Annotated in this window: 52 protein-coding genes, 2 pseudogenes and 1 riboswitch; of the genes and pseudogenes, 28 read left to right on the top strand and 26 right to left on the bottom strand. The window is 61.9% G+C overall.

Translation table 11 applies throughout. From position 1 onward, the window contains the following. The first annotated feature begins 156 nt into the window (after window positions 1-156). From aptA to GYB81_RS20085, 3 genes are all read left to right on the top strand, one after another. The gene (gene aptA / locus GYB81_RS20095; RefSeq protein ID WP_161867265.1) at window positions 157-1503 is read left to right on the top strand and encodes an omega-aminotransferase AptA; all 1347 of its coding nucleotides are present in this window, start codon (window positions 157-159) and stop codon (window positions 1501-1503) included. A gap of 161 nt (window positions 1504-1664) precedes the next feature. Further along, on the top strand, window positions 1665-3161 hold the full coding sequence (locus GYB81_RS20090; protein ID WP_161867264.1) for a CoA-acylating methylmalonate-semialdehyde dehydrogenase: 1497 nt from the start codon (window positions 1665-1667) through the stop codon (window positions 3159-3161). Window positions 3162-3487: 326 nt separating this feature from the next. Then, window positions 3488-4315, top strand: coding sequence for an arylamine N-acetyltransferase family protein (locus tag GYB81_RS20085; RefSeq protein WP_161867263.1), 828 nt, complete (start codon window positions 3488-3490; stop codon window positions 4313-4315). Between the two features lie 427 nt (window positions 4316-4742). Here GYB81_RS20085 and GYB81_RS20080 read toward each other — a convergent pair whose 3' ends face one another. From GYB81_RS20080 to GYB81_RS20045, 8 genes are all read right to left on the bottom strand, one after another. After that, window positions 4743-6254, bottom strand: a complete 1512-nt coding sequence (locus GYB81_RS20080; protein ID WP_161867262.1) for a SulP family inorganic anion transporter — start codon at window positions 6252-6254, stop codon at window positions 4743-4745. An 83-nt stretch (window positions 6255-6337) separates the two neighbouring features. After that, window positions 6338-7069, bottom strand: a complete 732-nt coding sequence (locus GYB81_RS20075) for a carbonic anhydrase (protein WP_306342690.1) — start codon at window positions 7067-7069, stop codon at window positions 6338-6340. A gap of 293 nt (window positions 7070-7362) precedes the next feature. Then, window positions 7363-7599: a hypothetical protein gene (locus GYB81_RS20070; protein WP_161867261.1), complete on the bottom strand. Its 237-nt coding sequence runs from the start codon at window positions 7597-7599 to the stop codon at window positions 7363-7365. A gap of 230 nt (window positions 7600-7829) precedes the next feature. Beyond that, window positions 7830-8162, bottom strand: coding sequence for a hypothetical protein (locus tag GYB81_RS24795; RefSeq protein ID WP_233787642.1), 333 nt, complete (start codon window positions 8160-8162; stop codon window positions 7830-7832). A 122-nt stretch (window positions 8163-8284) separates the two neighbouring features. Then, window positions 8285-9931, bottom strand: coding sequence for a chaperonin GroEL (gene groL / locus GYB81_RS20060; protein ID WP_161867260.1), 1647 nt, complete (start codon window positions 9929-9931; stop codon window positions 8285-8287). Between the two features lie 48 nt (window positions 9932-9979). Continuing rightward, window positions 9980-10273, bottom strand: coding sequence for a co-chaperone GroES (locus GYB81_RS20055; protein WP_021700385.1), 294 nt, complete (start codon window positions 10271-10273; stop codon window positions 9980-9982). A gap of 324 nt (window positions 10274-10597) precedes the next feature. After that, window positions 10598-11047: an FxsA family protein gene (locus GYB81_RS20050; RefSeq protein ID WP_161867259.1), complete on the bottom strand. Its 450-nt coding sequence runs from the start codon at window positions 11045-11047 to the stop codon at window positions 10598-10600. Window positions 11048-11112: 65 nt separating this feature from the next. Continuing rightward, window positions 11113-11847 carry a HugZ family pyridoxamine 5'-phosphate oxidase gene (locus tag GYB81_RS20045; RefSeq protein WP_161867258.1) on the bottom strand — a complete coding sequence of 245 codons (735 nt, stop codon included), beginning with the start codon at window positions 11845-11847 and terminating at the stop codon, window positions 11113-11115. Window positions 11848-11955: 108 nt separating this feature from the next. On the opposite strand from GYB81_RS20045, the gene GYB81_RS20040 reads away from it, so the two are divergent. Next, entirely contained in the window at window positions 11956-12714 is a 759-nt protein-coding gene (locus tag GYB81_RS20040; RefSeq protein ID WP_161867257.1) for an SDR family oxidoreductase, read from the top strand. A gap of 147 nt (window positions 12715-12861) precedes the next feature. On the opposite strand, the gene GYB81_RS20035 is transcribed toward GYB81_RS20040, so the two are convergent. Next, complete coding sequence (locus GYB81_RS20035) at window positions 12862-13830, bottom strand: polyprenyl synthetase family protein (protein ID WP_161867256.1); 969 nt, start codon at window positions 13828-13830, stop codon at window positions 12862-12864. A gap of 246 nt (window positions 13831-14076) precedes the next feature. Here GYB81_RS20035 and rplU point away from each other — a divergent pair, with 246 nt between their 5' ends. From rplU to GYB81_RS20010, 5 genes are all read left to right on the top strand, one after another. Next, a complete protein-coding gene (gene rplU, locus GYB81_RS20030; protein ID WP_004424548.1) occupies window positions 14077-14388 on the top strand; it encodes a 50S ribosomal protein L21 in 312 nt (103 codons plus the stop codon). Between the two features lie 37 nt (window positions 14389-14425). Next, window positions 14426-14683 carry a 50S ribosomal protein L27 gene (gene rpmA / locus GYB81_RS20025; RefSeq protein ID WP_003240427.1) on the top strand — a complete coding sequence of 86 codons (258 nt, stop codon included), beginning with the start codon at window positions 14426-14428 and terminating at the stop codon, window positions 14681-14683. A 166-nt stretch (window positions 14684-14849) separates the two neighbouring features. Further along, window positions 14850-16070 carry an Obg family GTPase CgtA gene (cgtA, locus tag GYB81_RS20020; protein WP_003240429.1) on the top strand — a complete coding sequence of 407 codons (1221 nt, stop codon included), beginning with the start codon at window positions 14850-14852 and terminating at the stop codon, window positions 16068-16070. A gap of 81 nt (window positions 16071-16151) precedes the next feature. Further along, window positions 16152-17270: a glutamate 5-kinase gene (gene proB, locus GYB81_RS20015; protein ID WP_161867255.1), complete on the top strand. Its 1119-nt coding sequence runs from the start codon at window positions 16152-16154 to the stop codon at window positions 17268-17270. A gap of 9 nt (window positions 17271-17279) precedes the next feature. Continuing rightward, complete coding sequence (locus tag GYB81_RS20010) at window positions 17280-17741, top strand: CreA family protein (RefSeq protein ID WP_161867254.1); 462 nt, start codon at window positions 17280-17282, stop codon at window positions 17739-17741. A 57-nt stretch (window positions 17742-17798) separates the two neighbouring features. On the opposite strand, the gene mqo is transcribed toward GYB81_RS20010, so the two are convergent. Both mqo and GYB81_RS20000 read right to left on the bottom strand, forming a co-directional pair. Further along, window positions 17799-19295 (bottom strand): malate dehydrogenase (quinone), encoded by a 1497-nt coding sequence (gene mqo / locus GYB81_RS20005; protein WP_161867253.1) that lies wholly within the window; start codon window positions 19293-19295, stop codon window positions 17799-17801. A 462-nt stretch (window positions 19296-19757) separates the two neighbouring features. After that, on the bottom strand, window positions 19758-19988 hold the full coding sequence (locus GYB81_RS20000; RefSeq protein ID WP_161867252.1) for a hypothetical protein: 231 nt from the start codon (window positions 19986-19988) through the stop codon (window positions 19758-19760). Between the two features lie 165 nt (window positions 19989-20153). Between GYB81_RS20000 and GYB81_RS19995 the strand changes: the two genes are divergently transcribed. Beyond that, on the top strand, window positions 20154-20738 hold the full coding sequence (locus GYB81_RS19995) for a YajG family lipoprotein (protein ID WP_161867251.1): 585 nt from the start codon (window positions 20154-20156) through the stop codon (window positions 20736-20738). A gap of 61 nt (window positions 20739-20799) precedes the next feature. Here the strand turns inward: GYB81_RS19995 and GYB81_RS19990 are convergent, their stop codons facing one another. Then, window positions 20800-21006, bottom strand: coding sequence for a hypothetical protein (locus GYB81_RS19990; protein ID WP_024309472.1), 207 nt, complete (start codon window positions 21004-21006; stop codon window positions 20800-20802). 272 nt (window positions 21007-21278) lie between these two features. On the opposite strand from GYB81_RS19990, the gene GYB81_RS19985 reads away from it, so the two are divergent. Beyond that, entirely contained in the window at window positions 21279-21554 is a 276-nt protein-coding gene (locus tag GYB81_RS19985; protein ID WP_161867250.1) for a hypothetical protein, read from the top strand. A 64-nt stretch (window positions 21555-21618) separates the two neighbouring features. On the opposite strand, the gene GYB81_RS19980 is transcribed toward GYB81_RS19985, so the two are convergent. Next, a complete protein-coding gene (locus GYB81_RS19980; RefSeq protein ID WP_161867249.1) occupies window positions 21619-22782 on the bottom strand; it encodes a 1-acyl-sn-glycerol-3-phosphate acyltransferase in 1164 nt (387 codons plus the stop codon). A gap of 286 nt (window positions 22783-23068) precedes the next feature. Beyond that, on the bottom strand, window positions 23069-23389 hold the full coding sequence (locus GYB81_RS19975; protein ID WP_161867248.1) for a hypothetical protein: 321 nt from the start codon (window positions 23387-23389) through the stop codon (window positions 23069-23071). A gap of 292 nt (window positions 23390-23681) precedes the next feature. Here GYB81_RS19975 and GYB81_RS19970 point away from each other — a divergent pair, with 292 nt between their 5' ends. The 3 genes from GYB81_RS19970 to GYB81_RS19960 are packed head-to-tail and all read left to right on the top strand — an operon-like array spanning window position 23682 to window position 24769. After that, window positions 23682-23864, top strand: coding sequence for a CPXCG motif-containing cysteine-rich protein (locus GYB81_RS19970; RefSeq protein WP_161867247.1), 183 nt, complete (start codon window positions 23682-23684; stop codon window positions 23862-23864). Next, window positions 23864-24124: a putative signal transducing protein gene (locus tag GYB81_RS19965; protein WP_161867246.1), complete on the top strand. Its 261-nt coding sequence runs from the start codon at window positions 23864-23866 to the stop codon at window positions 24122-24124. The genes GYB81_RS19970 and GYB81_RS19965 overlap by 1 nt, the downstream gene beginning before the upstream one ends. A gap of 27 nt (window positions 24125-24151) precedes the next feature. After that, window positions 24152-24769 carry an SOS response-associated peptidase gene (locus tag GYB81_RS19960; protein WP_161867245.1) on the top strand — a complete coding sequence of 206 codons (618 nt, stop codon included), beginning with the start codon at window positions 24152-24154 and terminating at the stop codon, window positions 24767-24769. Between the two features lie 30 nt (window positions 24770-24799). On the opposite strand, the gene GYB81_RS25320 is transcribed toward GYB81_RS19960, so the two are convergent. Then, on the bottom strand, window positions 24800-25642 hold the full coding sequence (locus GYB81_RS25320; protein WP_418801343.1) for a methyl-accepting chemotaxis protein: 843 nt from the start codon (window positions 25640-25642) through the stop codon (window positions 24800-24802). A gap of 15 nt (window positions 25643-25657) precedes the next feature. Beyond that, window positions 25658-25858: pseudogene (locus GYB81_RS25315) on the bottom strand (HAMP domain-containing protein); the annotation flags it as partial. A 1285-nt stretch (window positions 25859-27143) separates the two neighbouring features. Here GYB81_RS25315 and GYB81_RS19950 point away from each other — a divergent pair. Beyond that, complete coding sequence (locus GYB81_RS19950; protein WP_161867243.1) at window positions 27144-27965, top strand: M48 family metallopeptidase; 822 nt, start codon at window positions 27144-27146, stop codon at window positions 27963-27965. Between the two features lie 55 nt (window positions 27966-28020). On the opposite strand, the gene GYB81_RS19945 is transcribed toward GYB81_RS19950, so the two are convergent. From GYB81_RS19945 to GYB81_RS19930, 4 genes are all read right to left on the bottom strand, one after another. After that, window positions 28021-28464: a ketosteroid isomerase-related protein gene (locus GYB81_RS19945; protein ID WP_161867242.1), complete on the bottom strand. Its 444-nt coding sequence runs from the start codon at window positions 28462-28464 to the stop codon at window positions 28021-28023. Window positions 28465-28573: 109 nt separating this feature from the next. Continuing rightward, the gene (locus GYB81_RS19940; RefSeq protein ID WP_161867332.1) at window positions 28574-29155 is read right to left on the bottom strand and encodes a TMEM165/GDT1 family protein; all 582 of its coding nucleotides are present in this window, start codon (window positions 29153-29155) and stop codon (window positions 28574-28576) included. Window positions 29156-29248: 93 nt separating this feature from the next. After that, a riboswitch (yybP-ykoY riboswitch) is annotated at window positions 29249-29369 on the bottom strand. A 37-nt stretch (window positions 29370-29406) separates the two neighbouring features. Further along, the gene (locus tag GYB81_RS19935; RefSeq protein WP_161867241.1) at window positions 29407-30402 is read right to left on the bottom strand and encodes a methyltransferase; all 996 of its coding nucleotides are present in this window, start codon (window positions 30400-30402) and stop codon (window positions 29407-29409) included. A gap of 110 nt (window positions 30403-30512) precedes the next feature. Beyond that, window positions 30513-31478 (bottom strand): 2-hydroxyacid dehydrogenase, encoded by a 966-nt coding sequence (locus GYB81_RS19930; RefSeq protein ID WP_161867240.1) that lies wholly within the window; start codon window positions 31476-31478, stop codon window positions 30513-30515. Between the two features lie 79 nt (window positions 31479-31557). Between GYB81_RS19930 and GYB81_RS19925 the strand changes: the two genes are divergently transcribed. Beyond that, window positions 31558-32187 (top strand): LysE family translocator, encoded by a 630-nt coding sequence (locus GYB81_RS19925; protein WP_161867239.1) that lies wholly within the window; start codon window positions 31558-31560, stop codon window positions 32185-32187. A gap of 45 nt (window positions 32188-32232) precedes the next feature. On the opposite strand, the gene GYB81_RS19920 is transcribed toward GYB81_RS19925, so the two are convergent. Further along, the gene (locus GYB81_RS19920) at window positions 32233-33408 is read right to left on the bottom strand and encodes a thiolase family protein (protein WP_161867238.1); all 1176 of its coding nucleotides are present in this window, start codon (window positions 33406-33408) and stop codon (window positions 32233-32235) included. 190 nt (window positions 33409-33598) lie between these two features. Here GYB81_RS19920 and GYB81_RS19915 point away from each other — a divergent pair, with 190 nt between their 5' ends. From GYB81_RS19915 to GYB81_RS19900, 4 genes are all read left to right on the top strand, one after another. Further along, window positions 33599-35281 carry a fatty acid--CoA ligase gene (locus GYB81_RS19915; RefSeq protein ID WP_161867237.1) on the top strand — a complete coding sequence of 561 codons (1683 nt, stop codon included), beginning with the start codon at window positions 33599-33601 and terminating at the stop codon, window positions 35279-35281. Window positions 35282-35498: 217 nt separating this feature from the next. Continuing rightward, the gene (locus GYB81_RS19910; RefSeq protein ID WP_161867236.1) at window positions 35499-37424 is read left to right on the top strand and encodes a DUF1302 domain-containing protein; all 1926 of its coding nucleotides are present in this window, start codon (window positions 35499-35501) and stop codon (window positions 37422-37424) included. A 32-nt stretch (window positions 37425-37456) separates the two neighbouring features. Then, window positions 37457-38824: a DUF1329 domain-containing protein gene (locus GYB81_RS19905; protein WP_161867235.1), complete on the top strand. Its 1368-nt coding sequence runs from the start codon at window positions 37457-37459 to the stop codon at window positions 38822-38824. Window positions 38825-38968: 144 nt separating this feature from the next. Continuing rightward, a complete protein-coding gene (locus GYB81_RS19900; RefSeq protein WP_161867234.1) occupies window positions 38969-41710 on the top strand; it encodes a winged helix-turn-helix domain-containing protein in 2742 nt (913 codons plus the stop codon). On the opposite strand, the gene GYB81_RS19895 is transcribed toward GYB81_RS19900, so the two are convergent. After that, window positions 41699-42568: a hypothetical protein gene (locus tag GYB81_RS19895; RefSeq protein WP_178101889.1), complete on the bottom strand. Its 870-nt coding sequence runs from the start codon at window positions 42566-42568 to the stop codon at window positions 41699-41701. The two genes, GYB81_RS19900 and GYB81_RS19895, sit on opposite strands and share 12 nt — an antisense overlap. 72 nt (window positions 42569-42640) lie before the next feature. Here GYB81_RS19895 and GYB81_RS19890 point away from each other — a divergent pair, with 72 nt between their 5' ends. Together GYB81_RS19890 and GYB81_RS19885 are read left to right on the top strand one after the other, a co-directional pair. After that, window positions 42641-43309 (top strand): TetR/AcrR family transcriptional regulator, encoded by a 669-nt coding sequence (locus tag GYB81_RS19890; RefSeq protein ID WP_161867232.1) that lies wholly within the window; start codon window positions 42641-42643, stop codon window positions 43307-43309. 115 nt (window positions 43310-43424) lie between these two features. After that, on the top strand, window positions 43425-44366 hold the full coding sequence (locus GYB81_RS19885) for an alpha/beta fold hydrolase (protein WP_161867231.1): 942 nt from the start codon (window positions 43425-43427) through the stop codon (window positions 44364-44366). 274 nt (window positions 44367-44640) lie between these two features. Here the strand turns inward: GYB81_RS19885 and GYB81_RS19880 are convergent, their stop codons facing one another. Then, entirely contained in the window at window positions 44641-45486 is an 846-nt protein-coding gene (locus tag GYB81_RS19880; protein WP_161867230.1) for a metal-dependent hydrolase, read from the bottom strand. Window positions 45487-45521: 35 nt separating this feature from the next. On the opposite strand from GYB81_RS19880, the gene GYB81_RS19875 reads away from it, so the two are divergent. The 6 genes and pseudogenes from GYB81_RS19875 to trfA all read left to right on the top strand — a co-directional run bounded on the left by GYB81_RS19875 (window position 45522) and on the right by trfA (window position 49309). Further along, window positions 45522-45857: a hypothetical protein gene (locus tag GYB81_RS19875; protein ID WP_161867229.1), complete on the top strand. Its 336-nt coding sequence runs from the start codon at window positions 45522-45524 to the stop codon at window positions 45855-45857. Beyond that, a complete protein-coding gene (locus tag GYB81_RS19870) occupies window positions 45835-46857 on the top strand; it encodes an AraC family transcriptional regulator (RefSeq protein ID WP_161867228.1) in 1023 nt (340 codons plus the stop codon). Before GYB81_RS19875 ends, GYB81_RS19870 begins: the two co-directional genes overlap by 23 nt. Next, window positions 46857-46925: pseudogene (locus GYB81_RS19865) on the top strand (MBL fold metallo-hydrolase); the annotation flags it as partial. The gene GYB81_RS19870 and the pseudogene GYB81_RS19865, both read left to right, overlap by 1 nt. Window positions 46926-47098: 173 nt before the next feature. Continuing rightward, window positions 47099-47896: a hypothetical protein gene (locus tag GYB81_RS19860; RefSeq protein ID WP_161897941.1), complete on the top strand. Its 798-nt coding sequence runs from the start codon at window positions 47099-47101 to the stop codon at window positions 47894-47896. Window positions 47897-48110: 214 nt separating this feature from the next. Further along, entirely contained in the window at window positions 48111-48437 is a 327-nt protein-coding gene (locus GYB81_RS19855; protein WP_161867226.1) for a helix-turn-helix transcriptional regulator, read from the top strand. Window positions 48438-48439: 2 nt separating this feature from the next. Next, entirely contained in the window at window positions 48440-49309 is an 870-nt protein-coding gene (trfA, locus tag GYB81_RS19850) for a plasmid replication initiator TrfA (protein ID WP_161867225.1), read from the top strand. 323 nt (window positions 49310-49632) lie between these two features. Here trfA and GYB81_RS19845 read toward each other — a convergent pair whose 3' ends face one another. From GYB81_RS19845 to intI1, 3 genes are all read right to left on the bottom strand, one after another. Beyond that, the gene (locus tag GYB81_RS19845; protein ID WP_125896129.1) at window positions 49633-52599 is read right to left on the bottom strand and encodes a Tn3-like element TnAs1 family transposase; all 2967 of its coding nucleotides are present in this window, start codon (window positions 52597-52599) and stop codon (window positions 49633-49635) included. 3 nt (window positions 52600-52602) lie between these two features. After that, window positions 52603-53163: a recombinase family protein gene (locus GYB81_RS19840; protein WP_015648284.1), complete on the bottom strand. Its 561-nt coding sequence runs from the start codon at window positions 53161-53163 to the stop codon at window positions 52603-52605. Between the two features lie 434 nt (window positions 53164-53597). Next, window positions 53598-54611 carry a class 1 integron integrase IntI1 gene (intI1, locus tag GYB81_RS19835; protein WP_000845039.1) on the bottom strand — a complete coding sequence of 338 codons (1014 nt, stop codon included), beginning with the start codon at window positions 54609-54611 and terminating at the stop codon, window positions 53598-53600. Between the last annotated feature and the right edge of the window lie 155 nt (window positions 54612-54766).

Genomic DNA, 54766 nt, shown 5'->3' with positions numbered 1-54766 from the left:
GAAGATAAGAAGAGTATTGTTTTACTGACTCTATGCCCGTGGCACCTTAACTGGCAACTGACGCTGTATCTGTGGGAGGCGCTTCAGCGGCGACAGTCGCGGCTAAAGCCCCTCCCACATTGTCCCGAACACGCCGCCACTGCCGAGGCCATCCCGATGAACATGCCGCAGACCGCAACTCCGTCCCTGGCCAGCCAGCTCAAGCTGGATGCGCACTGGATGCCGTTCTCCGCCAACCGCCAGTTCCAGCGCGACCCGCGCATCATCGTCGGTGCAGAAGGCAGCTGGCTCACCGATGACCAGGGCCGGAAGATCTACGACAGCCTGTCCGGCCTGTGGACCTGCGGCGCCGGCCACTCGCGCAAGGAAATCCAGGAGGCCGTGGCCAAGCAGCTCGGCACCCTCGACTATTCGCCGGGCTTCCAGTACGGCCATCCGCTGTCGTTCAAGCTGGCCGAGCAGGTCGCCGACCTGATGCCGGGCGAGCTCAACCATGTGTTCTTCACTGGCTCCGGCTCCGAGTGCGCCGATACCGCGGTGAAGATGGCCAAGGCCTACTGGCGCCTGAAAGGCCTGGCTTCCAAGACCCGTTTCATCGGCCGCGCCCGTGGCTATCACGGCGTCAACATCGCCGGCACCTCGCTCGGCGGCATTGGCGGTAACCGCAAGATGTACGGCCAGCTGATGGATGCCGACCACCTGCCGCACACCCTGCAACCGGGCATGGCCTTTACCAAGGGCATGGCCGAAACCGGCGGCGTGGAGCTGGCCAACGAACTGCTCAAGCTGATCGAACTGCACGACGCCTCCAACATCGCCGCGGTGATCGTCGAGCCGATGTCCGGTTCGGCCGGCGCCATCGTGCCGCCGGTGGGCTACCTGCAGCGCTTGCGCGATATCTGCACGCAGCACAACATCCTGCTGATCTTCGACGAAGTGATCACCGGCTTCGGCCGCATGGGCAAGTGGAGCGGCGCGGAGTTCTTCGGCGTCACTCCGGACCTGATGAACGTCGCCAAGCAGATCACCAACGGCGCCATCCCGCTGGGTGCGGTGATCGCCAGCAGCGAGATCTACAACACCTTCATGCAGCAGCCGTCGCCGGAGCACATGATCGAGTTCACCCACGGCTACACCTACTCGGCGCACCCGGTGGCCTGCGCCGCCGGCCTGGCGACGCTGGAGTTGCTCCAGCGCGAGAACCTGATCCAGCAGTCCGCCGAGCTGGCGCCGAAGTTCGAGGCCGCCCTGCACGGCCTGAAAGGCACCAAACATGTGGTCGACATCCGCAACTGCGGCCTGGCCGGCGCCCTGCAGATCGCCCCGCGTGACGGCGATGCGGTGATCCGTCCGTTCGAGGCCGGCATGGCCCTGTGGAAGGCCGGTTTCTACGTGCGCTTCGGCGGCGACACCCTGCAGTTCGGCCCGACCTTCAACGCCAAGATCGAAGACCTCGACCGCGTCTTCAACGCCGTTGGCGATGTGCTGAACAAACTCGACTGATGCCTTGCTCCCCTCTCCCGCTTGCGGGGCGTAAGCGGAAATAGCGAAGCACCGCTTCGCCCGCTGAAGCGCCCTGAGCTCTGCGAAGGGCCGGGGCGCGGAGCGGGGGCCGGGGGAGAGGGTGTCTCTCCCCAATACCCGATTTCTTGATGGAGAACCTTATGAGCCATATCCCCCACCTGATCAACGGCGAGCGCGTTGCCGGCAACGAGCGCAGTGCCCCGGTGTACAACCCGTCCACCGGCGACTCCACCGCTGCCGTCGGCCTGGCCGACCGCGCCACCATGCAGCTGGCCATCGACGCCGCCAAGGCCGCCTTCCCGGCCTGGCGCAACACGCCGCCGGCCAAGCGCGCGCAGATCATGTTCCGCTTCAAGCAACTGCTGGAGCAGAACGAGAACGAAATCGCCGCGCTGATCAGCGCCGAGCACGGCAAGACCATCGAGGACGCAATCGGCGAACTCAAGCGCGGCATCGAGAACGTCGAGTTCGCCTGCGCCGCCCCGGAAATCCTCAAGGGCGAGTACAGCCGCAACGTCGGCCCGAACATCGACGCCTGGACCGACCTGCAGCCCATCGGCGTGGTGGCTGGCATCACCCCGTTCAACTTCCCGGCCATGGTGCCGCTGTGGATGTACCCGCTGGCCATCGTCTGCGGCAACTGCTTCATCTTGAAGCCCTCCGAGCGCGATCCCAGCTCCACCCTGTTCATCGCCGAGCTGGCGCAGCAGGCCGGCCTGCCCAAGGGCGTGCTGAACGTGGTCAACGGCGACAAGGACGCAGTCGATGCACTGATCGAAGCGCCCGAGGTCAAGGCCCTGAGCTTCGTCGGTTCGACCCCGATCGCCGAGTACATCTACAGCGAAGGCACCAAGCGCGGCAAACGCGTGCAGGCCCTTGGCGGCGCCAAGAACCACGCCGTGCTGATGCCCGATGCCGACCTGGACAACGCCGTCAGCGCCCTGATGGGCGCGGCCTACGGCTCCTGCGGCGAGCGCTGCATGGCCATCTCCGTGGCCGTGTGCGTAGGTGACCAGATCGCCGATGCGCTGGTGGAGAAGATCGTCCCGCAGATCCAGGCGCTGAAGATCGGTGCCGGCACCTCCTGCGGCCTGGACATGGGCCCGCTGGTCACCGCCGCTGCGCGCGACAAGGTCAAGGGCTACATCGACGCCGGCGTGGCCCAGGGCGCAAAGCTGGTGGTCGACGGCCGCGGCCTGGTGGTACCGGGCTTTGATAATGGCTTCTTCGTCGGCGGCACCCTGTTCGACCGGGTCACCCCGGAAATGACCATCTACACCGACGAAATCTTCGGCCCGGTGCTGTGCATCGTCCGTGTCGGCAGCCTGGAAGACGCCATGGCCCTGATCAACGATCACGAGTACGGCAACGGCACCTGCATCTTCACCCGTGACGGTGAAGCCGCGCGCCTGTTCTGCGACGAGATCGAAGTGGGCATGGTCGGCGTCAACGTGCCGCTGCCGGTGCCGGTGGCCTACCACAGCTTCGGCGGCTGGAAGCGCTCGCTGTTCGGCGACCTGCACGCCTACGGTCCGGATGGCGTGCGCTTCTACACCCGCAAGAAGGCCATCACTCAGCGCTGGCCGGCGCGCAAGAGCCACGAGGCGGCGCAGTTCGCCTTCCCCAGCAATGGCTGAGTGAGCTGACGCGTTGCACGAAAGGGCCGGTCGCGAGACCGGCCTTTTTCATTGGTGGGCGTTATGAGGCAGACACCGGGACACCTGTAGGAGCGGCTTCAGCCGCAAAACTGCAGCCACCTGGGGGGTTGCGTGATCGCTCCCACGCTCAGCATGGGGGCCTGTAGCCTCGGCCGCTCTGCGGCCGTTACGGTGGATGCGCGGAGCGTCACGGGCCGCATACCCACGCGGAGCGTGAGGACGATCAGACGGGCTATCGACCCGATAGATATCTCCCCTCTGCCGCCTCTGGTACAACAGCCGGCAGGTAAAAAGGGAGAAGCACGATGACCGAAGCATTCCAGCTGGATCTGCACACATACCTAGGGCGCCTGGGTTACTCGTCGGCGCCGCCAGCGACGCTCGACACCCTGCGCGAGCTGCAGGCGCGGCACACCGCCGAATTTCCCTTCGAAACCCTGGCCAGCATGCTGCGCGTGCCGGTGGAGGTCGAACCTGCCGCGATTCAGGACAAGCTGCTGCGTCAGGGCCGTGGCGGCTACTGCTTCGAACTCAACCGCCTGTATCTGCTCCTGTTGCAGGCGCTGGGCTTCGACGCGCGCGGGCTGACCGGCCGCGTGGTCATGGGCGGCCCGGAAGATGCCCTGCCGGCGCGCACTCATATGCTGGTGCTGGTGACCATCGATGGCGTGCGCTACATCAGCGACGTCGGCTTCGGCGGGATGGTGCCGACCGGCCCGCTTTTGCTCGACAGCGAGGCGGAGCAGGCCACGCCGCACGAGCCCTATCGCCTATCGCTGGTGGACGGCACCTACACCCTGCGCGCCCTGGTGGCTGACACCTGGCGGGCGATGTACGTGTTCGATCTGCAGAAGGTGGCGGATATCGACTACGTGGTGGGCAACTGGTACGTGTGCACCCACCCGGATTCGCCCTTCCTCGGCCAGATGATCGCCGCCCGCACCGGGCCCGGCCTGCGCAAGACGCTGAACAATGGCAGCTTCGCCATCCACCGCCTGGGGCAGGCGAGTGAGCGGGTGCAGTTGCAGAGTGTCGATGAGGTGCTGAGGGTGTTGCAGGAGGAGTTTGGTATTCAGGTGCCGGACCATCCTGAGCGGCGGGAAATCATCGAGCGGCTGATCACGGGGGCCTGAAGGCAAGGCCGCGGGTATCGCCACGCTCTTGTAGAAGCGGCTTCAGCCGCGACCCGAAGCCACCCAAATCCGTAGGAGCGGCTTTAGCCGCGAAAATCTCGGAAGCCTCGAAGGCCTGCTGAGATTGCTGAAGGCCCGCGATCAGTTCCCCTCTCCCGCTTGCGGGAGAGGGGCTAGGGGAGAGGGGCTCTTGCTCTTACTTGAGCCCAGCACTCCGACGCCGCAAATTCGTCGTGCGTAATTACGGTTGATTCGCTTCGCTCACCCTCCGGGCCAGCCTGCGGCTGTTACTACGCTTCGCTTCGTATCGCCCTTACGGCGACTCACTTTTTTCAAACGCCGGATGGCCGGCCCCGCCCAAAGGAAGCAAAAGGTCTGTCCCCAGTCTGGCTCACTCACCGGCCAGTGTGAGTGAGCCGCGCTGCATTCAGGCCAGCGCCGTGCGCTGTCTACCTTCCACCCGACGCTTCAACGCCGCTCCTTCGACGATCTCCAAGCCGCCGCCCTGGGCGCGGGCTGAGCGGTCCCAGTCTTCCAGCAGTTCCATGCAGGCATGGTCGATATAGCTGACCCGCGCCAGGCTCAGATGCAGGCGTGTGCTGGGCTCGACGCTGGCCAGCAGCTTGGCCAGTTGTGGCACACGGAGGAAGGTGGCGGCGCCGCTCATGCGCAGTTCGGCGCTATCCGGGCCGGTGGGCACCAGCTTCACGCGCAGACGCGAGGCATTCCACACCAGCTTCAAAAGGGTCAGGGCGAAGCCCACCAGCACACCGGTCAGCAGGTCGGTGAAGACGATGCAAAGCGCCGTGGCGGCGTAGATGAACACCGGGGCGCGCCCGTACTGGCCGAGGTTGCGCATGGCCTTGGGATCCACCAGTTTGCAGCCGGTGTACACCAACACCGCACCGAGGCTGGCCACCGGAATGCTCTGCAGCACGCCGGGCAGCAGGGCGACCAGGGCCAGTAGCCAGGCGCCGTGGAGTATGGTCGAGGCGCGGCCGCGAGCACCGGCTTGCACGTTGGCCGAGCTGCGCACGATCACGCCGGTCATCGGCAGGGCGCCGACCGCGCCACAGAGGATGTTGCCGATACCCTGGGCGGACAGCTCACGGTTGAAGCGCGCACGCGGGCCGTCGTGCATGCGATCCACGGCGGCCGCAGACAACAGCGTCTCGGCGCTGGCGATAAAGGCCAGGGCGAGGGCGGCGATCAGCAATTGCGGGTCGGCCAGGCTGGCCAGTCTTTGCGGGGTGATCCAGTCGATGGCATCACCGAGGTTGGCCGGCAGCTCGACGCGCTTGACCGGCAGTGCCAGCAACAGGCTGGTGAGGGTGGCGAGGGTCACGCCCACCAGGGCGCCGGGCAGAAAGCGCAGCGGCGCCGGGCGAAAGCGCTCCCACAGCCAGATGCTGGCAATGGTGCCGAGGCCGATCATGCCGGCGATCATGGCGTTGCCGCTGGCCAGGCTTAGGGCGTCGCGCACCGCTGCGGGGAAGGCCAGCAGATTGTCCAGGCCCGAGGCCCTGGGCGCCGCATCGATCATCACGTGCACCTGCGACAGCACGATGAGGATGCCGATACCGGCGAGCATGCCGTAGACCACCGCCGGTGCGGTGACGCGAAACCAGCCGCCCAGACGCAAGGTTCCGGCGGCCAGCTGGATCAATCCGGCCAGCAGTAGCACCGGGCCGAGGGCAGCCATGCCGTGGGTGCGTACCAGCTCGAATACCAGTACCGCCAGCCCTGCCGCCGGGCCGCTGACCTGCAGCGGCGCGCCGGCCAGGAAGCCGACCACCAGACCACCGATGATGCCTGTGATCAGGCCTTTGGCCGGTGGCATGCCGGAGGCGATGGCGATGCCCATGCACAAGGGCAGGGCGACGAGAAAGACCACGACGGACGCCAACGCGTCCCGTGGCAATGTGCGAAACAGGTTCATGGGGATCTCCTGGCCCGACTTGCGGGCAAAAGCAGCCCGTGCCCGCCTCCATTTATGAAGGCAGGCTCGGGGAAATGAATGGGTCAGGCGCTGGCGTAACGAGGTTGCGGGGTGGCGCAGGGCTGCTCGTCACCGTCGAGCGGGAGGAAGTTGCCCGAGGCGGCGTCGTAGGCGCGGATGCCACCACTGTCGATGTCGTAGACCCAGCCATGAATCTGCAACTGACCACTGGCCAGGCGCGCGGCGACGGAAGGGTGGGTGCGCAGGTGGTCGAGCTGGGCCACCACGTTTTCCTCGGTCAGCACGCCGAGGGTTTCGTGCGTACTGCCGCAGTTGCAGTTGTCTGCCACCACGCTGCGCGCCACTTCGGCATGGCGCAGCCAGGCGCGCACGGTGGGCATGCCATCGAGGCTGGCGGGGTTGAGCACGGCCTTCATCGCGCCGCAGTCGGAATGGCCGCAAACGATGATGTGCTGCACGCCAAGGGCGAGCACGGCATATTCGATGGCGGTGGAGACGCCGCCATTCATCTGACCGTAAGGCGGCACCACGTTACCCACGTTGCGGGTGACGGACAGGGTGCCGGGGGCGCTCTGGGTAATCAGCTCGGGAACGATGCGCGAGTCGGCGCAGGTGATGAACATGGCGCTGGGTGCCTGGGCCGATGCCAGGCGCTTGAACAGTGCCTGTTGCTGCGGGTAGACCTCCTGCCGAAAACGGCGAAAGCCCTGCACCAGTTGGTGCAGGGCTTGCTCGGCCTGGTCCTTGGCTACGGGGCGCAGTGGGGTACCGGTTCGGGAAGCGGTTGAGTTCATCGTTGCATCTCCTGTCATTTTCATGAGTGACGTTCTCGACTGCTGACCAAACGCCTGTGACCGGTCGGTCACTTCCGCCGCAACGATAAGGATTCTTACTTAAACAAACCTGAATGAGCTGCTCTAAAACGCCACTATGCGCGCGCTACACTGGCGCGAGAGGGAGCGGTGGGCCGATCTGTTGGCGACATCGATAGCCAGGAGATTGCGCAGATGGCCATGCAGCGAGGCAGGTATTGGCGAGCCACCCAGCGCTGCTGGTTGGCCCGCCAGAAGGGTAGGGCGTGAGGGGGTTAATGCTCGCCTTTCATCGCGCCGCTCAGGCCGAACATCAGTACCAGCAGGTTGGCATCCGGCTTCACGGCGGGCTGTACCTGCTTGCGCAAGGGCGCTGTGGGGCAGGGCTGGGTGGAAGAGCAGTCGCGCGCTTCCACTATGCGTGGGCCGGGTTCCTGCCAGGCCGCAGCGGCGACCGCCGTTACGCTGAGGGCGAGGCCGAGGAACAAACCTCGTGCTATTTCTAGTTTCATTTTGCTAACCCCTTGAAAGCGCTGCCAAACGCTGTTCGCTAAACCTAGATCACCAATCACCTGGTCGTAGCCTTGTGCGACGAACGGTCATCGAGCATGGCTGGCTCCGTCTGGGTGGTGCTGGGACACGGGCCTTGACTGTTGGTTCAGGCAAAGATGCCGGTAACGCCTTAAACGTAACCTTAGGTGCCGGTTACGGCGCTCTGTAACAGCCGGCCCGACGCTTGTAGTTACCTGCAGACCAACTCGTTACCGGGCGCCAGCGTGCAAGATAGAGCCACTTCCTGTTGGGGATGAGGCAAATGGAACGGTGCTTCACGATAGAGCGCTGCCGGCGCCGCGCCGGCAGGTCGCTTGTTCAGGCAAGAGCTGTGCCGAGCCCCCTGGGGCCATCTGGGAAGATCCTGCCAGCGGGCCAGGCGCATGCGCGCGCGAGTCGCGCCGACGAGTTGCAGCAGCTGGGTGTGCACCGCCTCGCCGCATGCTTCATGGCCGCCCTGGGCATACCGGCGTTCGATGTCCTCGAAGTCTTCCAGCGCTTCAGCACCAGTAGGCCTTGCCAAGTCCAGACTCCATGACCCATGTTCGGTTTTGCGTCGCTGGTGCGACTGCTTCCCTTTGCCCAGACAATAAAAAACCCCGCGACGGGCGCGGGGTTCTTGTAACAGCTCAGGGGCTGGTCGGCTTACATCATGCCGCCCATGCCACCCATACCGCCCATGCCACCCATGTCAGGCATGGCCGGAGCCTTGTCGTCAGCCGCTTCGGCAACCATGGCCTCGGTGGTGATCATCAGGCCGCCAATGGAGGCAGCAGCCTGCAGGGCAGAACGGGTGACCTTGGCCGGGTCGAGAATACCCATCTCGATCATGTCGCCGTAGGTGTCGGTAGCGGCGTTGAAGCCGAAGTTGCCCGAACCCTGCTTGACCTTGTCGACCACTACGCTCGGCTCGCCGCCAGCGTTGGAAACGATCTGACGCAGCGGCGCTTCGACAGCGCGACGCAGCAGAGCGATACCGACGTTCTGGTCTTCGTTGTCGCCCTTCAGACCTTCGATGGCCTGCAGAGCGCGCACCAGAGCTACGCCACCGCCAGGTACCACGCCTTCTTCCACTGCAGCGCGGGTAGCGTGCAGGGCGTCTTCAACGCGGGCTTTCTTCTCTTTCATCTCGACTTCGGTGGCAGCGCCAACCTTGATCACGGCAACACCGCCAGCCAGCTTGGCCAGACGCTCTTGCAGCTTCTCTTTGTCGTAGTCGGACGAGGTTTCTTCGACCTGCTTGCGGATCTGTGCAACGCGGGCTTCGATGTCGACCTGAGCACCAGCGCCATCGATGATGGTGGTGTTGTCCTTGTTCAGGACGACGCGCTTGGCGTTACCCAGGTGCTCCAGAGTGGCGCTTTCCAGGGACAGGCCAACTTCTTCGGAGATTACGGTGCCGCCGGTCAGGATGGCGATGTCCTGCAGCATGGCCTTGCGGCGGTCGCCGAAGCCCGGCGCCTTCACGGCAGCGACCTTGACGATGCCGCGCATGTTGTTGACGACCAGGGTAGCCAGGGCTTCGCCTTCGACATCTTCAGCCACGATCAGCAGCGGACGGCCGGCTTTGGCGACGGCTTCCAGTACCGGCAGCAGTTCGCGGATGTTGCTGATCTTCTTGTCGACCAGCAGCAGCAGCGGGCTGTCCAGCTCGGCAACCATGGTGTCCGGCTTGTTGATGAAGTACGGCGACAGGTAGCCGCGGTCGAACTGCATGCCTTCTACGACGGACAGTTCGTTTTCCAGGCCCGAGCCTTCTTCAACGGTGATGACGCCTTCTTTGCCGACCTTGTTCATGGCTTCGGCGATGATGTCGCCGATCGAGTTGTCGGAGTTGGCGGAGATGGTGCCTACCTGGGCGATGGCCTTGGAGTCGGCGCACGGCTTGGCCAGGTCTTTCAGCTGAGCAACGATGGCGCTGGTGGCCTTGTCGATGCCGCGCTTCAGATCCATCGGGTTCATGCCGGCAGCAACGGACTTCAGGCCTTCGTTGACGATGGCTTGAGCCAGAACGGTCGCGGTGGTGGTGCCGTCACCGGCAGCGTCGTTGGCCTTGGAAGCTACATCCTTGACCAGCTGGGCGCCCATGTTTTCGAAGGCGTCTTTCAGTTCGATTTCCTTGGCAACCGACACACCGTCTTTGGTGATGGTCGGGGCACCGAAGGATTTGGCCAGAACCACGTTACGGCCTTTCGGGCCGAGGGTGGCTTTGACGGCGTCGGCCAGTACGTTGACGCCAACGAGCATTTTCTTGCGGGCGGAATCGCCAAACTTGACTTCTTTAGCAGCCATTTTGATCAGTCCTCAAATTCTTGAAGGTTAAACGGAGATTCGTGGGAATCAGGCTTCGATGACAGCGAGGATTTCGTGCTCGCCCATGACCAGCAGGTCTTCGCCGTCGACTTTGACGGTGTTGCTGCCGGAGTACGGGCCGAATACCACCTTGTCACCGACCTTGACGGCCAGCGGACGGACTTCGCCGTTATCCAGAACCTTACCGGTACCGACGGCAACGACTTCACCCTGGTTCGGCTTCTCGGCGGCCGAACCCGGCAGCACGATGCCGCCTGCGGTTTTGGTCTCTTCTTCGCTGCGACGGATCACGACGCGGTCATGCAGAGGACGAAGCTTCATTGTCGATCTCTCCTAACAATTGAATGGCCAACTTGCCGACTCTTGCTTGGTCGGCGGGTTTGTAAAATCCGGCGAGGCCGGGTGCGGCACGCTGGGCGTACCGCGAAAGTTGGACTGCCTCAGCGGGCAGGCACCTTGCGGTGACTGCTACATGTGGGCGGGCAAGGGCATTTCAAGGGGAGGGGGTGAAAATTTTTGCGCAGCGGAGGGGGATATCGCACAGCGCAGTCCGATGCCAGCGTTGCGCTTGAGTAGAAGCCGGCTCACCGGCGATCAGCCTGAGCGGGATCGTCGGCAAGCCGCCTTCTACAGGTGCTGCATGGATCAGTCGCGGCGTTCGTACTCGCCTTCGAGGACATTTGGGCGGGTTTGCCCGGAGCGGGCAGCCTGGTCGTCGAAGAAGGCGCGCTGGCGCAGTGCCTGTTCCTCGGCGCGGCGGCGAATCTTGCCGACCAGCAGACGACGGGTGAAAGGAATCAGGCAGAGCACGCCGAAGATGTCGCTGATGAAACCCGGCAGCAGCAGCAGGCCACCACCGACGGCGATCAACAGGCCTTCGAGCATTTCCTGCTCGGGCAGTTCGCCGCGCGAGAGTTTTTCCCGGGCACGCCAAGCGGTCGCGACCCCGGCGACGCGCAGCAGGATACTGCCAAGCACCGCGGTACCGATGATCAACAGCAGGGTGGGCAACACGCCAATGGCGCTGCCGACCTTGATCAGTAACGCCAGCTCGATGATCGGAAAGAGCAGAAAGAGAAACAGAAACGCGCGCATTTTCAGAGGGTCCTTGGCGGAAGCGAGCTTCCAGTAGGAGTTAAGTATGGGGTTGTGGCCTGAATTCAAGCTGAAGCCAAACCGTCGGTCGGCCAGCTCTCGGCGCGAGCCAGCATCACCAGGGCTTCACGCACCTGTCCCGGGTTGTTGCAGGATGTTGGAAAGGCCAGCCAGTGCAGGCTTTGGCCAATGCGCAGGTGAAAGCCTTCTCTGTCGACACCGACCATCTGCGCCGGTTCATGCCGGGGCAGGCCTGCAAGTTCGACGTAATGCGCGATGGCCTTGGCGTGATCCTCATTCATGTGCTCGACCATGCTCGCTTCGCTGCCATCTGCCGCAAAGGGATTGGCCAGGGCGACCTGGTCGAGCCAGTGAATGGCGCCGAAGCCGCCGATGAAGCGCCAGCGCACCGGCTCCAGCCGCCAGAAATCGAAATCATGCGCCCGGTGGTAGTCGCGTGACTGGGGGAAAAAGCGGTAATAACGTTGTGCGGCCGCTTCGATTTCGCTCTCGTCATGCAACTGTCGTGCTTCGGCGAGCAAAGTGAGGCGGCCGACCGCCTGCACATCCTCTGCGCCACGCTCGCCAACCAATAGCGAACATTTGGCGTCCTGCCCGAGATTATGGGTGTGCTGGGCGATGCGGCTGATCAGGATCAGTGGCCGGCCCTCGGCATCCAGGCAGTAGGGCACCACCGACCCGAACGGGAAACCCGGCATGGCCTTGGAGTGGGTGCTGAGCACGCCACGGTATTCCTTGAGCAGCAATTCTCGTGCATGCTTGCCGGCTTTCACGCTCACCTTATGACTCCTCGCAAAGAATCCGTCAGAAACGGACAGACGCCCTAGCATAGCGGCTAGCGGGCATCAGCGGGGTCGCTAAATGCTGCACCTTGAGGGGATAAAGCGATGCAACTGAAAGACAAAGTCATCATCATCACTGGCGGTTGCCAGGGACTGGGCCGCGCCATGGGTGAGTACCTGGCGGCCAAGGGCGCCAAGCTGGCGCTGGTCGATCTGAACCAGGAAAAGCTCGATGAAGCCGTGGCCGCCTGCAAGGCCGCCGGTGGCGATGCCCGTGCCTACCTGTGCAACGTGGCCAATGAAGAGCAGGTCACGCACATGGTCGCCCAGGTGGCCGAGGATTTCGGCGCCATCAACGGCCTGGTCAACAATGCCGGCATCCTGCGCGATGGTCTGACCATCCGCGTCAAGGACGGTGAGATGACCAAGATGAGCCTGGCGCAGTGGCAGGCGGTGATCGACGTCAACCTGACCGGTGTGTTCCTCTGCACCCGAGAAGTGGCGGCGAAGATGATCGAGCTGGGCAACCAGGGCGCCATCGTCAACATTTCCTCGATCTCCCGTGCCGGCAACATGGGCCAGGCCAACTACTCCGCGGCCAAGGCCGGTGTCGCTGCCGACACCGTGGTCTGGGCCAAGGAGCTGGCGCGCTACGGCATTCGCGTGGCGGGCGTGGCGCCGGGCTTCATCGAAACCGAGATGACCGCCAGCATGAAGCCGGAAGCCCTGGAGAAGATGACCTCCGGCATTCCACTCAAGCGCATGGGCAAACCGGCCGAGATCGCCCATTCGGTGGCCTACATCCTGGAAAACGACTACTACACCGGTCGCATCCTGGAACTGGACGGCGGCCTGCGCCTGTAATCGGCTGCGCCTGAACGCAAAACGCCCCGACTGGTTCGGGGCGTTTTTGTTTGAGTTGTTGCTATGTATCGCCAGCCTGTAGCCCGGATGCAATCCGGGGCGGATCGCTTGGGGTAAGGCTTTCCCGGATTACATCCGGGCTACTTCTTAGTGCGTGCGGGCAACGGCGAAGCGGCTCAGCTCGATCAGCGCGTCGCGGTACTCGCCGGCCGGCAGTACGTCCAGGCAGGCGATGGCGCGTTCGGCGTAGTCGCGGGCGAGTTGTGCGGTGTAATCCAGCGCGCCGGCTGCCTCGACCGCAGCGCGGATGCTTTCCAGGTCTTCGATGCCACCTTTCTGGATCGCGCGGCGTACCAGTGCAGCTTGCTCCTCAGAGCCTTCACGCATGGTGTAGATCAGTGGCAGGGTCGGTTTGCCTTCGGCCAGGTCGTCGCCGACGTTCTTGCCGAGCTCTGCCGCGTCGCCCTTGTAGTCGAGCAGGTCGTCGACCAGCTGGAAGGCGATGCCCAGGTGGTCGCCGAAGGTGCGCAGGGCTTCATGCTGTGCTTCGTTGGCGCCCGCCAGCGCCGCGGCGCTGTGGGTCGAGGCTTCGAACAGCATTGCAGTCTTGCCGCGGATGACTTCCATGTAGGTCTCTTCCGTGGTGCTGGCGTCGCGTACCTTGGACAGCTGCAGCACTTCGCCTTCGGCGATGACGCGGGTGGCGTGGGAGAGAATCTTCATCACCGGCATGGAGCCGAGTTCGACCATCATTTCGAACGAGCGCGAATAAAGGAAGTCGCCCACCAGCACGCTCGGTGCGTTGCCCCACTGGGCATTGGCAGTGCTGCGGCCACGGCGCATATCGGACATGTCGACCACGTCGTCATGCAGCAGAGTGGCGGTGTGCAGGAATTCGATGGTGGCGGCCAGCAGACGCAGGTCGTCGGCCTGATAGCCCAGCGCGCGGCCGCTGAGCAGTACCAGCAGCGGGCGCAGGCGCTTGCCGCCAGCGGAGATGATATAGTCGCCGATCTTTTCCACCAGCGGCACGCGGGAAACCACCTGCTGGCGAATGATGCCATCGACGGCAGTGAAATCGTCCGCTACCACGCGGTAGAAAGCCTGGGGTTGCATCGGCTACTGGTGCTCCTTTGAGGTTGCGCGGCATGCTAGGTGGCGGGGTGGGGGCTGTCAAGGCAAGTGCCGCCAGCCCTTGCGCAGCGTTCGGCGCTTGCGTACAATCGCGCACCCTGAACTTCCCCCTGGGCATTTCCCTGCCTTACGCAATTGCAAGGGTGTCACTTCCGGCCCCGAGCAGCCATGCCAGCCAATAACGACTTTTCTAAAGCGCTGGGTGAGCAGGATTAACGGAGATTTACCATGTACGCAGTAATTGTTACTGGTGGCAAGCAATACAAAGTCACCGAAGGCGAATTCCTCAAGATCGAGAAGCTCGAAGTCGCTACCGGCGAAGCCGTGACTTTCGATCGCGTTCTGCTGATCGGCAATGGCGACGACGTTCAGATCGGCGCTCCGGTCGTAGACGGCGCTAAAGTGGTTGCCGAAGTCGTTTCGCAAGGTCGTCACGACAAAGTGCGCATCATCAAGTTCCGCCGTCGTAAGCACCACATGAAGCGTCAGGGCCACCGTCAGTGGTTCACTGAGATCAAAATCACCGGTATCCAGGCCTGATTCGTCGGCCCCGATCCCTTTATAGGAGTATTGACTCATGGCACACAAAAAAGCTGGCGGTTCTACCCGTAACGGCCGCGATTCCGAAAGTAAACGCCTTGGCGTGAAAATGTACGGTGGTCAGGTCATCAAGGCCGGCAACATCATCGTTCGTCAGCGCGGCACCGAGTTCCACCCGGGTTTCGGCGTGGGCATGGGCAAGGACCACACCCTCTTCGCCAAGATCGAAGGCGTGGTCAAGTTCGAAGTGAAGGGCGCTTTCGGCCGTCGCTACGTGAGCGTCGTTCAGGCCTAATCGCCTACGCGCTGGAAAAGCCCTGTCCGTAGGACGGGGCTTTTTTGTTTCTGTATCCTTGGGTTCTTGCCCGATGACCCGTAACGCCACGCTGCCTGCGTGGGGTCATCCGGCAAGGGCCTTTACGTTGTTCTGTTGACCCGCAGCTCTTGCGGGAGGCGTATCCATGAAATTTGTCGACGAAGTTTCGATTTTTGTAAAAGCCGGTGACGGCGGTAACGGCATGATGAGCTTCCGCCGCGAGAAGTTCATCGAGAAGGGCGGCCCCAACGGCGGGGACGGTGGCGACGGTGGCTCGGTCTTCCTCGAGGCCGACGAGAACCTCAACACCCTGATCGATTACCGCTACACCCGCAAATTCCACGCGCAGAACGGCGAGAAGGGCGGCAGCACCGACTGCACCGGCGCCAAGGGCGAGGATCTGATCCTGCCGGTACCGGTCGGCACCACGGTGATCGACGTGGCCACCCAGGAGGTGATCGGCGATCTGGTCAAGGCCGGTCAGCGTCTGATGGTCGCCCAGGGCGGCTGGCACGGGCTGGGCAACACCCGCTTCAAGTCCAGTACCAACCGTGCACCGCGTCAGACCACGCCAGGTAAACCGGGTGAGTCGCGCGATCTCAAACTGGAGCTGAAAGTGCTGGCCGACGTCGGCCTGCTCGGCCTGCCCAATGCCGGCAAGAGCACTTTCATCCGCGCCGTATCCGCAGCCAAGCCGAAAGTCGCCGATTACCCCTTCACCACCCTGGTGCCGAACCTGGGGGTGGTCAGCGTCGACCGCTTCAAGAGCTTTGTTGTCGCCGACATTCCCGGTCTGATCGAGGGCGCTTCCGAGGGCGCCGGTCTGGGCATTCGCTTCCTCAAGCACCTGGCACGTACCCGCCTGTTGCTGCACCTAGTGGACATGGCGCCGCTGGACGAGAGCGATCCGGCCGAAGCGGCGCAGGTGATCATCGACGAGCTGGGCCGCTTCAGCCCGGCGCTGGCCGAGCGCGATCGCTGGCTGGTGCTGAACAAGATGGACCAGGTGCCCGAGGACGAGCGCGAGGCGCGCAAGGCCGATATCGTCGCCCGTCTGAACTGGCAGGGGCCGGTCTACGTGGTGTCGGCCATCAGCCGCGACGGCACCGAGCGCATCAGCCGCGACATCATGCATTACCTGGAAGTGCGTGCCGAACGCATCGCCGAAGACCCGGTATTCGCCGAGGAGCTGGCCGAGCTGGATCAGCGCATCGAGGACGAGGCGCGTGCCCGTCTGCAGGCGCTGGACGACCAGCGTGCACTGCGTAAATCCGGTGTGCGTAGCGTCGACGATATCGACGAAGACGACGACTTCTTCGATGATGAAGACGACGACGGCCCGGAAATCATTTACGTCCGGGATTAAGCAAATTTCCAACGCCGCTTAATTGCGGCGTTTTTGTAGGTGGGGTGGGCCCCATCGTTTTCTGGCTAAGGTTGGAAGATCATGCGTGACAAGGTGACCGGCGCACGGCGCTGGGTGGTGAAGATCGGCAGTGCGCTGCTGACCGCCGACGGGCGTGGCCTGGATCGTGCGGCCATGGCGGTTTGGGTCAAGCAGATGGTGGCGCTGCGCGAGCAGGGCGTCGAACTGGTGCTGGTGTCCTCCGGCGCTGTGGCGGCCGGCATGAGCCGTCTGGGCTGGACCAGCCGACCTAGCGCGATGCATGAGCTGCAGGCGGCCGCGGCCATCGGTCAGATGGTGCTGGTCCAGGCCTGGGAGTCGAGTTTCGCCGAACATGGCCGTCGCACCGCGCAGATCCTTCTGACCCACGACGACCTCTCCGACCGCAAGCGCTACCTCAATGCGCGCAGCACCCTGCGCACCCTGGTTGACCTCGACGTGGTACCGGTGATCAACGAGAACGACACCGTGGTCACCGATGAAATCCGCTTCGGCGACAACGATACCCTGGCCGCGCTGGTGGCCAACCTGGTGGAAGCCGACTTGCTGGTGATCCTCACGGATCGCGACGGCATGTACACCGCCGATCCGCGGCACAATCCCGATGCCGAGCTGATCCATGAGGCGCGTGCCGACGACCCGGCGCTGGACGCCGTGGCCGGTGGCGTGGGTGGCGCGCTGGGCCGTGGCGGCATGCAGACCAAACTGCGCGCTTCGCGCCTGGCGGCACGTTCCGGCGCGCACACCGTCATCGTTGGCGGTGCCATCGAGCAGGTGCTGGCGCGGCTCAAGGCCGGCGAGCGCCTGGGTACCCTGCTGGCGCCCGAGCGCGGCCTGCTGGCGGCGCGCAAGCAATGGCTGGCCGGCCACCTGCAGACCCGCGGCACCCTGGTGCTGGACGCCGGTGCGGTGAAGGCGCTGAGCCAGGACCGCAAAAGCCTGCTGCCGGTGGGTGTGAAGGCGGTGCAGGGCAGTTTCCGCCGTGGCGAAATGGTGGTCTGCGTTGCTCCGGACGGTCGCGAAGTGGCACGTGGCCTGGTCAACTACAGTGCCCTGGAAGCCCAGAAGATCATCGGTAAGCCGTCCGATGCCATCGAGGGGCTGCTGGGCTATGTCGATGAGCCGGAACTGGTGCATCGAGACAATCTGATCCTCGTCTAAGGAGCATGTATGCGTCCGTTCAAGGGAGTGTTGCTGAGCCTGCTGATGCTGCCCGGTGTGGCACTGGCCGACACCATCGGTGAGGTGTCTACGGTATTCAAGTGGGTGGGGCCGAATGACAAGATCGTCGTCGAGGCCTTCGATGATCCCAAGGTGTCGGGCGTGACCTGCTACCTGTCGCGAGCCAAGACCGGTGGCGTGAAGGGGGGGCTGGGGCTGGCGGAGGATCGCGCCGAGGCGTCCATCGCCTGTCGCCAGGTCGGGCCCATTGCATTCAAGGGCAAGCTCAAGGATGGCGAAGAGGTGTTCAAGGAGCGCACCTCGCTGGTATTCAAGACCATGCAGGTTGTGCGCTTCTTTGATGCCAAGCGCAATACCCTGGTGTACCTGGTCTATAGCGACCGGGTGATCGAAGGTAGCCCGCAAAATGCGGTGACGGCCATTCCGATCTTGCCCTGGGGGCAGCAGTAGCTCTAAAGGCGCCCATAAAAAAACCGCCCACAGGGGCGGTTTTTTCATACCTGGCGATCAGCTGGGTATGTCCAGTTGCAGGCGCTTGTTCGATTGCGTCTGCACCTCACGGTAGCGCTCGGCATCCTTGGACAGGACATCGGCCATGGCCGGGAATATCTCGTCCAGCTTGGTGCTCCAGCCTTCGCTCCTGGCCTGCTCGGGGAAGCAGCGGCGAATCAGGTCGAGCATGATCGACACGGTCACCGAGGCACCCGGCGAGGCGCCGAGCAGGGCGGCGATGGTGCCGTCCGCAGCTGCCACCAGTTCGGTACCGAACTGCAGGATGCCGCCGTTCTTGTTGTCCTTCTTGATGATCTGCACGCGCTGACCAGCCACTTCCAGGCGCCAGTCCTCGGCCTTGGCCTCCGGGTAGAAGCCGCGCAGGGTTTCCAGGCGCTGCGATTCGGACTGCATCACTTCCTTGATCAGGTAGCGGGTCAGGTCCATATTGTCGCGCGCCACCGCCAGCATCGGGCCGAGGTTGTTGGGGCGTACCGACAACGGCAGGTCGAGGAACGAGCCGTGCTTGAGGAACTTGGTGGTGAAGCCGGCATAGGGGCCGAACAGCAGGGACTTCTTGCCGTCCACCACGCGGGTGTCGAGGTGCGGCACCGACATTGGCGGCGAGCCCACGGCAGCCTGGCTGTAGACCTTGGCCTGGTGCTGCTTGACGATTTCCGGGTTGTCGCAACGCAGCCACTGGCCGCTTACCGGGAAGCCGCCGAAGCCCTTGCCTTCGGGAATCCCGGACAGTTGCAGCAGCGGCAGCGCGCCGCCACCGGCACCGAGGAAGACGAACTTGCTCTTGAGCTTGCGTGTGGCGCCGGAGCGAGTGTCCTTGATGTCCACCAGCCAGCCATCACCGTCGCGCTTGAGGTCGGTGACCTTCTGGTTGCAGATGACCTTGGCGTTGGGCTGGCTGGTCAGGTAGTTGAGCATCTGCTCGGTGACCGCGCCGAAGTTCACGTCGGTGCCGGCCTGTACTCGAGTCATCGCCAGTGGTTCGCTGGTGTCACGGCCCGGGATCAGCAGCGGTGCCCATTCGGCGATGGTGGCGCGATCCTCGGTGTATTCCATTTCGGTGAAGGCATGATGCTGACGCAGGGCCTCGAAGCGCTTCTTGAGGAAGGCGATGCCGCTGTTGCCGCGCACGAAGCTCATGTGCGGAACCGGATTGATGAAAGACTTTGGCGCGTTGATCGCACCCTTCTCGATCAGGTAGGCCCAGAACTGCTTGGATTCTTCGAACTGCGCGTTGATGGTGACCGACTTCTTGATGTCGATGCTGCCATCCGCGCCTTCCGGGGTGTAGTTCAGCTCGCACAGGGCGGCATGGCCGGTGCCTGCGTTGTTCCAGGGGTTGGAGCTTTCCACTGCGCCGGACTCACGCAGCTCCACCACTTCCAGGGTGATGCCGGGGTTGAGCTCCTTGAGCAGCACGCCCAGGGTTGCGCTCATAATGCCAGCACCTACCAGCACCACATCTACGCTTTGGTAATCGTTACGCGCCATTAACCTCTCTCCAAGAAAAACTGCACCAGATGGACGGCCGTTTGGCCTTTAAGGGCGACACCGGCTGACTCAGGCGAAAAGCCCTGTCATTCGGAGGGGAGGGTCAAGGCTGGGGTTTGCGGACGCAAAACTGTTCATCTGTTCGCCACACTCTTGTGAAGTTTGTAAAAACCGTTTTTTCACGCTCTTTTGGAGCGGTGAACCTCAAAAGCTCGACTGCCTAGGCGCGCTTTTGCCCGTGCAAAACATGCAATGCATGGCTGCTATCGGCTCTGCATATGGGCTAAAAGCGGCTGGCCAGACTTGGCAGCGCGAAGTGGGCGACTCTCTGGGGCGGGGCGATGACGTTGCATCGGCGAGGTCGTGCGGCCCGATCAGGAGACGTCCTTATAATCGGGGCGTGATTATAACGGTGAATGAGGGGAATTGATCGCCCCTGCGTGACTTTTATTCTTCCATCGGTCAGGCCGCCAACGGGTGAGCGGCCTGTGCCTGTGTGACGACCGGCGTGATACGGGCTGCGGCAGGTAGCGGAGCGCCGAGCCAGGAGAGGCTCGGTTCACGAACTTCCACCCAGCCAGCCTGGCCCGGCTGTTCCTGCATCTGACGCAGGGCTTGGCAAATCCCCTGAGCATCGATCAGGGCGAAATGGCGCATCGGACGAGAGCGATTGAACAGGCGGCGCAGCATCATGGCGAAGGCTTCAGCGTGGTGACGTCTGCTTTATGCCACGAGGCGGTGACAGGCTGATGACAGGAACCGCGATGGCCCGCTGGCAGTCTTATCCTGCACTACTGTCGGCCCCAGGCCGCGCTGGGTATACTGCCGGCCACTTTTACCTCACTCGGAGAGATGAGCATGCTGCACCGTGCGTTGATCGCCTTGCTTGCTGCCGCCAGCCTGACTCTGGCCGGTTGCGCCCTCAGCCCTCAGCAACTCACGCCGCAACCCAAACTTACCAGTTCGCTGACCCCGGTGGGTCAGGGCCAGCCGGTAGTGGTGCGCGTGGTTGATGGTCGCCCTTCGCCGGTGCTTGGCACCCGTGGCGGCCTGTATCCGGAAACCAGCTCGATCAGCGTCAGCGCTGAGCATGTGCTGCCCAAGCTGCAGGCCGAGGCCGAGGCTGCCGTGCGTCTGCTCGGTTTCACCCCGTCGCCCAATGCCTATAACGCGCCGCAGCTGACCATCACGCTGGCGGAGCTGAAGTACCAGTCGCCGAAAGAGGGCATGTACGTGACCGAGGCTGATATCTCCGCTTCGATCCGTGCTGACGTACAAGGCGGCAGCCGCCGCTATACCGGTCGTTATGGTGCATCGCTGAACCAGCGCTTTGGTAGTGCGCCGAACCAGCAGACCAACAGCAAACTAGTGGGCGACGTGCTCAGCGATGCGCTGACCCGCGCGTTCAAGGACCCGACCATTGGCCAGGTCCTGCTGCAGTAATTCATGACGCCGCGAACGAAAACGCCCCGCATTGCGGGGCGTTTTCGTTTGTCTCGCAGCTTCAAGCCGCTTCGGCATAGAACTCCGGCAAGCACATGCCGGTGCGGTTATCGATGTCCGGCAGGTCATAGTGCTCATGGCCACCCAGCGCGCAATACACCAGCCAATGCTGATCCTGGACGTTGAAGGAAAGTTCGTCGACCACGGCGTCCACTTCATCCAGCGAGTCGATCAGGTAATCGCGATCCAGCGGTTGTGAATTGAGCATGGCGGGTCCTCCACGGACATTGAGGTTTGGCTCCAGCACAGTCGTGACTGCTTGGTCACTCTGAGAGATACAAACCCTAGGCCAGACATGTGACAGTTTTCAGACGATTTCGGGATAGCGGGCTGCGTTCGTCGGAAACGAACCTTATAAAAGCGGGATTTCAGTACACTGCGCGACGACTTTTCGGGGGCTGAAGCGCATCTGTTTCAGCCGCAATCCCCATTCTGGTGCGGTGATGCGCTCACTGCACCATGCTGTTCTCGAGGTGTTGCATGTCGCTGCAGGTGTTGTGGTCGCTGTTCCTCGCTCATCCTGCCGGAGCGGTGAATTCGCTGGCGTTGTTCTTTGCCGTGGCCGGTAGCTGGTTGTGCCTGATGACCCGCTTGCGCGAGCAGCGCGGTGTGGCGCGCGTGCTGGCTCAGGGTGAACTGGACGAGAGCGAGGTACAGGATGATCGCACCTTGCGCATCAATCGCTTCTTCTATCGTTTCGGTGCCATTTGTCTGGGGGCGGCTCTGCTGTTGTCCTGGTTCAGCACGCGGCTTTGATGCCTGAGCGATAAACGAAAACGGCAGCCCAGTGGCTGCCGTTTTCGTTTGTGTGGGATGCGCCTTACAGAGGCAGACCGGCTTTGATCCGGTACTGATTACGCACCGGGTTGGCGTACTGCAGGATCAGGAAGGGCCTTTGCTCTGCGCTGCAGGCGTTCAAGCGCTTTTGCCACTCGGCTTCAGCCTTGGCCAGCTCCGCGGCCGGGAACAGCTCGCTCGCCGCCGGCACCTTCAGCTCGGCCTCACGGCCCTCCCACATGGCGTAGGCCAGGTAATGCACGGGGAACAGGCGGTATTGGCCGAGGATGTGACGGTCCAGCGCCTGCGCCAGCTGCTTGGTGTCCTCCAGGCCACCTACCGGCGGGCCGAAGTGCAGGTGCACACGGCCCTTGTAGCCGGTGATGCCAAGAGCAATGCTGGCGTCGTCTTCTCCCGGCGCCTTGGTGTAGCTGCCGGTGGCGGCGCGTACGCTCAGCTCGCGGGCCTTGGCCAGATCGCAGGGGTCGTATTCATAACTGATCGACACCGGGATCAGGTTCAGCGAGTCGATCACGCTGGCGAACGGCTCGTCCTTGCGACTCATGTGGAACATCTTGAGGATGGCCGAGTCGGTGCGGTCATCACCATCCTTGGCGCGGCCCTCGGCCTGGGCGATCCAGATCGATTCGCCGTCTTCGCGGATCGAGTGATTGATATAGGCGGAGAGCAATTGATAAGCCGCCAGCTTCTCACGTCGGCCGCTGATCGAACGATGCACGATGAAGCTCTTGTTCAGGCGCATCAGATCGCTGACGAAGGGGCGTTGCAGCAGGTTGTCGCCGATGGCGATGCGCGGTGTCTGCAGGCCGGCATGGTAGACGGCGTAATTGACGAAGGCCGGGTCCATGACGATGTCGCGGTGGTTGGCCAGATACAGATAAGGCTTGCCCGGCTGCAGGTGCTCCAGGCCGGAGTAGCTGATGCCGTCGCTGGCGTGCTCGATGGTGCGGTCGATGTATGGCTCGATCTTTTCCTGCAGGCCGGCCACCGAGTCGATGCTGGCGAATTCGCCGCGCAACCGCGCAGCGATCAGTGGCTTGAGCAGCCAGCCGAGCGGCCCGGCCAGCCGCGGGAAGCGAAAACGGGTGAGGGTGCCGAGAAACGCCGGATCGGCGAGCAGGCGCTCCAGTACGGGGCGCACTTCTGTATCGGCATAGGGTCGGATGGCATCGAATGCGCCCATCATGCTCTCTTGTGAACGGCTAGGTGGAAAAGGTTTCTGCTTGAACAGGGTGAGCAGTAGACCGGCGATTATAGCGCCAAGTCACAGCCAATCCGCGAAGTGGCACAGGTGGCCTGCCGGAGCAGAACGGACTGGGGCGCGAAGGAACCGGGATGGGCTGCAGAGCAAAATCACGCACGCTGAGAAAAGGGCATCTCGATCTGTGCGATGGACAGTTGAGGATCCCGGCTTTCAAGTTCCCCCTGAAAGCCGGGATTGAAAAGCGCTGATGCGCGATCAGGTCAGCGAATCAGTAGTTTTTGAGTTTTCGCATTTCCCACAGTCTTGCGTAGCGGGTTCGGTGGATAGGCTGATTGGCAAATGTGGGCAGATTTTTAGGGCCGTAGTTCTGTACAACTCTAACTATTTCTCCTTCGTTCGTTTTCTCCGAAAGTTCAAACTTAATTGCCCGAATGACTTCCTGCGTTGCGCAGGTATGGTCAATGACTCGCCTGATTTTACGATCACCTTGTTTTACCGAGATAAGAACCGAACCATCGGGTCGAGACTTGGCAGTCACCACACAATCGCAGGTCATTGGTTCAAATTTCTTTTCTGCGGACATAGACATTTAAGTTCCCTCAATGGATGTTAAATGACTGAGCAGGGCAGAAATTAGTTAATAGATAACAACATGCAAGGCAAGGCGATGAATGGTAGTGCTCGCTATTATCTTGATGGCATATCTGTATAAGTTTTTTTTAGTTTTCGGGGTGTTGGTAAAGTTGCTGTAAAAGGTTTTCCCTGAAGGTGTGACGTGAGTCAAAAACGATGGCTACACTGAGCTTAGCGGCACCGTTGGTCAGCGACCGACGCAAGGCAAGGGCCTGTTGCCTGGCATCATCATATGAGGAGCCCATCAGGTGTTGGAAAGCGAGGCGTACTACTGTCCTTATTGTGGCGAGCCAGGCGAGGCGCTTCTCGATCTTTCAGGCGGTGATCAGTCCTATATCGAAGACTGTGCGGTGTGCTGCCGGCCGATTCAGTTCGAGCTGCGTACGGACGGCGTCGAATGGGAGCTGCATATACGTGCGGAGAACGACTGATGCAACGGATCTACGAGCCGGAGAACCTTCTGGAAGGTCAGATGCTGGTGGATATGCTGGCCAGCGAAGGTATCGAGGCGCATCTGCTGGGTCAGCATCTGGTCGGCGCGGTGGGGGAGCTGCCTGCCTGCGGCCTGCTCGGCGTGGTTGTCGCCGACGCCGAGGCGGAGCGGGCGCGAACGCTGATCGCTGAGTACAATGCCGCGCAACCAGTGCCTGGCGATGAGCCAGAGTCTTTCCAGGGTGTGTTGCTCTGCTGACCCGCCCCCTGCCTGTCGAGTCGTTTCATGTGTGGACGTTACGCCCTGTTTCGCTGGTCGCCCGCTTTTGCTGCGCTGCCCGGTTTTCCCGCTGACCAGAAACCGCACTGGAACCTGGCGCCCAACGGCCAGGTGCTGATGCTGCGCACCGGAGAGGCCGGGCCGCAGGCAGCAGCAGCGCGATGGGGGCTGACGCCGCCCTGGCTCAAGGATCTTTCCAAGACGCCGGCGCATGCACGCGCCGAAACCCTTGCCGAGCAGCCGATGTTCCGTGAAGCCTTTCGCCGGCGTCGCGCCCTGCTGCCGGCCAACGGTTTCTATGAGTGGCGGGGTACGGCGCGCAAGCGGCCGTACTGGATGACCAATGGCGACTCGCTGATGTATTTCGCGGCGTTATGGGAGGTGTATCCGGTCGGCGGGCATGAGTATCTGAGCGTGGCCCTGATTACCCAGGAGGCCGCGACACTGCGTCGGCCGCTGATTCTCTGTGAGCATGAGCAGGCGTTGTGGCTGGACGACGATACGCCCGCCGAGCAATTGATGGCGTTGTTGGCCAAGCCGCAGATTGCGTTACGCGAGCGTGCGCTGGCAACGCTGGTCAACGATCCGAAGCTGGACGCGCCGGAGTGTCTGACTCCGGCTTGAGGTTGTCCTGCGGCGCCGTTGCGCTGTCCTTTACACCTTGAACTGATTGATCAGGCGCCGCTGCTGTTCGGCCAGCTTGGTCAGCTGGGCACTGGCCTGGCTGGCTTCGTCGGCGCCGCCAGCCACCTCGTTGGCCACCTGGCCGATGTTGGTGACGTTACGGTTGATATCCTCGGCCACGGCGCTCTGCTGCTCGGCCGCACTGGCGATCTGCGTATTCATGTCGTTGATTACCGACACCGCCTGGGTGATGGACTGCAGCGATTGTGCAGCCTGGTTGGCGTGTTCCACGCTGTCGTCGGTCTTGCTCTGGCTCTGTTCCATCACCTTGACCACTTCGCGCGTGCCCTGCTGCAGTTGCTGGATCATGCTCTGGATTTCTTCGGTGGCCTGCTGGGTCTTCTGCGCCAGGTTGCGCACCTCATCGGCGACCACGGCGAAGCCACGGCCCTGCTCGCCAGCGCGTGCGGCCTCGATGGCAGCGTTGAGCGCCAGCAGATTGGTCTGCTCGGCGATGCCGCGAATGGCGACGAGAATGGCGTTGATGTTCTCGCTGTCCTTGGCCAGGTTTTGCACCACACTTACGGCGCGGCCGATCTCGCTGGCCAACGCGGCGATGGCCGCCGAGGTTTCCTGTACCACCTGTTTGCCCTGATTGGCTGCGCGGTCGGCGTGGTTGGCCGCTTCGGCTGCATGAGTGGCGTTGCGTGCGACGTCCTGGGCGGTGGCGGTCATTTCATGCACTGCAGTGGCGACCAGCTCGATTTCCGCCAGTTGCTTTTGCACGCCCTGGTTGGTGCGGATGGCGATGTCGGCGGTGTGTTCGGAGGAATCACTGACCTGCTGCACCGAGGTCACCACGGACGCGATCATGCTTTGCAGTTTGGCCAGGAAGGCGTTGAAGCCCGCCGCGATCTGTCCCAGTTCGTCCTTGCGGTCGACTTGCAGGCGTACGGTGAGGTCGCCGTCGCCCTTGGCAATATCGTCGAGCATGCCGACCATCTGCCGCAGCGGGCGGGCGATGCCGTAGCCCACGAACCAGATCACCAGCAGGCCCAGAGCGGCAATCAGCAGGCCCACCAGGGTCATGCCCAGGGTGTCGCCATCGCGCTGCTCGGCCAGATCGCTCTGCAACTGGAGCAGATCGGCCATCACTGCCTTCAGCGGCAGCACCAGCATCAGCACCCAGCGCGTATCGCTCTGGCCGATGTTGAAACTGAGAAACAGCTCGATATGACTGTGCTCTGGATCTTCCTGGGTATCGACCGAGTAAAGAGGCTGGCCGGGTTGCAGTTTGCCGAGGTTGCTCACTTCGTTGGCATCGAGCAGAACCGCGGCGGGCTCGCCGAGTTTGTCCGGGGCCTCGGTCGAGGCGACCAGACGGCCATTGCTGGCAATCAGCGCCATCTCACCGGCGCCGTCATAGAGCTGAGCGTCGGCCTTGGCCAGCAGCTCCTGAATGAAGTTGACCGCCAGATCGGCGCCGGCGATACCGCGGAATTCTCCGTTGACCAGAATCGGCGAGGTGAAGGAGGCGAGCATGGTCATCTTGCCGCCGACATCGTAGGGCGCGGGGTCGATCACGCAGGGGCGTTTGCGCTCCTTGGGGCACAGGTAGTACTCACCTGCGCGTACGCCCGTGGGCAGCAGCTCCTCGCTCTCGGTCGAGCCGATGGCGTCGACGCCGAGGCTGCCATCGGCATTGCGGTACCACCAGGGCAGGAAGCGGCCGGTGCCGTCGTAGCCGTTTTCATTGCTGCCTGCGTAGATGTCGTCGCTGGCGTCGAAAGCGTTCGGCTCCCACCCCAGGTAGCTGCCAAGCAGCTTCGAATTCTGCGCCGTGGTTTCACGCACCAGGTTGGCCAGCTCCTCGCGGCTGATGCTGAGCAAAGGGCTGCCGCTATCGTCGGTCATGCCCAGCATGGCGTTGACCCGAGCCAGGTCGGCGGTTATCTGCAGGGGGGCTTCCAGCTCACGTTGAATTTCGCTGACCTGTGCTTGCGCCAGCGCGTACAGGCGTTCTTCGATGACCTGCTCCAGCAGCGCCTGGGTGCGCTGTTGCACCAGGGTCTGGGTTCGCCCGCTGGCGAACAGGGCGTAGAGCACCAGAGCCACAACGACCGCGAGCACACTGGCGCCAGCGAGGAAGGCGACGGAAAACTGGATCGATTTGAACTTCATGGGGGCTCCCGGACATAGAATGCGCCTGTCACGGCCTCGCTGTTGCGGCAGGTCAACCTTTATGGGCTGCTGATAACCAACTGGCCGCTGTCGTATTCAGCAAAGATGGTGGGCGGCGATCGCGCAAGTGGCGCGGTTGCTCGCGCTGCAGGGGCGGCCTAGCATAGTGCGCCCGATTCAAGGAGATGGCTCGATGAGCAAGGTTCTTTATCTGAGTGGCCTGGCGGCAGCGCTGCTGCTGACCGGTTGTCAGGCCGTCAATACCACCAGCGGTGGTGCGGTTGGCGTAGAGCGCAAGCAGTACATGTTCAGCATGCTTTCAGCTGAAGAAGTCAATCAGATGTACGCGCAGTCCTATCAGCAGACACTGAGCGAAGCGTCAAGCAAGGGCATGCTGGACAAGAGCAGTGCCAATGCCAAGCGGTTGCAGACTGTCGCCGGGCGACTGATTCCGCAGGCGCCGCGCTTTCGTCCGGATGCTGCCAACTGGGATTGGGAGGTCAACCTGATCAAAAGCCCCGAGCTCAATGCCAACTGTGGCCCGGGCGGCAAGATCATTTTCTACAGCGGCATCATCGAGAAGCTCAAACTGACCGATGATGAGATCGCGGCGATCATGGGCCATGAGATGGCGCATGCTCTGCGTGAGCACAGCCGTGAGGCGATGTCCAAAGCCTATGGTATCCAGGTGGCCAGGCAGGGAGCCGGCGCGCTGCTGGGCCTCGGCGAAAGCAGCATGGCTTTGGCCGATACCGTGGTGCAGTACAGCCTGACGCTGCCCAATAGCCGCGGTAACGAGAACGAAGCCGATCTGATCGGTCTGGAGCTGGCCGCTCGTGCAGGCTACAACCCGAACGCGGCCATCAGTCTGTGGCAGAAGATGGAGGCTGCTGGCGGCAGTGCGCCGCCGGAGTTCATGAGCACGCACCCGTCGTCCAGCAGCCGGATCGCTTCTCTGCAGGCGGCGATTCCCAAGGTGATGCCACTTTACGAGCAGGCCAAGGCCGGACGCTGAGTCTCAGGTTGAGAAAAACGGCGCGACCTGAGCATCACGGCGCGCCGCTATCGTTTCAGGGCAGGGCTGTTTCGGCGAGTGGGCGGGTTTGCAGGCCCAACTGCGCGCGGAAGCTTTCCATGTCGAACATGGTGCAGATTTCCTGGATTTCGTTGCCGGGCGTCAGCCTCCAGTAGGCCATGGCCGATATGCTCAGCACCTTGTCACTGGGTGGGTAGCCCAGCGCGGGTTTCTGGATAGTGCCGATCAATGTGCTCCAGGTCATTACCTTGTAGCCCTCGGCGATGCACTCCTCGACCAGTACCTGCAGATCCGGCATGGCGTAGCGGATGTCCTGCACCATCCGAGAGAAACCGGCGCTGTCGAGCGCGCGGCCAATGAACGAGCTTTTATACAGAAAATCGCTGCTGTGCAGTTGCTCGGCCAGCGCCAGGCGCCCCTTGTTCCAGACCAGGTCGATATGCTGGCACACCACTTTCTTCCGATCATCCAATGACATGTTCCCTCCTGTCTGCGCTGCGAGCCACGTGGCCTGGCGCGAACTTTAGCAGTAGGCAGGAGGGGGCTGAAATTGGCCGAAGTGCCATTTCGATGGCGCCAGATAAGCGTCAGATCAGTCCGCTCAGCTTCATCGCCTGATAGCCGGCATAGATTGCCAGTGCCGCGAAGGCGCAGGCTGCCAGCCGACGAATAAGAGTTAGCGGCAGGCGTTCGGCAGCGAAGTTGCCTGCCAGCACCACCGGCACGTTGGCCAGTAGCATGCCCAGCGTGGTGCCGATCACCACGAGTAGGAAATGAGGATACTGCGCTGCCAGCATGACGGTGGCGACCTGGGTTTTGTCGCCCATCTCGGCGAGGAAGAAGGCGATCAGCGTGGTGAGGAAGGGGCCGTATTTTTTCAGGCCGGATTCTTCATCTTCATCCAGTTTGTCCGGTACCAGCGTCCAGGCCGCCACCGCGACGAAGCTGGCGGCGAGGATCCAGCTGAGGGTGGCAGGGGAAAAGAATCCGGCAACCCAGTTGCCGACAGCACCGGCGGCGAAATGGTTGGCCAGGGTGGCGACGACGATGCCCCAGATGATCGGCCAGGGTTTGCGAAAGCGGGCGGCCAGCAGCAGCGCGAGCAACTGGGTCTTGTCGCCGATTTCGGCAAGGGCAACGATCAGTGTGGGGACGAAGAGGGATTCCAGCATCAGGTTTCCTAACGGGGGCGGGTCGACACGGCTTATGACACGAACGACCTTCCCGCCCCGGGTGAGGTTGTGCGTGTCATAGGTCTTGTCAAACCTCGGGCCTCTCTGTGAAGGCCTTGGGTCGCATGCGCCATGCTCTGCGGAGCAAGTGTGTTGACGCATGCCGGGCGAGCAGGGCGCTCGCGGGAGACTACTCCCCTAGGACGGGCGCAATTGTGCCCAAGCGTTGCAGCGGGAGCAAGCCCAATTCAGCGGCGTGCGCTGTAGATACGAAAACCCTCCGCCTCGGCCAGGGTGCGGCAGGGGCCGAGATGACGCTCGATCAGTGGCGGGTATTTGAGGAAGCTGTTGGCCACCAGGCGCAGTTCGCCACCTTTGATCAGGTGCTGCGCAGACTGGCTCAGCAGGTTTTCGCTGGCCTGATAGTCGGTGTGCACTCCCTGATGAAACGGCGGGTTGCTGACGATGGCGCTCAGCCCTTCAGGGGCTGACTCGATGCCGCTACCGGCGATCAGGTTGGCTGACAGGCCATTGCGTGCGAGTGTCATGCGGCTGCTTTCCAGGGCGAAGGCATCGACATCCAGCAGGCTCAGTTCGCTGGCCGGGTAACGCCGTTTGAGCGCGGCGCCGAGTACGCCGGCGCCGCAACCGAAGTCGAGCAGGTGGCCGCTCGGCAGGTTATCCAGGTGCTCCAGTAACAATGCGCTGCCGCGATCCAGGCGGCCATGGGCGAACACGCCGGGCAGGGTGACGATCTCCAGCACGCCATCGCTCAGTTGTAGTGGGTAACACTGCGCCAGCGCGTGCAGGTCGGGCACTGGCGGCGCCTGATTCACCTCTACGCACCAGAGCTGGCAGTGCCTGGCGCTATCGAGCTTGCGCGGCTTGCCATAGGCAGCCAACTGCTTCGACGCACGTTCGATGCCGCCACGTTTTTCGCCGACCAGATACAGCGGCTTGCCTGCCAGGCGCGAAGCCAGAGCCTGCAGCAGGTAGTCGGTCAGCTCGCGCGATTTGGGCAGGAACAGTACGGCAGCGCGGTAATCGCCTTCGGGCATCTGCGTGTCGAAGTGGCTGCGGCCGGAAAAGCGCGCCGCGAGCAGTGCCTGATCGCCGGCATGCCAGTTCCAGCCGCGCGCCTGGGGCAGTGCACCGAGCAGATCGTCGGCCGGCAGGCCGGCCAGTAACAGCTCGCCCCCGAACAGCTGGGCCTGGCGCAGGAGAACTTCGCTTCGCGGATCCATGGTGCTTCCTACAAATCTGTGATGCGGAAAGATAAGGGCCGGGGAGCGAAACCGGGGCATTGCTGCCAAAGCGCAACGCTGGTCCGTCGCTCGCTAAAAAGCTGCGCAGCTTACCCGACGACTCGCAGCGGCGCACCGGCGAAGAAACGATCTGCGTTTTCCGCTATCTGGCCGACGATGCGCTGACGCGCCTCCTGGCTGCCCCAGGCGCTGTGCGGAGTGATGATCAGGCGCGGGATATCGGCGGCCAGTAGCGGATTGCCGTCCTTCGGCGGCTCCTGCGTCAGCACGTCGGTAGCAGCGCCACCCAGGCGACCGCTGCGCAGGGCATCGGCCAGCGCCTGTTCGTCCACCAGGCCGCCGCGCGCGGTGTTGATCAGGAAGGCTCGCGGTTTCATCAGCGCCAGTTCAGCTGCACCGATCAGGTTGCGCGTCTGTTCGTTGAGCGGGCAGTGCAGGGTCAGGGCGTCGACCTGTGGCAGCAGCTCATGTAACGGCAAGCGATCGGCGCGCGCGGGGCGGCCGGGCAGCTGGCCGAGCAGCACGCGCATGCCGAAGGCTTCAGCCAGGCGCGCAACGGCGCCGCCCAGCTCGCCGTGGCCGAGCATGCCTAACATCTTGCCTTCGAGTTCGACGATGGGGTGATCGAGCAGGCAGAACTGGCTGGCCTGCTGCCAACGACCAGCGGCGATGTCGCGCTGGTAGTCGGGCAGGCGTGTGGTCAGGGCCAACAGCAGCATCAGGGTATGTTGCGCCACCGATGGCGTGCCGTAGCCCTGGCAGTTGCAGACAGTTACGCCATGAGCACTGGCGGCCTTCAGGTCGATATTGTTGGTGCCCGTGGCCGCCACCAGTACCAGCTTCAGTTCGGGGCAGGCGGCAAAGGTGGCAGCGTCCAGCGGCACTTTGTTGCTGATGGCGACCTGCGCGCCTTGCAGGCGTTCGGCGACCTGATCCGGACGCGTTTGCGCGTGCAGGGTCAGCTCGGCGAAGGCCTGATGCAGCGGCTGCATGTCCAGGTCGCCAAGGTCGAGGGAGGCATGGTCGAGGAAGACGGCGCGTGGGCTGTTGCTCATCAGCTGTACCTTTTCGCAGGAGGGTCGCAAGAGTAGATTGGCGAGCCTACCAGACCTTCAGCGTCGATGCGGAGCCGCCATGTACTGGACCGAATTTCTCACCGTTGCCCTGATTCACTTGTTGGCAGTGGCCAGTCCTGGGCCGGATTTCGCCATCGTCGTGCGCGAAAGCGTCGGCTTTGGTCGCCGCGCAGGGTTGTACACCGCGTTCGGGGTAGGCGCCGGCATTCTGGTGCATGTGACCTACTCGCTGCTGGGGATCGGCCTGATCGTGTCGCAGTCCATTGTGCTGTTTAACGCACTGAAATGGCTGGCGGCGGCTTATCTGCTGTATATCGGCATCAAAGCACTGCGTGCGCGGCCGGCCAATCCAGCCAGCGCTGAGCTGAACCTGGCAGCAGGCGAGCGCAGCGGTCGTGGTGCCTTCGTCACGGGGTTCATCACCAATGGCTTGAACCCCAAGGCGACGCTGTTCTTTCTGTCGCTGTTCACCGTGGTGATCAACCCGCACACGCCTGTGGCGGTGCAGGCCGGTTACGGCCTCTATCTGGCGCTGGCCACCGCGTTCTGGTTCTGTCTGGTGGCCTGGCTGTTCAGCCAGCAACGTGTGCGCGCCGGCTTCGCCCGCATGGGCCACTGGTTCGACCGGCTGATGGGCGCGGTGCTGGTGGGGATCGGTGTAAAGCTGGCGCTGACTGAAATGCGCTAAAACAAAGAGCCCCGCGATTGCGGGGCTCTTGGCTGATGGGCTGGCTTACAGCAGTTCGATCGCCACCGCGGTGGCTTCGCCGCCGCCGATGCACAGCGAGGCTATACCTCGCTTGCCGCCTTTCTTCTGCAGCGCGTTGATCAGGGTGAGGATGATCCGCGAACCGGTGGAGCCGACCGGGTGTCCCTGGGCGCAGGCGCCACCGAAAACATTGACCTTGGCATGATCCAGGCCGTGCTCGCGCATGGCCAGCATGGTCACCATGGCGAAGGCTTCGTTGATTTCGAACAGGTCGATCTCGTCCTTGTTCCAGCCGGTCTTCTTCAGCAGGTTGCTCATGGCACCGATCGGCGCCAGGGTGAACTCGCTCGGGTCCTGACTCTGGGTAGCATGGGCAACCACCTTGGCCAGCGGCTTGAGACCGCGCTTGGCGGCTTGCTCGGCAGTCATCAGCAGCAGGGCGCTGGCGCCGTCGGAGATCGAGCTGGCATTGGCGGCGGTAATGGTGCCGTCTTTCTTGAATGCGGGCTTGAGCGCGGGAATCTTGTCCAGATTGGCTGTCAGCGGCTGCTCGTCATCCTTGACCGTCACCTCGCCCTTGCGCGAGGTGACGGTGATTGGCACGATTTCCGCCTCCAGCGAGCCATTCTTGATTGCTGCCTGAGCACGGCGCAGCGATTCGATGGCGTAGGCATCCATCTCCTCGCGGGTGATGCCGTACGTATCGGCCGTTTCCTGGGCGAAGGAGCCCATCAGGCGGCCGGTACGAGCGTCTTCCAGGCCATCGAGAAACATGTGGTCCTTGATCTCGCCATGACCCATGCGCAGGCCGGTGCGGGCCTTTTCCAGCACATAGGGCGCGTTGGACATGCTTTCCATGCCGCCGGCGATCATGACCTGATTGCTACCGGCCTTCAGCGAGTCGAACGCCATCATCACCGCCTTCATGCCCGAGCCGCACAGCTTGTTGATGGTGGTGCAGCCGGTGGCGCTTGGCAGGCCGGCATTGAGTGAGGCCTGGCGTGCCGGCCCCTGCTTGAGGCCGGCGGGCAGCACGCAGCCCATGATCACTTCCTGCACGTCTGCCGGCTCGATACCCGCGCGCTTGACCGCTTCACGAATGGCGGCAGCGCCCAGCTCGACGGACGGCACGCTGGCCAGGCTGCCTTGAAAACCGCCCATGGGTGTGCGGGCGCCGCTAACGATGACGATATCGGACATGCTGTTACCTCGAACGAAAGAGTGGCTCTGTGTCGCCTGTTTAAGGACCGACTGTCGAGATCGATTCTAACTGGTGACCGAAAGTGGACATAGAGTCACGTTGCAAATCATTCTTTGGGCTGATTTAGCGGTGAGCGAGCCGCTCTAGAGTCGCTGCATACCTATTCCTAGCGTGCCTCAAGGTGATTTCATGCTGCAGACCCGACTGATCCCCTCCGCCGAAAACGCTCACGCCTATCCGTTGCTGATCAAGCGCCTGCTGCTGTCCGGTAGCCGTTACGAGAAAACCCGCGAAATTGTCTATCGCGACAAGCTGCGTTACAGCTACGCCACCTTCAACGAGCGTGTCGCGCGTCTGGCCAACGTGCTCAGTGAGGCAGGGGTCAAGGCCGGTGATACCGTGGCGGTGATGGACTGGGACAGTCACCGCTATCTTGAGTGCATGTTCGCCATCCCCATGCTCGGGGCGGTGCTGCATACCATCAACATTCGCCTGTCGCCGGACCAGATCCTCTACACCATGAATCACGCCGAGGACCGCTTCGTGCTGGTCAACAGCGAGTTCGTGCCGCTGTACAAAGGCATTGCCGAACAGCTCACCACTGTCGACAAGACCCTGCTGCTGACCGATGGCGAGGACAAGAACGCCGATCTGCCGAACCTTGTCGGTGAGTACGAGAGCCTGTTGGCGGCCGCCAGCCCGCATTACGACTTCGCCGACTTCGACGAGAACTCGGTGGCGACCACCTTCTATACCACCGGCACCACCGGCAATCCGAAGGGCGTGTACTTCACCCACCGGCAACTGGTGCTGCACACCCTTTCCATGGCGACCACCATGGGTAGCCTGGACAGCATCCGCCTGCTCGGCAACGACGATGTCTACATGCCGATTACGCCCATGTTCCACGTGCATGCCTGGGGCGTGCCGTACGTGGCCACCCTGCTCGGGGTCAAGCAGGTGTATCCCGGCCGCTACGAGCCGGACATGCTTTGTCGTCTGATCAAGGAGGAGGAGGTAAATTTCTCCCACTGCGTGCCGACCATCCTGCAGATGCTGCTCAATGCACCCGGTGCGCAGGGCCATGATTTCGGCGGCATGAAGATGATCATCGGCGGTAGCGCACTGAACCGCTCCTTGTACGAGGCGGCCAAGGCGCGCGGCATCCAGCTGACCGCTGCCTATGGCATGTCCGAGACCTGCCCGCTGATTTCCTGTGCCTACCTCAACGAGGAGCTGCGCGCCGGCACTGAGGACGAGCGCACCACCTACCGGATCAAGGCCGGTATTCCGGTGCCGCTGGTGGAAGCCGCGATAATGGATGCGAACGGCAAGCTGCTGCCAAGTGATGGGGAGTCGCAGGGCGAGCTGGTGCTGCGTGCGCCCTGGCTGACCCAGGGCTATTTTCGCGAACCCGAGAAGGGCGAGGAACTCTGGGCTCATGGCTGGCTGCATACCGGCGACGTGGCAACCATTGATGGCATGGGCTTCATCGAGATTCGTGATCGGATCAAGGATGTGATCAAAACCGGTGGCGAGTGGATTTCCTCTCTGGAATTGGAGGACCTGATCAGCCGTCATCCCGCCGTGCGTGAGGTCGCGGTGGTGGGCGTGCCGGACCCGCAGTGGGGCGAACGGCCGTTCGCATTGTTGGTGCTGCGTGACGAGCAGAGCCTGGATGCCAAGGGGCTCAAGGAACACCTCAAGCCTTTCGTCGAGCAGGGCCACATCAACAAATGGGCGATTCCCACGCAGATCGCCCTTGTTACTGAAATTCCCAAGACCAGTGTCGGGAAACTGGACAAGAAGCGCATCCGCGTCGAAATCGCCCAATGGCAGGAGGCTGGCAGCGCCTTCCTGTCCACGCTCTGAGGTGCGAGTTGACTGGCCGGTTAGAGTGACTGGTCAGTCAAACAAGCGTTTGGCTTGCTAATTGCTGTTTCCCGTCCATGCTTGACTGGGTGCAGAGTCTGAAACCTGCGAGCCAGAGTGCCTGGGGGCTGCAAATCACACTTTCGAGGGATCAAGCAGTATCACCTGCTGGCTATAGTCCAAGCATCCATAACAAAAAACACATGGAGTAGCGTCGATGACAAAAACAACACCCTACTGGCGCCTGGCAAAACTGCCGCTGGCCGTCAGCCTCGCCTCTACCCTTGCCGCACCGGCATTCGGCGTCACTTTCAATATCGGTGAGATTGAAGGGCAGTTCGACTCGTCGCTGTCGGTGGGGGCGAGCTGGGCTACAGAGAAGGCCGACAAGGATCTTATCGGCGTTAACAACGGTGGCCGCGGTCTATCCCAAACCTCGGATGATGGTCACCTGAACTTTAAGCGCGGCGAGACCTTCTCCAAGATTTTCAAGGGTATCCATGACCTTGAGTTGAGATACGGCGATACCGGCGTATTCGTTCGCGGTAAGTACTGGTACGACTTCGAATTGAAAGACGAGAGCCGCCTATTCAAGGATATCAGCGACAGCAACCGTAAAGAGGGTGCCCAATCCTCTGGTGCAGAGATCCTCGACGCCTTCATTTATCACAATTACGCCATCGGCAATCAGCCCGGCTCTGTCCGCTTGGGTAAGCAGGTAGTGAGTTGGGGCGAGAGTACCTTTATCCAAAATGGTATCAACGCTATCAACCCTGTTGACGTTGCGGCCTTCCGGCGTCCCGGCGCCGAGATCAAGGAGGGCCTGATCCCGGTCAACATGTTCTACGTCGCGCAGAGTCTGACTGACAATCTGTCGATGGAGGCTTTTTACCAGCTGGAGTGGGACCAAACCGTGGTGGATAACTGCGGCACGTTCTTCTCTCAGGCTGACGTTGTTGCGGACGGCTGCGATCAGAACCTCGCGGTACTGACCAATGATCCTGCCTCCATCGCGCTTATCAACAGTCTCCTAGGGCCGGCAGGTGTGACACCTTCACCTTGGGGGGAAGGGCTGTTGGTCGAACGTGGGCCTGACCGCGATGCCCGGGACAGCGGGCAGTTCGGGGTCGCCTTCCGTTATCTCTTCGAGCCGCTTGATACAGAGTTTGGCGCTTACTTCATCAATTACCACAGCCGTCTGCCGATCTTTAGCGGCCGTGGCGCGGACCAGGCAGTCGTCGACCAAATCAATGCTATCGCCACCGGTGCTGCAGGCATCGTTGGTCCTGCTCAAGCAGCTCGCCTGGCTGCCGCAGCGATGGCAGGTAATTCCAGCTACTTCATCGAGTATCCCGAGGATATCCGGCTCTATGGCCTAAGCTTCTCCACCACACTGCCTACCGGTACCGCTTGGAGTGGTGAGCTGAGCTATCGCCCCAATGCACCTGTCCAACTCAACACAACCGATATTCTTTATGCAGGTCTTGATCCAATCAGCATTGGCGGCGTTCCGGTGTACGGAAATGGTTCGGTGCTGGATGGTCAGCCAGGTACAGATCTGCACGGCTACCGCCGCAAAGAAATCACTCAGCTGCAAACGACTTTCACTCACTTCTTCGATCAGGTCATGGGCGCCAGCCGTCTGACCTTGGTCGGCGAGATCGGCTGGACTCACGTTGGCGGGTTGGAAAGCAACAGCGAAGCGCGCTACGGCCGTGACCCGGTCTTCGGTCCAGGCCCGCTCGAAGGTGAGCTGAGTGGTCTGGCGACCTGTCAGGCGCTTAACGCCGGTACGCTTGGCAACCCCACTGACCGAAATGTCGGCCGCTACTGCGAAAAGGACGGCTTCACCACTTCCGATTCCTGGGGGTACCGCGCACGCGCCATTTGGGATTATCCCAATGCCATCGCGGGTGTGAACCTCCGTCCGAGCGTAGCCTGGTCGCATGATGTCAAGGGTTATTCTCCTGGCCCGGGCGCAAACTTCGAGGAAGGTCGTAAGGCCGTGAGTCTCGGTCTCAATGCCGAGTACCAGAACACCTACACCGCCGATCTGTCGTACACCACCTTCTTCGGTGGCGGAAAGTACAACACCCAGCGTGACCGCGACTTCGTTGCGCTCAGCTTCGGTATGAACTTCTAAGCGGTCAGGAATTTCGAGGAATGATGATGCAAATGAAAACAACAAAAAAACTGTGGCAAAGCGGCGTCCTGACCCTGTCTCTGCTGGCGACCAGCGTGATGGCGGCAGTGTCGCCCGATGAAGCTGCGAAGCTGGGCAACACCCTGACGCCGGTCGGCGCCGAGATGGCTGGCAATGCCGATGGTTCGATCCCGGCCTGGACTGGCGGTCTGCCGGCCAACGCCGGCGCGGTCGATCCACGCGGCTTCTTGGCCGACCCGTTCGCCAACGAGCAGCCGCTGTTCACCATCACCGCGCAGAACGTCGAGCAGTACAAGGACAAGCTGACCCCCGGTCAGTTGGCGATGTTCAAGCGTTATCCGGACAGCTACAAGATGCCGGTCTATCCGACGCATCGTTCGGCTAACCTGCCGGACGAGGTGATCGCGGCGACCAAGCAGAACGCGGTTAATACCAAGATGGTCGAGGGTGGTAACGGTCTGGAGAACTTCCAGACCGCCAACCCCTTCCCGATTCCACAGAACGGTCTGGAGGCGATCTGGAACCACATCACCCGTTACCGTGGTGGCAGCGTGCGCCGTCTGGTGACTCAGGCGACTCCTCAGGCGAATGGTTCCTACTCGCTGGTTTACTTCCAGGACGAGTTCACCTTCCGTGATGCCCTGACCGATTTCGACCCCAGCAAGGAAAGCAACGTACTGTTCTACTTCAAGCAGCGCGTAACGGCGCCGTCTCGTCTGGCCGGTAACGTGCTGCTGGTGCACGAAACCCTCAACCAGGTGAAGGAGCCGCGTCTGGCGTGGCTGTACAACGCCGGTCAGCGTCGCGTGCGCCGTGCGCCGCAGGTCTCCTACGACGGTCCGGGTACCGCCGCTGATGGTCTGCGTACCTCCGACAACTTCGACATGTACAACGGTGCGCCGGATCGTTACGACTGGAAACTGGAAGGCAAGAAGGAGATCTACATCCCCTATAACGCCTACAAGCTGGACTCGCCGAACCTTAAGTACTCCGACATCATCAAGGCGGGCCACATCAATCAGGATCTGACTCGTTACGAGTTGCACCGCGTCTGGCATGTGACCGCGACCCTGAAGTCGGGCGAGCGTCACATCTACGCCAAGCGTGACTTCTACATCGACGAGGACACCTGGCAAGCCGCTCTGATCGACCACTACGACGGCCGTGGCACCCTGTGGCGCGTAGCCGAGGCGCATGCTCAGTATTACTACGACAAGCAAGTGCCATGGTACACCGTGGAAACCCTGTACGACCTGCTGTCGGGTCGCTATCTGGCCCTGGGTATGAAGAACGAGGAGAAACAAGCCTACGACTTCAACTACAAGGCTGCCGGCAGCGATTACACCCCGGCCGCTCTGCGTCAGGCAGGCGTTCGCTAAAACCTGCCTCCAGCAATACGACGAAGCCGGCCCTGTGCCGGCTTTTTCGTTACGGACTGTAGCGGACGCTTCAAATGGCCATTGCAAGTCGCTAGGCTGGGTTCAGATCGAGCCCGCTGACGTAGAACTTCCAAGAATAGGCCGATGACAGATCTTTCCCGCTCGCCAGGTTTTCCCTACACACCGGCTACACCGGTGGAGGCGCGTTTCTATCGTCCGCCGTTGCCAGCAGGGCATATGCCTCGTCCCAGGTTGTGCGAACGTCTCGAGGAGGGTCTGCAGGGGCGCTTGCTGCTGGTCAGTGCGCCGGCCGGCTTTGGCAAAAGCTCCCTGGCCATCGAGTTCTGCGAACGCCTGCCCCATCACTGGCATAGCCTCTGGCTGGGGCTCAGCGAACGTGATCGTGACCCTGGACGTTTTCTCGAGCGCATGCTGCAGGGACTGCAGCAGTTCTACCCCGGCCTTGGCGAGGAAGCGCTCGGCCTGTTGAAGATGCGTCAGCGCCACCAACCGTTCGCATTCGAGCAATGGCTCGATGGTCTGCTCGATGAGCTGACGCGGCAACTCGACGGTGGCCAGCCGCTGTTGCTGGTGCTGGACGATTACCACCTGGCGCAGGGGCCGGTACTCGATCGTTGTTTGCAGTTTTTCCTCAATCACCTGCCACCCGGTGTGTTGCTACTGGTCACCAGTCGCCAGCGGCCGGACTGGCACCTGGCGCGCCTGCGTCTGTCGCGACAGCTGCTCGAGCTCAGCGAACAGGATCTGCGCCTGACCGCTGCCGAACTGGATGAATTGTTGGCAAGCCAGGGCGCACGCTTCGAACGGCAGCAGGTCAGCGGGATTCTGCAGCGCAGCGAGGGCTGGATCGCGGGCTTGCGCCTGTGGCTATTGGCCGCCGAAGAACTGGCAGAGACGGGTGAGGCGCTGCAGCTGCACGGCGGTGAAGGGCTGATTCGCGAGTACCTGCTCGAAGAGGTCATTGACCGGCAACCTGCCGAAGTGCAGCAGTTTCTCTACGACACGGCCTGCATGGAGCGCTTCTGCGCTGAACTGTGCGACGCGGTTCGTGACAGTCATGACAGCGCTGCGATCATCCGCCAGTTGCAGGCCAATCAGGTGTTTCTGGTGCCACTGGATGAGCAGGGGCGCTGGTTTCGCTATCACCATCTGTTCTCCGATCTGCTCAATGCGCGTCCAGCCGACGGTTTGAGTCGCTCTCGCAGCGGTGCTCATCTGCGTGCCTGCCGCTGGTTCGCTGCGCAGGGCATGTTGGATGCCGCCATTGAACAGGCGTTGCTGGCAGGGCAGTCCGATGTCGCGGCGAGCCTGGTACAGAACCTTTCCGAAGAGCAGATGCTTGCGGAGCAAAACATCGCCATGCTGCTGCGCTGGAAGGCCAACCTGCCGGATGACCTGCTGGCCAGCACACCGCGGCTGATCATGCTCTATGGCTGGGCGCTGGCGCTCGCCTGTCAGCTTGATGCCGCTCAGGAACTGCTCGATCAGCTCGGACGATTCCTGCCTGCTGCCGATCCGCTCAATCAGCGCAGCCTGCTGGCGCAGTGGCAGGCGCTCGATGGGGTCATCGCTCGGGGACGTGGCAATGGAGTACGTGCCGAGCAGCAGTGCAGCGAGGCGCTGGCCGGTTTGCCGGCGGAGCGTTATGGCCCGCACTTCATGTGTCTTTCGGCTCTTTCCAACCTGGCCATGGTGCGTGGCGATCTATGGCGTGCACGCGGGCTGAACCGTGACGCCCTGGAGTTGGCGCAGCGTATCGATAATCCGCTGCTGGAGGCGCTGGCTCACTACGAGCGCGCCCGGGTACTGCAAGGCCGCGGCGAAGTGCTGCGCGCGCAGGATGAAGTGCAGCAGGGCTTGGCGCTGGTGCAGCGCCTGCCTGCGCAGCGCAACTACTCGGTTCGGGCGCGCTTGACGATCTATGAAGGCTACCTGCTCAGCCTGCGGCTGCAGCCTCAGGCGGTGGAGCGTTTGCGCGCCGGGGTCGCCGAGGCCAGGGCCTGTCGCGATGTCGGTGCGCTGATCGGTTACTGCGTGCTGGCCAGCCTCGAGGGCCGTGATGGCCGCTCTGCCGAGGCGTTTGCCCTGCTTGGTGAGGCCGAACGTCTGATGCATGTCTGGGACGTGCCGGCGATCTACTATCTGGCGATGATCACGCTGATGAAGTGCGAGCTGTGGTTGCGCCAGGGGCAGGTCGAGCTGGCAGCTGCCTGGCTGCCGCAGCTGGCGGAAACCTATGGGGAAGGGCGAGCGCTGGCGCCGGAGTTTCACCCGCAGCTGGCGCTGCATATCGATCTCCAGCAGGCAGCTCTGGAGCGTCTTCAAGGGGCAGTGGAGATTGCCGAGCGCCGTCTGCGGGCCTTGCAGCAGCGGGCACAGGGTTTGGGCGGCCAACTGGTCGGTCTGGCGGCGCAGGCGCAGCTCGCCCAGTTGCTGCGGCAAACCGGGCGAGGGCGTGAGGCGCAGCAACAGCTCGACAGTTGTCTTGACCTCGCGCAGGGCGGTGCGCTGCTGCCGTTCATCGAATTGATACAACATCAGCCGCAATGGCTGCGCGAGCGCCTTAAAGAGCGTCCGTCGTCCTGCCAGGTACGGGACGCCTTGCTAGGCCAACTGCCGGCAGAGCGAGCCCTGGCGGAGTCGCCTGAAACCGAGCATGAGCCGCTTACCGAAAAACTCAGCAGCCGCGAGTTGGCGGTATTGCAGCTGATCGCCCGTGGCTGTTCGAATCAGGAAATCAGCGAGCGTCTGTTCATTTCCCTGCACACGGTCAAGACTCACGCGCGGCATATCAACAGCAAGCTCGGCGTGGAACGGCGCACCCAGGCCGTCGCCCGTGCCAAGGGGCTGGGGCTATTGCACTGAGGTTGGCGCCGACAGGTCCAAGGCTGGCGTCTTGACCGCCGGTTTCACCGGTTGCGCCAGTTTCGCCTGCACATCGGCGTGAATCATCCGCAGCACGGGGAGCAGGGCGGCCATATCCTGGCCGATCTGCGGGTAACGATGACCGGTGCTGAGCCCTTCGATGCGCACCAGCAGCTGCGCCTGCACTTCGGCAGGCAGATGAACGAACAACTCCGGCAACTGCTGGCTCAGCTCGGCGCTGTAGAGCAGCAGCTCATCGCGGCCAAAGGCTTGTGTCAGCTCCAGATAGTCGAGGGCGCTGCCACTTAGCATGGCCGCCGCCGCCTTGGTTTCCTGCAGCCCCTGAAGACGGACGGGATTGCTCTGCTCGCCTTGCGACAAAGTCATCCAGAACTCGGTGGTGAGGCTGAACAGTATGGCCTGCTGGCGCAGCGAATAGCTCATCAGGCCGAGCGCCTCGGCAGCGTAGGGCTGCTGTTTGGCGCGGAAGTCGAAGTACAGGCGCATCAGCTCCTTGAGCTCGAACAACACCTCACGCGCTTCGTTCTGACGCAGTTCCAGCGGTGCATAGATGTTCAGCTGCGGGCGGAAGTTTTCCGGCGAAACCATGCGCTGGTAGATCGGCCCGGTGAACTCGCCGCTGCGCCGCGGCAGCGCGTTGAGCTGGCTGCTGTCGACCTTTTCCAGGGCTTCGCGCAGTTGTCGGTAGTCGTCACTGCGCCAGGGTTTGTGGATGTCCGGAATGCGCTGGCCGAGATAGAAAAGCTCGGCGGCGCCAAGCGGCGGCAACCAGACCAGCAAAAGGATGGCCAGCGGCCAGAACAGGCGACGTGCTAGGGTGGGCGACACGATGAACATCCGCGGCAAGAGGCGCCTTCAGAGTACTCAGCCTGGAGCGTCACGTCACCCGCGCCTTTGGTTGGGAGCAGCATGGACGAGTTGGCCGGACACGGTGCGATACGGGCGGTTTTCGAGGACCTGGGCGGTTACGGCGCGGTGGCCTCGCAACAGGGCGCAGCTGGCGAAGGGCCTTTGGTTGGTCACCTGCAGCGCACCAACATTCAACTGGCTGCCATCGCTGTGTTCGCCCGCAAGGGGCTGGAGCAGGCAACGGTGAATGATCTGCTCGATGCCGCACAGGTTTCGCGGCGTACTTTCTACAAGTACTTCGCCAACAAGATGGAGGTGCTCGAAGGCATCTACCAGACTTCGGTGATGTTGCTGCTCGCGCGTTTTCGCGAGATGCAGCAGGTCGCGGGCAGTCCGCAGGAATGGCTCAGGGCGATGGTCGGACGCTTTTTCGACTATCACCTTGCGGTCGGGCCGATCATCCGCCTGATGCAGGAAGAGGCACTGCGCGCGCAATCGCCGCTGGCCGCCCATCGTCAGCGCGCGCATCAGGAGATGCTGCGCCTGCTGGTGGAGCGACTCGAACCGGAGCTGGTGCCGCGCGATCCACTGGTTTATCAGGCGCTGATCTGGGCCCTCGAAGCAGCTTCTCTCGATCTGCTCGGGCGTAGCGCCAGCCGCCAGGAAATCGAGCAGGCCAAGCAGGTGTTGGGGGATCTGCTGATCGCCTCGTTATGCCCGCGTTCGTGATTGTTGCGGGCGGCCTTGTTGCCTCGAATAGTGCCTGAACAGACCCAAGGTTGGGCGCCAAGTCGCGCGCTCCGTGCTCTGATGCGTGATACCTACAACAAGAGAGGTATTCCGCATGACCGCCAACAGCCTGTCACTGCAACCACCGCTGGCTGCCGGTTTCGCCCGCCTGGGTTTCGGTGCGCTGCCACTGGAGCGCCTCAAGGCGCGTTACGGCAATGCCGCCGACGGCTCCCGCTATGTCGAACTCGATGGTTTCAACATCCACTATCGCGATGAGGGAAGCCGCGACAAGCCGGCGCTGGTGATGATCCACGGTGTGGTGGCCTCGCTGCACACCTGGGACGGCTGGGTGCAGGCGTTCGCCTCCGACTATCGCATCATCCGCTTCGACGTTCCCGGCTTTGGCCTGACCGGCCCTGCGCGAGACGGCGAATACTCGGCAGAACGCATGATTCGCGTGCTCGGCCTGCTGCTCGATTACCTGCAGGTGGACAAGGCCGATATCGCCGGCAATTCGCTCGGCGGCTATATCGCCTGGAATTTCGCCCTGGCGCAGCCGCAGCGTGTCGGCAAACTGGTTCTGATCGATCCGGCCGGCTACCACATGCACAAGGTACCGTGGATGATCGCCGCCGCTGCGCTACCCGGCGCGACCATCGCCATGCCGATGTGGATGCCGCGCGCGTTGATCGCCCAAGGCATCAAGGAGGTTTACGGTGAACCGGGACGGATCAAACCGGGGGTAGTCGATCGCTACTACGACCTGTCGCGGCGTCCGGGTAATCGCCGCGGCATGATGGACATCTTCCGCGTGCTGCTGAAGGTCAACAAGGAGGAGCTCCATGCGACGCCTGCGCGGGTCGCACAGATTCAGGCGCCAACCCTGCTGATGTGGGGCGAGCGTGATCGCTGGATTTCACCGAGGCACGTGCCACTGTGGCAGCGTGACCTGCCGGGGATTCAGGTCAGGGTCTATCCAGGCGTCGGGCATATCCCGATGGAAGAGATTCCCGAGCAGAGCGCAGCCGACGCGATGAAATTCCTGCGCGGCTGAGCGCAGCACATGCACCTAAAGAGAGGCATGAAAAAGCCCGGCAGGTTCGTAATGCTGTTCATATAAGAAAGGGTCGACCGCAATCAGTCCCCTCGCCCCTCTGGGGAGAGGGTTAGGGCGGGCCGCGTTCGGAGAGGGGGAAAATGGCAGTTCCGCGGTGTTTTCAGCCCTCTCCCATAAATGGGAGAGGGGAACAAAACGTGTACAACCTTAAGTGACAGCATTCCGGACAGGTTCCGGGCTTTTCCTATGCGTTTCGGCCAGTGGCTACAGTTCAGGCTGCGCTGGCCTGCGCTTGCTGGGCGTCGTCGAACTCCACGCGCGTGGCGTGCAGCAGGTCCAGGTTGTCGTGCTCCCAGGGGTGGAAGCCGGTCTTGAAGAAGTCCAGGTAGGTGCTGATCAGCGGGCGGAATACGCCTTCCTTGCCCCACATCCAGCGGATGCCATCACGCCACACGCGCCAGTTCCACAACAGGCCGTCGACCTTGAGCATGTGTGCGAGGCCGCGGGTGGTGTCGAGTACGAAGAAGAAGGTGCCCATGATCATTGCCCGGCGCAGCAGTTTGCGGCTGCCGCACACCTGGTTATAGACGTCGAAGGCCACCGCCTTGTGCTCGGTCTCCTCCAGCGCATGCCAGCGCCACAGGCGGGCCAGAGTCGGATGGGCGTCGGCCATGTAGGCATCATTTCTCAGCAAGCCATCGGCCATGATCGCGGTGATGTGTTCCAGCGCTGCGGTCGCGGCCAGCTGGCGCTGCGGGGAAAACTTCTTCTGGGTGTAGCGGATGCGCGCGCGGGCACGTTTTTCGATGCGCTCGACGTCGTAACCCAGGTCGCGCAGGCGCTGGCTGTATTCCAGATGTTCACGGCTGTGGTGGCCTTCCTGGCCAATGAAGCCCCGAATCTGTTCCTTGAGGACCGGGTCTTCGATGCGGTCGCGGAACTGACGCACCGAGTCGATGAAGAAGCGCTCGCCATCGGGAAACAACACCGACATGGCATCGAACAGGTGGGTCTTGAAGGCGTCGCCGCCGTTCCAGTGGCGCGGCAGCGGGTTGGGCAGATCGAAATCCGTATGCCTGGGGCGGATCTGCAAACCTTCTGGTGTCGTGCTGGCCATGAGGAGTTCCTTGCGCTGTTTGACTGGCTTCTACTATGGATGCGCTGCGCATCGAGGCACAGGTTAGTAACAGCCAAGGTGATGGTCATATCTGGCCACTTCTTCGCTCCAGCAAAAAGTTGGGGCTGATCGAACCGGACCTGGAGATGGCGAGGACGTGCTTTCACGTCAGCAGTCGCTGGCATGAGCGGCGCAATGCAAAGGGTCATTGCCGGCTTCAGAGCGAGCGAGAATGGATTGCCTTGCGCTCGGCAGGAAAGCGTTCATGGGGTTGCCGGTTGGCGATCGGTAAGGTTAAGTTCGGCGAATGTGCGGTCATTTGCGGCCAGCCATTCAAACAACAAGACCATGAAACGAGCCCAGAACTTTAACGCTGAGCAGGCGCCGGTAGCCTATGCCGAGGCGCTGTTGGCGCTGGCCGAGGAGCTTGGCCTGGTACGTGCCGAGGTGTTTGCTGCGGCGCGGGTGCGCCCCGAAGTGCTCGACAGCCCCAACGGACGGGTGTCCTTTCTCGATTTCCATATGCTTGCGCAGGCCGTGCTGGAGCGTTGTGGCGAACCTGCACTGGGGCTGCTGCTAGGTCAGCGACTCAACGTATCCACCCACGGCATTCTTGGCTACGCAGTCCTGTCCAGCGCCAACCTGGGCACAGCGCTGCAGTTCGCCTTGAAGTACTACCGCGTGCTTGGTCTGGCCTTCGATCTGGAGTTGGTGGAGCAGGGTGAGGACATGCAATTGCGTGCGGTCGAGTCGTTACCGCTGGGGCCGCAATCGCGCTTCGCTGCCGAGGGTCTGATGGCCAGCATCCACACCATCGCACGTTTTCTCCTGGGCGAAGAGTTGCAGGGGGTGGCTGTCGGTTTCGCTCATCCTGCGCCTGACTATGGCGAGCGCTATGCCGAGGTGTTCGGTGTGGCCGCGCAATTCGAGCAGCCCTATCACTGGCTGCGAGTGCCCCAACACTATCTGCAGCGCCCCATGGCCCTGGCCAATCCGGCCACGGTGCAGATGTGCGAGCAACAGTGCGAAGCGCTGCTGGCCAGCCTCGACGTGCAGGACGGGCTGCTCACGCGGGTGCGACGTCTCTTGTTGGCGCGGCCCGGCGATTTTCCGGATCTGGAAAGTGCCGCGAGTGCCTTGCACACCAGTGGCCGAAGCCTGCGTCGGCATTTGGCACAAATGGGTACCAGCTACCAGCAGGTACTCGACGACGTGCGCAAGCGCCTGGCCCTGCAGTACCTGACCACCACCCATTTGCCGCTGTATGAAATCGCCCACTTGCTGGGCTTCAGCGACCCGTCCAATTTCCGCCGTGCATTCCGCAAATGGACCGGTAAACTGCCTGGCGATTACCGCAACGAGGCCTCCTGATGAGTACCGCCGAACGTCCCGCCCTGATCCGCGAAACCTTCCCCGTCGGCCCCTTGCAGTGCAACTGCGCTTTCCGCTAGCCCGGTAAGGTCTTGATGTTGAAGGGTTTTTAGAATTTTTATGTTATTTATCAAATAGTTGCGTATTTGCGATGCGATGCATATGGCTGCATTGTTTTGCGGGAAATAGCAGTCTAGGTGTGCCGGATTTGTGCCATTTCATTGGCTAGATAAGGAGCTTCATGGTGAGCGGGATCACTTTGCGTGAGTTCGATGAATTGGCTTTGCGGTATGCACAGGTTTTTCACTACAGCTTCACCTGGAAAGGACTTCGCAGCTGGCAGCTCCGCGTTGCGCTCTATTGCTTCGCAGGCATGCTGATAAGTTTTGTACCTTACGCTTGGGCTACTGGTACCGGCTGGCTAAACCAGCTGTTGTACCTAATTCCCGTGCTGGTGTTTGAAGTCGCGGGGATGCTTTTATGGCTAGGATTATACGACCCTCTAGCTAGGGAACAGCGTATACGGTATGCACGGTTGCTGGGGGACGGTATTTCCTACCAAAGAAAAAATATCGATCTATATAAAACCAATTGGCTGGGGCGAGAGCTGCGAGTGCCGGCTAATAAATATTTAGATTTAGTGAAGTCTTTGAGTGAGGTGCGTGAGCTGAATTCTAAATCCAGGCAGGCAGCTCTGTATTTAGGGGATCGTATATTTTCAGGGTTTTTTAGTGTTAGGCCGTTGTTGAAGATTTCGCTAATACCTCCATTGTTAGGTTTGCTGATGGCGGTGCTTCGTTCTTCTTTGTTTGAGGCTCAAGGGCTGATGGAGGGTATTGAGTCGAATGCCGGTAATTATCTGGGGATTGCGGTTTTTGCTGTAATGATGAGTGTTTTGGTTATTGTGATGTTGGGTTTTTCTTTTATGGCTGGCGGGGCTATTTATACTGTGGTTCTTGATTGTTATATGAAACGGTGCTCGGTACAAAGTCGGGAGCGCTTGGTACAGGAGTTGCTAAAGCGCGCTTGCCTGGTTTAAGAGAGGGCTGGACTCACCTTGCATATGCGTTGCTAAGCGGTTTTTTGCATTTGTTAGCAATGAGCATCGCTTTTCAGCTATACGCAGCATCAGTCAAGGTAAAAAAATCGTCAACTATTCACCTACAAGCAGGGTAAGCAACCCGAGAACCTGTGTGCATTCGAGCCAATCAATGCACGCCAAGGCCGTTAAAGCTTGGTAAGGAGTCGTAAGGATGAAAGCCCTGCTTACCGTGGATGATCTTTCTGGATACATCCATAAATCTGTCACTAGTATTCGCAGTGACGTCACGCGCAACCCACAATCTTTGCCTCCAATCTGCCGGTTGCCTGGCACCAAGCGACTTCTTTGGCGCGTAGAAGATGTAGAGCGCTGGTTGGCCGATCATGTGTCAGGTTCTATTGACGTAGCTGCCTCAGTTACTGCTGAAGCTAGCCATTCCAAGCCAGGCAGGCCTAGAAAGTCGCAGCAGATAAAGAAGCAGAAGATCGCTTTGCTTTCATCGGGAGTCCAGAGCAGAAATGCCGCTGCTGGTGCTTGATCATGAGCATTGGTTGTCCTCCTGATCTTCCTGGTGCATTTGATGCCCGCATACAAAAAATTCGCTCCAAGTCTCCGCAGACTGCGCGCCTGCCAGTACAGCTCCCTTTGTGGCCAGAGGCTACCAGGGGCGTTCCCAATGCTTGGCTACGATGCGCTTTATTTGCAGGAATACAAGGCAAGGGGCGTCAGGCTTTAAATCGCGAACTGCTAGCTACTGTCGATGGGGTCGAAATCCGTTTTTCTGGCTGGCAGCTAGATCAATCGGATTTGGATGTGTGGGAAACAGTAATCCATCTAGCGCGCCACCATCGTATTGGTAATCAAGTTCAATTCACCGAGCTCCAGATACTGAGGGCATTGAAGCGCTCTACGGGAACGAGTGACCGACTATGGTTGAGAGAGACACTGATCCGGCTCGGTGGTGCAATGATTGAAATGAAATTGGGTGGTTTCACGTACTTTGGAGCGCTGCTCAAGGGAGCAGGAGATGAGAGGTCTGGCATGTATGCCATAGAGCTAGAGTCACGTCTTGAGGCGTTATACATGGCTGGTTGGACTCAGATCGACTGGGAGGAACGTGTTCGCCTGCGTCGGAAACCACTGGCCCTTTGGCTTCATGGTTGGTTTTGCAGCCATGCTGAACCGTTCCCGCTTGCTATTGAAACGGTTCAAAAGCTGAGTGGCAGTACCAACTCCCATCCAGGCAGCTTCAAGCGGCAGCTAGCTAAGGCGCTTGATGAGCTTGTTTCAATTGGTGCCCTGGTTTCGTGGTTTTTCAGTGGCCAGCGTGTATGCGTGACGCGTAAACCAACACCAAGCCAACAGCGTCACTTGGCCAAGAGAAAAAGAGATAGGCGTGCCTGTGGATAAGCCAGCTTTTGGACGTGGGATACGATGCACTGGGCCATGGGATACGGTGCACTCGCTGTGGGATGCGATGCACGGGAATGTGGGATATGGTGCACGAAAACATGGGATACGATGCACGCTATCCACAGCGCAAATTAGGCTGTACGCCTTGTGCTGTAAGGGGTGGGGCGGGTTGGTAGAAATGCTCTAATCCTTTTTTAATCCTTCTTTAATCAAAAGAGAGATGCTGCCATCCCTCAAGTGTCAATGAATCCAACTAGTAGCGATTACGAATGCTGAGGTTTCTACCTGGGGGGCTCGCAGAATTCGGAAAAAATCGTACGCTAAGGTTTTCCGGGCATCCGTAGGGGCCGAAACTTCCCGTCTTCCAGTCTGCGGCTCTGCCGCCAGACGTAATCGCCGGTGAGGTTGATGTGCTCCCAGCCCAGCGGCGACAGGAATTGCAGCAGCTCGCCGTCCACCGGCTTGCCGGCCTCGACCAACCCCTGGGTGGCGCGCTCCAGGTACACCGTGTTCCACAGCACGATAGCCGCCGTCACCAGGTTGAGGCCGCTGGCCCGGTAGCGCTGCTGCTCGAAGCTCCGATCCCTGATTTCCCCAAGGCGGTTGAAGAACACCGCCCTGGCCAGCGAGTTGCGCGCCTCACCTTTGTTCAGGCCGGCATGCACGCGGCGGCGCAGCTCAACACTTTGCAGCCAGTCTAGGATGAACAGCGTGCGTTCGATCCGGCCCAGCTCGCGCAGGGCCACGGCCAGGCCGTTCTGGCGCGGATAGCTGCCGAGCTTGCGCAGCATCAGCGAGGCAGTGACGGTGCCCTGTTTGATCGAGCTGGCCAGGCGCAGGATGTCGTCCCAATGGGCGCGGACGTGCTTGATGTTCAGGGTGCCGCCGATCAGCGGCCGCAGCGTCGGGTAGGTCTGCACGCCCTGCGGCACGTACAGCTTGGTTTCGCCGAGGTCGCGGATGCGCGGCGCGAAACGGAAGCCCAGCAGGTGCATCAGGGCGAAGACGTGATCGGTGAAGCCGGCCGTGTCGGTGTAGTGCTCCTCGATCCGCAGGTCGGACTCGTGGTACAGCAGGCCGTCGAGCACATAGGTGGAATCGCGCACGCCGACATTCACCACGCGGGTGCTGAACGGCGCGTACTGGTCGGAGATATGGGTGTAGAACAGCCGTCCCGGCTCACTGCCGTACTTCGGGTTGACGTGTCCGGTGCTCTCGCCCCGGCCGCCAGCCCGGAAACGCTGGCCATCGGAGGATGAGGTGGTGCCGTCGCCCCAGTGGGCGGCAAAGGCGTGGCGATACTGGTGGTTGACCAGCTCGGCCAAGGCCGCCGAATAGGTTTCGTCGCGGATGTGCCAGGCTTGCAGCCAGGACAGCTTGGCGTAGGTCAGGCCGGGGCTCGACTCGGCCATCTTGGTCAGCCCGAGGTTGATCGCATCACCGAGGATTGCGGACAGCAGCAACGTCCTGTCTTTGGCCTCGGCCCCGTCCTTCAAGTGGGTGAAGTGGCGGCTGAAGCCCGTCCAGTCGTCCACGTCCATCAGCAGTTCGGTGATCTTGATGCGCGGCAGTAACTGGCTGGTTTGGTCGATCAGCGCCTGCGCCCGATCCGGCACCGCCGCATCCAGCGGGGTGATTTTCAGCCCTGACTCGGTGAGGATGGCATCGGGCAGCTCGTTGTCCTTGGCCAGGCGGGTGACGGTGGCCAACTGCTCGTCCAGCAGCTGCAAACGCTCTTCCAGGTACTGGTCGCTGTTCGGGTTGATCGCCAGGGGCAGGGCCTGCTCGCGCTTGAGTGCGGCGAACTTCTCGGCCGGCAGCAGGTAGTCGTCGAAGTCGCGGAACTGCCGCGAGCCCTTGACCCAGATGTCGCCGGAGCGCAGGGCGTTCTTCAGCTCGGACAGGGCGCAGATTTCGTAGAATTTCCGGTCGAGGCCTTCCGGGGTGATCACCAGCGGCTTCCAGCGCGGCTTGATGAAGGCCGTGGGTGCATCGGCCGGCACCTTGCGCAGGTTGTCGGCGTTCATCTCACGCAGGGTCTGCACGGCTGCCAGCACGCCTTGCGCGGCCGGCGCGGCGCGCAGTTCCAGCACCTCCAGCAAGGCCGGCGTGTAACGGCGCAGGGTGGCGAAGTTCTCGCCGACCAGGTGCAGGTGGTCGAAGCCTTCCGGCCGGGCCAGCAGCTCGGCCTCGCTGACGCTCTCGGTGAACTCGTCCCAGGGAATCACCGCCTCGATGGCGGCATAGGGGTCGCTGCCGCTTTCCTTCGCTTCCAGCAGCGCCTGGCCGATCCTGGAGTACAGGCGCACCTTGTCGTTGATCGCCTTGCCCTGCTTCTGGAACTGCTGCTGATGCTTGTGCTTCGCGCCGCTGAACAGCTTGACCAGGATGCGGTCATGCAGATCGACCAGCTCATCGATCACGGTCGCGGTGCTCTCCAGCACCACGGCGGCCAGGGTCGCGTAGCGGCGCTGCGGCTCGAACTTACCGAGGTCTTTGGGCGTCATCTGCCCACCCTCGCGGGCCAGCTTGAGCAGGCGGTTCTGGTGGATGTGCCGGCCCAGGCCTTCGGGCAAGTCCACCAGCTGAAATGTCTTCAGCCGCTCGATGTGTTCAAGCATGTGCCGGGAGTTGGGTTTCAGCGGTGCCTGTCGCAGCCAGGTCAACCAGGTGATGCTGCTGCCGGCCTTGAGCTTCAACAGCTCGTCCAGCTTGGCCCGATGCGAGTCCGTGAGTGGTTCGACCAGGGCGCGGTAGACCCGCCGATTGGCCCGCGCAATGGCCTCCGAGCAGGCCCGGTCGATCACGCTCAGCGCCGGCAGGATGCGCCGCTTCTGCCGCAGGCTCTCCAGCGCCTGACCGGCCAGCAGCAAGCTCTTGTCGGTTTGCTGGGCCAGCTCGGTCAATTCGCGCACCAGGACGCGGAAGTCCGACAGGCCGAATGGAGCCAGTTGCAGGTAGGTGCGCAGTTCCTGGGCGTGCTCGCGGCGAGTCACGTCCCGCTCGCCGTACTTCGCCCAGCTCGCCGGCTCGGCCTGAACCTGCTTGGCCACCCACAGGATGACCGGCTCGGGCAGCTCGCTGTCGGTGCCCAGCGCATAGCCGGGGTAGCGCAGCAGGCAGAGCTGCACCGCGAAGCCCAGGCGGTTGGCGTCGCCGCGCCGCTGACGGATCAGCGACAGGTCGGAATCGTTGAAGGTGTAGTAGCGGATCAGGTCATCCTGGCTTTCCGGCAACGCAAGCAGGGTGTCCCGCTCCGTGGCCGAGAGGATCAAGCGACGCGGCATGTATCAGTCGTCCGTGCGGAGGTACTGGTAGAGGGTTTCCCGGCTGATGTTGAACTCGCGGGCAAGCTGCGCCTTGGGCTCGCCGGCAGCCGCCCGCTGCCGCAGGGTAGCAGCCTGCTCGTCGGACAGGGCCTTCTTGCGGCCCCGGTACGCGCCGCGCTGCTTGGCCAGGGCGATGCCTTCGCGCTGCCGCTCACGGATCAGGGCGCGCTCGAACTCGGCGAAGGCCCCCATGACCGACAACATGAGGTTGGCCATCGGCGAGTCCTCGCCGGTGAACACCAGGCCTTCCTTCAAGAACTCGATGCGCACACCGCGCTTGGTCAGCTTCTGCACCAGGCGGCGCAAATCATCGAGGTTTCGTGCCAGGCGATCCATGCTGTGCACCACCACGGTATCGCCTTCGCGGACGAAACCGAGCATGGCCTCCAGCTGTGGACGCTGGGTGTCCTTGCCCGAGGCTTTGTCGGTGAACAGCTTGCCGATCTCGACCTGCTCAAGTTGGCGTTCCGGGTTCTGGTCGTAACTGCTGACCCGGACGTAACCGATGCGTTGTCCCTGCAAGATGCCTCCATGGGCTGGATGGGCGGCAGGGCTTACGTTGGTTTTTGGTTCCATTGCGCCCTAAGCCTTGAATTTGTCAGGCTGAAATCTGTGACCTTGGCAAGCAGGTGTCAAAGAATATGAAAGTAGACTCTATTCTGACGGTGCGGCGCGGCCTTTCCTGACATCCAGTTAGGGTATACCCTATCCGTACACCCTGAAAACCGGCTCCCGTGCGTCTGGATAGGGCCGTTGTCGTTTTCAGAAGACGGCTGCACTGAACGTCAGAAGCCGACTGCACTATAGCAGCGGAGGGGTTGGATCCATCAGGCAACGACGGGCTGCTGCCGGCCATCAGCGGACGCAGGGAGGACTTTCCGCAACCGGCCGTTCGATGCGGCACCGATGGCCTTCGCGCAGGGGTAGTGAATCCGCCAGGATTGACTTGCGCTGCCCTACCTCTCACTAGTGAGGGGCGGCAGCGCATCAAGCGGTGAGCGCACTCCGGCACCGCCAACTTTCAGCACATGCGTGTAAATCATCGTCGTAGAGACGTCGGAATGGCCGAGCAGATCCTGCACGGTTCGAATGTCGTAACCGCTGCGGAGCAAGGCCGTCGCGAACGAGTGGCGGAGGGTGTGCGGTGTGGCGGGCTTCGTGATGCCTGCTTGTTCTACGGCACGTTTGAAGGCGCGCTGAAAGGTCTGGTCATACATGTGATGGCGACGCACGACACCGCTCCGTGGATCGGTCGAATGCGTGTGCTGCGCAAAAACCCAGAACCACGGCCAGGAATGCCCGGCGCGCGGATACTTCCGCTCAAGGGCGTCGGGAAGCGCAACGCCGCTGCGGCCCTCGGCCTGGTCCTTCAGCCACCATGCCCGTGCACGCGACAGCTGCTCGCGCAGGCTGGGTGCCAAGCTCTCGGGTAACATCAAGGCCCGATCCTTGGAGCCCTTGCCCTCCCGCACGATGATCGTGCCGTGATCGAAATCCAGATCCTTGACCCGCAGTTGCAAACCCTCACTGATCCGCATGCCCGTTCCATACAGAAGCTGGGCGAACAAACGATGCTCGCCTTCCAGAAAACCGAGGATGCGAACCACTTCATCCGGGGTCAGCACCACCGGCAAGCGCCGCGACGGCCGAGGTCTTCCGATCTCCTGAAGCCAGGGCAGATCCGTGCACAGCACCTTGCCGTAGAAGAACAGCAAGGCCGCCAATGCCTGACGATGCGTGGAGACCGAAACCTTGCGCTCGTTCGCCAGCCAGGACAGAAATGCCTCGACTTCGCTGCTGCCCAAGGTTGCCGGGTGACGCACACCGTGGAAACGGATGAAGGCACGAACCCAGTGGACATAAGCCTGTTCGGTTGGTAAGCTGTAATGCAAGTAGCGTATGCGCTCACGCAACTGGTCCAGAACCTTGACCGAACGCAGCGGTGGTAACGGCGCAGTGGCGGTTTTCATGGCTTGTTATGACTGTTTTTTTGTACAGTCTATGCCTCGGGCATCCAAGCAGCAAGCGCGTTACGCCGTGGGTCGATGTTTGATGTTATGGAGCAGCAACGATGTTACGCAGCAGGGCAGTCGCCCTAAAACAAAGTTAGGCCTCGCCGAAGCGA

Origin of the sequence: Pseudomonas yangonensis (assembly GCF_009932725.1) — a bacterium.
Classification (GTDB): domain Bacteria; phylum Pseudomonadota; class Gammaproteobacteria; order Pseudomonadales; family Pseudomonadaceae; genus Aquipseudomonas; species Aquipseudomonas yangonensis.
Note: the sequence above shows the minus strand (reverse complement) of the source record. Positions and strands in the feature narration are given on the sequence as shown.

What these genes read in the sequence shown, in the direction of transcription:
- intI1 (WP_000845039.1), bottom strand. Translation starts at nt 54,611, where the DNA reads ATGAAAACCGCCACTGCGCCGTTACCACCGCTGCGTTCGGTCAAGGTT.
- GYB81_RS19950 (WP_161867243.1), top strand. Translation starts at nt 27,144, where the DNA reads ATGAGCAAGGTTCTTTATCTGAGTGGCCTGGCGGCAGCGCTGCTGCTG.
- GYB81_RS20055 (WP_021700385.1), bottom strand. Translation starts at nt 10,273, where the DNA reads ATGAAGCTTCGTCCTCTGCATGACCGCGTCGTGATCCGTCGCAGCGAA.
- GYB81_RS19945 (WP_161867242.1), bottom strand. Translation starts at nt 28,464, where the DNA reads ATGTCATTGGATGATCGGAAGAAAGTGGTGTGCCAGCATATCGACCTG.
- GYB81_RS19995 (WP_161867251.1), top strand. Translation starts at nt 20,154, where the DNA reads ATGCTGCACCGTGCGTTGATCGCCTTGCTTGCTGCCGCCAGCCTGACT.
- GYB81_RS19920 (WP_161867238.1), bottom strand. Translation starts at nt 33,408, where the DNA reads ATGTCCGATATCGTCATCGTTAGCGGCGCCCGCACACCCATGGGCGGT.
- GYB81_RS19980 (WP_161867249.1), bottom strand. Translation starts at nt 22,782, where the DNA reads ATGATGGGCGCATTCGATGCCATCCGACCCTATGCCGATACAGAAGTG.
- GYB81_RS20085 (WP_161867263.1), top strand. Translation starts at nt 3,488, where the DNA reads ATGACCGAAGCATTCCAGCTGGATCTGCACACATACCTAGGGCGCCTG.
- GYB81_RS20010 (WP_161867254.1), top strand. Translation starts at nt 17,280, where the DNA reads ATGCGTCCGTTCAAGGGAGTGTTGCTGAGCCTGCTGATGCTGCCCGGT.
- GYB81_RS19925 (WP_161867239.1), top strand. Translation starts at nt 31,558, where the DNA reads ATGTACTGGACCGAATTTCTCACCGTTGCCCTGATTCACTTGTTGGCA.
- GYB81_RS19875 (WP_161867229.1), top strand. Translation starts at nt 45,522, where the DNA reads ATGGATGCGCTGCGCATCGAGGCACAGGTTAGTAACAGCCAAGGTGAT.
- GYB81_RS19890 (WP_161867232.1), top strand. Translation starts at nt 42,641, where the DNA reads ATGGACGAGTTGGCCGGACACGGTGCGATACGGGCGGTTTTCGAGGAC.
- GYB81_RS20080 (WP_161867262.1), bottom strand. Translation starts at nt 6,254, where the DNA reads ATGAACCTGTTTCGCACATTGCCACGGGACGCGTTGGCGTCCGTCGTG.
- proB (WP_161867255.1), top strand. Translation starts at nt 16,152, where the DNA reads ATGCGTGACAAGGTGACCGGCGCACGGCGCTGGGTGGTGAAGATCGGC.
- GYB81_RS19895 (WP_178101889.1), bottom strand. Translation starts at nt 42,568, where the DNA reads ATGTTCATCGTGTCGCCCACCCTAGCACGTCGCCTGTTCTGGCCGCTG.
- GYB81_RS19990 (WP_024309472.1), bottom strand. Translation starts at nt 21,006, where the DNA reads ATGCTCAATTCACAACCGCTGGATCGCGATTACCTGATCGACTCGCTG.
- GYB81_RS20075 (WP_306342690.1), bottom strand. Translation starts at nt 7,069, where the DNA reads ATGAACTCAACCGCTTCCCGAACCGGTACCCCACTGCGCCCCGTAGCC.
- GYB81_RS19860 (WP_161897941.1), top strand. Translation starts at nt 47,099, where the DNA reads ATGGTGAGCGGGATCACTTTGCGTGAGTTCGATGAATTGGCTTTGCGG.
- mqo (WP_161867253.1), bottom strand. Translation starts at nt 19,295, where the DNA reads ATGGCGCGTAACGATTACCAAAGCGTAGATGTGGTGCTGGTAGGTGCT.
- GYB81_RS20035 (WP_161867256.1), bottom strand. Translation starts at nt 13,830, where the DNA reads ATGCAACCCCAGGCTTTCTACCGCGTGGTAGCGGACGATTTCACTGCC.
- GYB81_RS19965 (WP_161867246.1), top strand. Translation starts at nt 23,864, where the DNA reads ATGCAACGGATCTACGAGCCGGAGAACCTTCTGGAAGGTCAGATGCTG.
- GYB81_RS19935 (WP_161867241.1), bottom strand. Translation starts at nt 30,402, where the DNA reads ATGGATCCGCGAAGCGAAGTTCTCCTGCGCCAGGCCCAGCTGTTCGGG.
- GYB81_RS19910 (WP_161867236.1), top strand. Translation starts at nt 35,499, where the DNA reads ATGACAAAAACAACACCCTACTGGCGCCTGGCAAAACTGCCGCTGGCC.
- GYB81_RS19870 (WP_161867228.1), top strand. Translation starts at nt 45,835, where the DNA reads ATGAAACGAGCCCAGAACTTTAACGCTGAGCAGGCGCCGGTAGCCTAT.
- GYB81_RS19900 (WP_161867234.1), top strand. Translation starts at nt 38,969, where the DNA reads ATGACAGATCTTTCCCGCTCGCCAGGTTTTCCCTACACACCGGCTACA.
- GYB81_RS19885 (WP_161867231.1), top strand. Translation starts at nt 43,425, where the DNA reads ATGACCGCCAACAGCCTGTCACTGCAACCACCGCTGGCTGCCGGTTTC.
- cgtA (WP_003240429.1), top strand. Translation starts at nt 14,850, where the DNA reads ATGAAATTTGTCGACGAAGTTTCGATTTTTGTAAAAGCCGGTGACGGC.
- GYB81_RS20040 (WP_161867257.1), top strand. Translation starts at nt 11,956, where the DNA reads ATGCAACTGAAAGACAAAGTCATCATCATCACTGGCGGTTGCCAGGGA.
- GYB81_RS19905 (WP_161867235.1), top strand. Translation starts at nt 37,457, where the DNA reads ATGAAAACAACAAAAAAACTGTGGCAAAGCGGCGTCCTGACCCTGTCT.
- aptA (WP_161867265.1), top strand. Translation starts at nt 157, where the DNA reads ATGAACATGCCGCAGACCGCAACTCCGTCCCTGGCCAGCCAGCTCAAG.
- groL (WP_161867260.1), bottom strand. Translation starts at nt 9,931, where the DNA reads ATGGCTGCTAAAGAAGTCAAGTTTGGCGATTCCGCCCGCAAGAAAATG.
- GYB81_RS19985 (WP_161867250.1), top strand. Translation starts at nt 21,279, where the DNA reads ATGTCGCTGCAGGTGTTGTGGTCGCTGTTCCTCGCTCATCCTGCCGGA.
- GYB81_RS20070 (WP_161867261.1), bottom strand. Translation starts at nt 7,599, where the DNA reads ATGAAACTAGAAATAGCACGAGGTTTGTTCCTCGGCCTCGCCCTCAGC.
- GYB81_RS20050 (WP_161867259.1), bottom strand. Translation starts at nt 11,047, where the DNA reads ATGCGCGCGTTTCTGTTTCTCTTTCTGCTCTTTCCGATCATCGAGCTG.
- rplU (WP_004424548.1), top strand. Translation starts at nt 14,077, where the DNA reads ATGTACGCAGTAATTGTTACTGGTGGCAAGCAATACAAAGTCACCGAA.
- GYB81_RS20000 (WP_161867252.1), bottom strand. Translation starts at nt 19,988, where the DNA reads ATGATGCTGCGCCGCCTGTTCAATCGCTCTCGTCCGATGCGCCATTTC.
- GYB81_RS20090 (WP_161867264.1), top strand. Translation starts at nt 1,665, where the DNA reads ATGAGCCATATCCCCCACCTGATCAACGGCGAGCGCGTTGCCGGCAAC.
- rpmA (WP_003240427.1), top strand. Translation starts at nt 14,426, where the DNA reads ATGGCACACAAAAAAGCTGGCGGTTCTACCCGTAACGGCCGCGATTCC.
- GYB81_RS19975 (WP_161867248.1), bottom strand. Translation starts at nt 23,389, where the DNA reads ATGTCTATGTCCGCAGAAAAGAAATTTGAACCAATGACCTGCGATTGT.
- GYB81_RS19915 (WP_161867237.1), top strand. Translation starts at nt 33,599, where the DNA reads ATGCTGCAGACCCGACTGATCCCCTCCGCCGAAAACGCTCACGCCTAT.
- GYB81_RS19855 (WP_161867226.1), top strand. Translation starts at nt 48,111, where the DNA reads ATGAAAGCCCTGCTTACCGTGGATGATCTTTCTGGATACATCCATAAA.
- GYB81_RS19880 (WP_161867230.1), bottom strand. Translation starts at nt 45,486, where the DNA reads ATGGCCAGCACGACACCAGAAGGTTTGCAGATCCGCCCCAGGCATACG.
- GYB81_RS19930 (WP_161867240.1), bottom strand. Translation starts at nt 31,478, where the DNA reads ATGAGCAACAGCCCACGCGCCGTCTTCCTCGACCATGCCTCCCTCGAC.
- trfA (WP_161867225.1), top strand. Translation starts at nt 48,440, where the DNA reads ATGAGCATTGGTTGTCCTCCTGATCTTCCTGGTGCATTTGATGCCCGC.
- GYB81_RS25320 (WP_418801343.1), bottom strand. Translation starts at nt 25,642, where the DNA reads ATGATCGCGTCCGTGGTGACCTCGGTGCAGCAGGTCAGTGATTCCTCC.
- GYB81_RS19960 (WP_161867245.1), top strand. Translation starts at nt 24,152, where the DNA reads ATGTGTGGACGTTACGCCCTGTTTCGCTGGTCGCCCGCTTTTGCTGCG.
- GYB81_RS19845 (WP_125896129.1), bottom strand. Translation starts at nt 52,599, where the DNA reads ATGCCGCGTCGCTTGATCCTCTCGGCCACGGAGCGGGACACCCTGCTT.